The sequence below is a fragment of the Buchnera aphidicola (Brevicoryne brassicae) genome, assembly GCF_005082825.1.
Lineage (GTDB): Bacteria > Pseudomonadota > Gammaproteobacteria > Enterobacterales > Enterobacteriaceae > Buchnera > Buchnera aphidicola_AK.
Genome location: NZ_CP034882.1, coordinates 71,932 through 129,602 on the forward strand (window position 1 = coordinate 71,932; position 57,671 = coordinate 129,602).

The following is a 57,671-nucleotide window of genomic DNA, read 5'->3' on the forward strand; positions in this document are numbered from 1 at the left end:
TTTTATTGCAGAAATTGTATTTAATTACTTTATGTTGTTATTAAATAATGTAGAGAATAATTCTGTACTTAAATAACGTTCTCCTGAAGAGGGTAATATAATAACTATATTTTTATTTAAAAATTTTTCTTGTTGTTGCATTTTTAAAGCTGCAGATAGTGCAGCACCAGAAGAAATACCTGCTAATATACCTTCTTTTTTCATTAGTTTTTGAGCTGTTAATATTGATTCTTCACTTGAAACTGTGATAACTTGATCAATTAATGTCAAGTCTAAATTTTTTGGAATAAATCCAGGCCCAATTCCTTGAATTTTATGCAATCCAGGTTTTAATTCTTTTCCTGATAAGAATTGTGTAATTACTGGAGATTCAGATGGTTCAACAGCAACGCTGATTAATTTTTTTTTTAGTTTTGTATGTTTTATGTATTTTGTTACGCCTGTAATAGTTCCTCCAGTTCCTACTGCGGAAATAAAAATATCTATATTACCATCAGTATCATTCCAAATTTCAGGTCCAGTAGTTTTTTCATGAATTTCAGGATTCGCTGGATTTTCAAATTGTTTTAGTAAAAGATATTTATTAGGATTATATGATATAATTTCATTGGCTTTAGATATAGCTCCTTTCATGCCATATTTTCCATCTGTCAAAACTAAATTTGCTCCTAAAGATTTGAGTAGTTTTCTTCTTTCTATGGACATAGTGTCTGGCATAGTAAGAGTTAATTTATAATTTTTAGCTGCAGCAACATAAGCTAACGCAATTCCAGTATTACCACTCGTTGCTTCTATAAGTTCTATATTTTTATTTAAATCTCCACTTTTTTCTGCACTCCATATCATATTAGCACCAATTCTACATTTGACACTAAAACTAGGATTTCTAGATTCAATTTTTGCTAAAATATTTCCGTGTCCTATTCTTTTTAAACGAACTAAAGGTGTATTTCCTATAGTTAAAGAATTGTCTTCATATATTTTACCCATTTTTTTCCTTGATTTTTTTGAATTTTTTTATTTTCCTATTTTAGGAAATTTATTCTAAAAAGAAAAATATTTTTAAATAAAATTTTTTATTATACTGCTTTTTAATAATTTTTAAAAAATCTACCATTAATTACTACAAATGATGTTTTATATTATAAGTAAAAATTACATAATAAAAAATACCAATATTATTAATTTATACAATTATGAGATAATTTAAAATTCATTTTCTATTACATAATTATATATAATAAATTTATGATAACTATAAAAAATAAAATTGATAAATTACGAAAAAAACTTTTAAAGTGTGAATACTCTTATCATATCTTAAATAAATCTATTATTTCTGATGCAGAATATGATTATTTACTTAATAAATTATATATGTTAGAGGTAAAGAACAAACAATTTGTCACTTCTGATTCACCTACACAAAAAATAGGATCTAATTTAACAAATAAACTTCAAAAAGTAATACATTTTTCACCTATGCTATCTTTAGAAAACACTTTTGATTTTAATGGATATTTAGATTTTGAAAAAAGAATTAAAAAATCTCTTAATACACATAAGACAATAAATTTTTGTTGTGAACTCAAGATGGATGGTATAGCTATTAGTCTTATTTATGAAGAAGGAATTCTTTTAAGAGCAGCAACTCGCGGTGATGGTTATCAAGGGGAAAATATTACTTCTAATGCAAAAATGATAAAATCAATTCCTTCACAATTAAAAGGCTCTGATATACCGAAGAGATTAGAAGTTCGAGGAGAAGTTTTTATGTTAAAATCTGATTTTTACAAATTAAATGAAAAATCTAAAATTAACAAAACTAAAATTTTCTCTAATCCTAGAAATGCAGCTGCAGGTTCGTTACGTCATATTGATTCAAAGATAACAGCTTCAAGAAAGTTGATATTTTCTTGTTATGGATGTTATTTTTTTGATAATTTTAAAGGAATAGAAAATTTTTCAACTCATCATAAAAGACTGATGCAATGCATGAAATGGGGTTTTCCAGTCAACAAAGAAATTATAAATTGTTCAAATCATGTAGAAGTATTTAATTTTTATAAAAAATTTGAAAAAAAACGTTATCTTCTTGATTTCGATGTAGATGGTATTGTGATTAAAGTGGATTCAATAGATTTTCAAAAAAAACTGGGATATAACGCAAAATGGCCAAGATGGGCTATAGCTTTTAAATTTTTTTCTTCAGAAAGAATAACTAAGTTACACGATGTGAAATTTGAAGTTGGTAGAACAGGTGTGATCACACCTGTAGCTTATTTTGAATCTATTTGTATATCCGGGGTAATGATCAAAAAAGCTTCGTTATATAATAAAAATGAAATAGAAAGATTAAATTTGCATATTGATGATTCCATTGTTATTTGTCGTTCTGGTGATGTCATACCAAAAATATTAAATGTTATTAAAAGTAAACGACTTGATAATGCTAAAAAAGTTATTTTTCCTTTATTCTGCCCATCTTGTAATACCCAATTGTTAGAAAATAAAGAGGAAAAGATAATTCGTTGTCATGCTGGATTAACATGTAATGCCCAGAAAAAAAAATCTTTATCTCATTTTTTTTCAAAAAAGTCTTTCAATGTGACGGGTTTGGGTCCAAAAATTATTACTCAATTAATAAAAAAAAGAGTTGTTAAAAATCCAGTAGATTTTTTTTATCTCACTTATTTTGATTTAATTGAATTACAAAATGTAGGACATAAAAAGAGTATAAATATTATAAATTCTCTAAATAAATGTAGAAAAATTACTTTTAAACGTTTTATTTATGCTTTGGGAATTCCTAATGTAGGTGAAATTTTTGCAGAAAAAATTGCGAATTATTTTATAAAATCAGATAAATTATTTCATACTAATATTGCAGAATTAAATAGTATATTTGGTATAGGAACAGTTATTGCAAATAATATATTTAATTATTTTTCTACAGATTCTAATTGTAATATGGTTCGTAGACTTGTAAAAGAGTTAGAAATTTTTTCAAGCCATCCAGAAAATCTTATCATAAATTCTAAAAAGACATATTTTCTTGGTAAGAAAGTAGTTTTAACAGGTGTATTTGATGCTTTTTCAAGAAAAAAACTAAATAGTGTTTTAACAAATTTAGGAGCTCAAGTTTTAAATAATATTTCAAAAAATACAGATGTGTTGATTTATGGAAAAAAATTTGGTTCTAAGTTTCTTAAAGCTAGAAGTTTAAATATTAAAATAATTAGTGAAAAAGAATTGTACTCTTTAATTTAGGCATTTAAATATTTGTTTGGGTCGTGCAGGATTTGAACCTGCGACCAATTGATTAAAAGTCAACTGCTCTACCGGCTGAGCTAACGACCCTTTTTTTGATGGGTGATGACGGACTTGAACCGCCGACTTCCTCCGTGTAAAGGAGGAGCTCTACCAGCTGAGCTAATCACCCTTTAAATATTTTTTATGACTTTATTGTAAAGCTAGAAGAAATAGAGTCAATCTTTTTTTTGAAAATTATAGTTGTTTGTTGTAATTTTAACCACAATGATGAGATTATGATCTATATTTTTGTTTTAAGATATCAAAAATACAGATTTTTTTAAAATGTTTTTTTATATTATGTAAAAAGTGGTTGTAGTTAGTTTTGTTGATAAGGAGGAATATATGAAAATAAAAACTCGTTTTGCACCCAGTCCTACTGGAGATTTACATATTGGAAGCATTCGTACTGCTTTATATTCTTGGTTGTTTGCAAAATCTCACCATGGAAAATTTATATTACGCATAGAGGATACTGATATTGAACGTTCTCAAGAATCTTCAATTGATTCTATTTTAATTGGATTAAAATGGTTGGGATTAAATTGGGATGAAGGACCTTATTTTCAAACTAAACGTTTACAGAGATATAAAGAAGTTATTGATATAATGGTTAAAAAAGGAGATGCCTATAAGTGTTTTTGCTCACCTAAAAAACTAGAAGAAGATAGAAAAAAACAAATTAGAAATGGCTTAAAAGCACGTTATTCTAGACATTGCAGAAATTTAAATCTTGAAAATGTATTTAATCAAGGTTATGTAATACGATTTAAAAATCCTATTTCTGGAACAGTGACGTTTAACGATCAAATAAGAGGTGAAATTATTTTTGATAATTCTGAATTAGATGATCTTATTATTCAACGTTCAAATGGAATGCCTACTTATAATTTTTGCGTTGTAATAGATGATTTAGATATGAAGATTACTCATGTTATCCGAGGAGAAGACCATATTAATAATACACCTCGTCAAATTAATATTTTAAAATCTTTAGGAGCTAAAATTCCAATTTATGCGCATTTATCAATGATTTTAGATGAAATGGGTAATAAAATTTCTAAAAGAAAAAATGCTCAAAATATCATAGAATATCGTAAAAATGGTTTTTTGCCTGAAGCATTGTTAAATTATATAGTGAGATTAGGATGGTCTTATGGTAATAAAGAAATTTTTACAGTTTTAGAAATGCAAAAATTATTTAATTTAAAATCAATTAGTAAATCTTCTAGTATTATTAATTTGAAAAAACTCTTATGGCTTAATAAATACTATATTAATTATTTACCATTAAATCAAATTACTAATAATCTTAAAGATTATATGAATAAGGAAAAAATTAATATAAGTAATGGTCCTAATTTAGAATTTTTAGTTGAATCATTAAGAAGTCGTTTTTATACAATAAAAGAAATGACAGAATCTTTTCGATGTTTTTATGAAGAATTTAAAATATGTAATCATCAAAAAATTGAAAAATATTTAGTATTAAGTAATTGTTATATTTTAGAAGAATCGTATAAAAGAATAAAAAAATTATCTAGTTGGAGTCATTCTATTATATCTGAAATGATTAGTTGTTTGTCTACTGAAATGAAAGTTAAAAAAACAAAAATTAATATGATTTTACGTGTTGCTGTAACTAACGATACTAATTCGCCCAGTATTAGTTTAGTAATTTACTTGATCGGTCAAAAAGGAGTTTTGTCAAGGATTAATAAAACACTTAATTTGATTAAAAATTTACAAAGTAAAATATATTAAAAATAAGTATTTTTTTTAAGTAAAAAATTAAGTTTTTTATAAAATATATTTATATTTATTTATAAAAAAATTGACACATTTACTTTTTAATAAGATTATATTTAAGTTTTTACATTAAAAAATATTTTTTAATGATGTATAATATACTTTTCATAAATCCTATGAGCATAAAAACTATTTTATTAAAAATAAATTGACAGAATTCATGTGTTTTTATATTGTAATATTTCGGGGCTATAGCTCAGTCGGTAGAGCACTTGCATGGCATGCAAGATGTCGGTGGTTCGATTCCACTTAGCTCCATAAGATTTTATTCTTAATGTAAAAACAACAAAATGTTTTTAGATAAGAAAATTTTTAATATACAACAAATATCCATTTTATACTGTGCTGAGTTTTTTCAGCACAGATTAAATTTAAATTTGTTGACTCATTATTTCTTGATAAGCTGAAACAATTTTATTTCTTATTTGAATTGCCATTTGTATAGAAATAGAAGATTTTTCTAAATTTATTATAATGTCGTTTAAAGATGTTTGAGATTTATTTGATAAAAATTTCTCAGTGTCAGTTTTCGTATGATTTTGAATATTACTTATTTCTCCTAATGCCGTTTTTACACAATCAATGAAATTATCAGATTTTGTGTTTTTTTGTATATTTATATTTTTATCTAATAAATTAATTTTTTTATTAAAATTTTGATAATTTATATTTTCAATAAACATAATCTTCCTTTAAATAATTTTTATTGTTTTGAATTTTGAAAAAACGTTATATTTATTCTTTTTTCAGTAAAAGTCTAAAAGCATAATAATAAACATTATATCAAAAAATTCTTTAATATATTATTAATATAGTTTAATTAAAAATAATTTAACAGGAAATTTTTTTGTTTCATATTAGTGAAATTATTTAATTGCCACTAAATTATAGTTAGAACTAACTATCAGATAGGAAGATTTCATGAATTTCAGTACTATAGAAGATTCAGTCTTAGAAGAGAAAAAAAAATTTAATAATTTTTTATCTCGTTTTTTAAAAAATTCTCGTGTTTTAGTTATTTTGTTAACAGCTGCAGTCATTACTGCTGTCTCCGTTTCGATATGGATTAAATCTCCTGAGTATCAAATTTTATATAATCATGTATCTAATGAAGATGGTAGTGCTATTGTAGACAAGTTAAATGAAATGAAAATTCCTTATAAGTTTAGTGATATTTCAGGACAAATAGAAGTGCCAAAAAACAGGATTGATGAAATCCGTTTGCGTTTGTCAGAAAATAATCTTCCCCGAGGCGAAGAGGTAGGTTTTGAATTATTAGATAAAGAACAGTTTGGAATTAGTCAATTTAACGAACAAATAAATTATCAACGTGCTTTAGAAGGAGAGTTATCTCGTACTATACAAAGAATCAACGTTATAAAAGGTGCTAGAATACATATTGTATTACCTAAATCATCATTATTTTTACAAGATAAAAAAAAACCATCAGCTTCTGTTGTTTTGGAACTTCATGCTGGACGAACATTAAATGTAGGTCAAATTAATGCAATATTACATCTTATTTCAACTAGTGTACCCAACCTTTCAATAGAAAATATTACTATTATAGATCAATCGGGTAAATTATTAAATCAAACGTCTTTAGGATATGATCAAATTAATGATTTACAATTTAAATATTCTGAAGAGCTTGAATCTCGTTATAAAAATAGAATTGAAAGTATTTTAGAACCGTTATTAGGATTTGGCAATGTTCGTGCTCAAGTGACTGCTCAAATAGATTTTAATTCTCAAGAAAAAACACAAGAAAAATATTCACCTAATACCAGTAGAAAAAATCAAGCAATACGTTCTCGTCAGACAAGTATTCATGATGAAAGAGAAAAAAGCAACACACAGGAAAATATACCAAATTCATTTTCTAACAATGTGTTTAAAGATTTTAAAAATAAAAATGTATTAAATGGTAATAATCAAATAAAAAATAGAAAAAATTTTAAAAATGATTATATTCCTTTAAATTCTAATATTAATCGTGAAAATACAATAAATTATGAATTAAATCACAGCGTGTCCCACACTAAGATGAATATAGGAGAAATTAAACGGTTATCAGCAGCAGTTGTAGTTAATTACATTAGAGATAAAAATGGAAAATTAATGCCATTAACGTCAGAAAAAATAAAAAATATTAGAAGTTTAATATCTGAAGCTATAGGATATTCTAAAGATCGAGGTGATAGTATTCATGTTGTTAACGAATCTTTTGTTAAATATGATAAAAAACTACTTCCAATCAAGTTGAATAATTCAAATTCATTTAGTGAATTATCAAATATCTCATTTACTTTAATACCATGGATTGTTTCTGGTTTATTTCTTATTTTATTTTTAAAAAGATACATATATCCTTCTTCAAACCATAATCTTACAGAAGATAGAATACTTGAAAATGAAACAAAACATACAGAATACGATGATGATATTAAAGATAATCTTTCTGAAAAAAATATTCAAAACGATGTACATAAAGATAAATTAATCGATCAAATATCTAATCAAAATCCACGTACTATAGCGTTGATTATTCGTAAATGGATGAGTGATAAAACATGATTTTAAACGGTATTGAAAAAAGTGCACTATTGTTGATGTCAATAGGAGCTGATCAAGCTGGAGAAGTATTGAAAAATCTAACTCCTTTTGAAGTTCAAGAACTTGTTACTTCTATGGTTAACATAAAGAGAATTTCTACTGAAAAACTGAATGAAATACTTTGCGAGTTTTATGATATCGTGATAAAAAATAATACTCTTCTCTCTAATTTTGATGATAAATATCTTAGTGATATGTTATCTAGAGCATTAGGAGAAAAAAAAGCAAATTATCTTTTACAAGAAACGTTAGAAATTCATAATGCTAAAACATCTATTGAATCACTTAATTATATGAAATCTGATCAATTAGCTTTTTTGTTGAATAATGAACATCCTCAAATTATAACAACAATACTAATTTATTTAGATAAAAATCAATCTGCTCAAGTTCTTTCATCTTTCGATGATAAAAAACGTGCTGAAATTATATCAAGAATTACAGAATTCCATGGAATAGAAGATTCTTCTTTAGTAGAACTAAGCAAAGTTATTAATAACTTGATAAAAAATAAAAAATTGATTTTATCAGAAAAGGGAGGAATAAAAACTGCTGTAAGTATTTTAAATGCTATGAAAATCAAAGATGAAAAATCTACTTTAAAAAAAATTAATTTATTTAATAAGGATTTAGCAGATACTATTTTAAAAGAGATGTTTTTATTTAAAAACATAATAGATTTAGATGATAAATACATTAAAATTATCATCCAAAACATAGAAAAAGAAAAATTGTATGTTGCACTTCAAAATACTGATTCTATTATTAAAGAAAAATTTTTTAAAAATATGTCTGATGTAGAATCTAGTAAATTATCTTTAAGTTTAGAAAAAAAATCTTATATTTCTGATGCTTCTATTAAAAATGAACAAAAATTACTTTTAATTATGATTAAAAGTATTGTAGACAATGGAAGTATTTCATTAAAAAATTTAAGAGAGTATTATGTCTAATGTAAAATTAGAAAAAAACTGGATACAGTGGTATCCAAACAAAATATATTTCAAGAATGTTAAAAATAGAAAAATAATTTTAAGTTATTCAGATAAATTTACAGAAGAAGATTTTTGCGAGACTTTAAAGGAAAAATTTTCTAATGAAAATCAAAAAAATAATACTGAATTAAAAGAGATGAATTTAACAAAAATAAAATCATATGAAGATGGTTTTAAAAAAGGATTTGCGAAAGCAGAAAAAGATAATCTTATATTAAATGATAAATTAAACACTTTTTTTTTAGAATTTGAAAAATCTTTTTCTATTTTTGAAAATAAATTATATTCCCGTTTATTAAAAACGGTATTGACTATATCATCTTATGTGATTGGAAAAAAAATTAATATTGATAAATCAATTTTAGCAACGCATATAAAAACAATTATCAATCAAGAAGGTATCTGTTTAAAAAAACTGCAACTTTTTATTCATCCTGATAATAAAATTTTAATGGAAACTATGTTTAAAGATTTATTAAAAACTTATCAATGGAAATTGATATATGATGATAATATAGATTTAAATGGTTGTAAAATTAAATCAGAAAATGGTTATATAGATTCTACAGTTGATGCCAGATGGCAGGAATTACATCGTTTTATATATTCAGAGGAATATTAATGAATTTGAGATTTACTCAATTATTAAAAAAACTTTCTTCTTTTGAAAATAGGATTAAAAATCTTCCTAGTATAGTTAATTATGGACGTCTTATTAGCGTTAATGGTTTAGTTGCAGAAGCTATTGGTTTAAAAAAAGCACCTATTGGAGCACAATGTTTTATTGAAAGGATTATAGATGGTAAAAACATTAATATTAAAGCCGAAATAGTAAGTTTTTCAGAAGGTAAAATTTTATTATTATCTTATGAAGAAATTCGTGGTGTTTTTATAGGTGCACGTGTTTTTTTACAATTAGATAGTAAAATGAATTATATTACAAGAAAAATACCATTATCTATGAAACTCTTAGGAAGAGTATTAGATGGAAATGGTATGCCTTTAGATGGATTACCTTGCTTAGATGAAAAGTATTATACTACAATACAAGAGAATAATATAAATCCACTAAATCGAAAACCAATTACTGAAGTATTAGATACTGGAATTAGATCTATTAATGCACTTTTGACTATTGGAAAGGGTCAAAGAATAGGAATTTTTTCTACTCCGGGTCTTGGTAAAAGTATTTTACTTGAAATGATCGCAAAACATACGAAAGCTGATATTGTTGTTATCGCATTAATTGGTGAAAGAAGTAGAGAAGTAAAACGTTTTATTGACAATGTGATGAATTTTCAAGGTTTATTACGATCAGTAGTAATTGCAGCGCCATCAAACGTATCTCCTTTATTACGGATACAAGCAGCATCTTATGCAACTAGTATTGCAGAATATTTTTGTCAAAAAAATAAAAATGTATTATTAATTATGGATTCTTTGACTCGTTATGCTATGGCAGAACGAGAAGTTTCATTATCTTTAGGAGAGCTACCAGTCTCTAAAGGTTATCCAGTTTCTGTATTTTCAAAAATTCCGAATTTATTAGAACGTACAGGAAATATTAATAAAAATAAAGGTTCAATTACTGCATTTTATACAGTTTTAATGGAAGATGAAGATCAACAAGATCCAGTGTCATATCTTACTCATTCTATATTAGATGGACATATTATATTATCTCGTTATTATGCTGATTTAAGTCACTATCCTGCAATTGATATTGAATCTTCTATTAGTCGAGTTATGCCAGATATTATTAATTCAGAACAATATCATCATGCTTCTTATTTTAAAAAATTAATTTCTTCATATCAAAGAAATCGAGATTTAATAAATGTAGGTGCGTACATTCATGGAAATGATTTAGTTTTAGATCATGCGATTAGACTTTGGCCAAAATTAGAAAAATTTTTACGTCAAGAAACATCAGAGCAATATGACTATGTTGTTTCTTGTAAGCAATTAAGTGAAATCTTTCTTTAATATTTTGATATTAAAAAAATATTGTGGATGTATCATATTAATGAAATGTAAAAACGTTACTTTTTCTATTTTAGAAAAAATAGAAAAAGTCAAACTAAAAAAAGAAACAATTAAAATTAAAAATTTATATGAAAAAAGAATACAAGATATTCAACAATTAGAATTGTTGAATAACTATAAAAAAGAATATATAAAAAAAATACATACAAAAATAATATTAGGAGTTCCTATAACTAAATGGAAAAATTACAATGATTTTATTTCGATTTTACAAATCATTATTAGAGATAATAAAAATATCATTGAAAAGAACCAAAAAATTATAGAAGAAAATTTAAAAAATTGGCGTAAAAATCAAAATAAAGTAAAAGTTTGGCAATATTTAAATATTAAAAATAAAAATAAAATTTTAAGAATAAAAAAAATACAAGAACAAATTTTGAATGATCATTATTTTCAATTAAAATTTTTAAAAAAAGGATAATTATTTTAATGTTAAAAATTATTTATAATATTTTACCATATAAAAATGTTTCTTCTAATTTACATGAAAAAAATAATATTTTTGATATTAATAGTAAGTTACCAGTATCTCAATCAATTTTTAATGAATTAAATAAGTTTTTAATCAATAAAGAAATAGAATTTGATAATGTTTCTACAGACGAAAAAAAACATGATAAAAATATTATTTGTACTAATTTTGCAATTAATAATTTACTAAATATTGTAGTTTACAAAGATCAACTTTTAAAGTTCAGTGTTTTAAGTGATCTTAAAGATAATATTAAAGATAATAGAGAAAATCGGAGGTAATTATTTGTTTCAATATATTATTCAATATTCGATAAACCATAAAGACTAAACCATTATTTTAAAATATAATGATATTAATGATTGTTGTACTGTCGAACACGTGTAGTAGTTTGAGTGATTTAATCAAATACAATCGCGTATAATGTTGAATTAAAATGAAAAATTGTGGTTTAAGGTTGGTAGATACTGCAGTACAGCGCGGTATGACCCGGTCAATAGTGTCAGCGATTACACTAAAAAATAATTCACCCCATCGGCCATCATTCATTCATTCGTTCGTTCTACCGCATATCCATTGACAGCATGAATGACGTTTGAAAAAAAAAAAGTAAATATGATAAAGTACCTATTGAATATTGTATAACATTATATGTATATAGTCTTTAACCACTATTACCCGTTCCTCGAGACAAGTTAGTTGATTTCTCCATGTGGCTTAGCTGACTGACGACGGACACGTATCCTATTTCTGCATCCACATTAATATTATATTGTGAGACATCAAATACACACTGTAATAATATATTGTGTATGATGTGATTACACATTTTCATACCCATTCAGAGTGACGTTCGATCGGTAAGTCACAAACAGGAACTGGTCTACCGGAAAGTCTGAACTGGTCGTCTGCAGTGACTGCAGTGTTTAACTTGCGTAGGTATAATAATATTATATCAGCAATAATAATTCTGCACCAACATACGCATTACTGATTTTCTGTAGGTGCTTGTCTAACTGAAAAAAATCGGTATACATATCGTCTCCTGTGCAACATTGAGACAAGACCAACTACTATAGATTCTATTTTATTTATTTTTTTTTGAATTTCATCCCTCATTTATTACGACAACGAATTACATACTTTTAGTCAAACAGGATATGTTGTGAATCTTTTCATTATATTCCATTATTTACGATATATATATTTTTTATGTACTTTACGATCAGTGACGGATTTAACGGTCAGGCAAGTCGAACACGTCTGACCAGTGTCAAGCACTCAATCTGAATCCATGAACGCAGGAGCGTGACAAAACATAGTATGTGTGGCTCGCGCGGGAAGGCCATTCAGTCTTGGACGAAATGCGACGCCCGCGACTGAAATGGCTCACTCAAAACAAACGAACTTACTATAAATTATCCTTAAATTCTACAATTATTGAAAAGTTTAAAAACTATAAATAATCATGATTTTCAAATTTCTAAACACATTTTTGAGAAAACTTGCCGACATTAATTTTCATAAATATTTAAACAATTTACTGTCAATTTTAACTCCACTCGTCGTATAATTGTAGCTATACCTACGATTATGCAATTTAATACAATTCAATTTTCTTCTAATAATAAATAATTATTATTTTTTTTATTATTAGCTCTGGGATTCACTATAATAGCTCAACAATAGTATGTAGGAATATAACTAAAATTGACTCTCATACTACTTTTTTCCTTTGAAAGTTCGACAATGGTACACACAAGACGCGTAGAGATAATAAATTAAAAAAACATCAAAAAAATTAAGTATTGTGTGTATAAACGTTTCATGTTTTAATATAATAATTATAATTAATTGACTCAATCATTTAACTGCTGATAAGTGGAAAAGTTGAAAAAATGTTCACACAGTAAATACTGAATTACATAGTTAAGTGACTTTTAATTTTTAAATAGATTATTATGAGGTGTGGTCTCTTATGAACCAATTTTTATTGATATACTTTTCGGTTGAAAAACATAATTTTAATTTATCAGTAGGCCGACCCAAAAATGTGTTTAAACAAATGTAATAAGTTGCTGTAAAATGGATTCACAATAAATTAATTTACGTTTATTAATTTTTTTTATACTTATTATTTTGAATAAAATTTAAAAATGCTAATAAAATCCAATTATGGATTTCGTTTTCAACCAAGACGTCATACTTAATTGCATTATTGAAAAATAAAAATGAAAAATCTCTACTTAAGATAACAAAATGTCTATAAATAGTTTGAAAGTCTCAATATTTTTAAAATTGTATATTGCAAACTGTAAATAAAAATGCTAAAATATATATTTGATGAAAATCAGAGGTCCATAATACGGTTTTTTATTTGTATCACAACAATAGCACAAAATCAAAAGTTAGAAGACTGTACCAAATATTCTGCTTTAAAACGTGATGACAAACATAACAAAAAAATCTCATCTTTGTCATACGAATGCATTTCTCGCTCCGTTCGGAATCATAAATAATAATAGGAACACCGAACAAGTATAATACATCAAAAATATAAAAAATCAAATCAAATCAACCTGATATTTAAATATTTGAACTTTTGATTAGTTTTAAATTTTTTCAATGTTTTTATTTTCCTATTTACATAAGATCATTTTATTTTGTATGTTCGTAAAATAATAATGCAAAGTATTTCTTGCCTACAAATTGGAGGACATAATAATATATCTTTATCAAGTTGTCAGTCTCGCGTATGATATTTCCATAAAAGAATATACAGCTTACGTCATATAGTAAAATAATAAAAATAAATTGAATAAAAAAATAAATTTAAATGTCAACAGACTAACATGAATAATTTCTTATAAAATATAATAAGCCAACCAGATTTTGACCGTAATTTAATGTTTACACTTTAAATGTTATAATATTATGCATTTCCACAAATGCCAAACGAGTCGTTTTTGCACAATTCTCGGCCGACTATTAAAAATAAAAATAATAGTGGTGTTCTCATTGAAGCAAAAAAAAAAAAAAAAAACAAGAATCGGTTTTCGGTAAATAAAAAAAATAATAAAAAAAGATAATATACAAAAAAAAAAATTAGATAAGTGTATTGTTAAAAACAAATTAGATCGTATAAATTATTTAAATAATATGATTCATGATATTATAGATATAAATCAAAAAAAAAATAAAATATCAAAAAAAAAAATATTTTCTGAAACAATAAATTATGATAAAAACAAATTATTTCAAATACATGGATTAATAGATAATTTTAATATATCAAAAAATTTGCATGAATTAGAAACCCAATATCATTCTATTCAAAAGGAAAAAAATATTCTTAAAATTAATGAAAATTATGAAAAAAATTCTAAAAATAAAAAAATTTTAATTTTTTCTCAGAATTTGAAAAATTATAAACATAGTTTGTTTTTTTATGCTAATACAAGTAAAGTCAAAAATTTAATAAATGAAATCAATTCTTTACAAAAAACTGATACAAAAGAACTCATAAAATCAAATACACAACCATTTCTTTTTTATGATTCAAAAAACTCCATTGAATGGAAAAAGCTAATTAGTCAGAAAATACTTTTATCTATTGCTAATAAAAATAATCAAGCAGAAATTTATTTAAAACCAGAAAATTTAGGTTCTATATATATTAAAATTAACATGAAAAATGATAAAGCTACATTAGATTTTATTTCTGATCATAAAGAAATAAGAACTTTTTTAGATAATCATATTTCTTTTTTACGTCATTCTTTAGCAAAAAATGGTATTAAATTAGGAAAAGTTAATATTCTTGGTGCATTAAAAAATAAAAATATAAAAAATTATAAAAATATTTTTGATTTAGATAAATTCCAAAAAAAATTTGATTTTCATAAAAAAAATACAAATATAGAAAATAATTCAATTGATATATATATTTGATATAAAATGCATTTATTTCTAATAAAAATATTTAATCATGTATTTTTAATAATATATCGAGTTTTTTATCTTATAATAACTTTTACCTTTGAGGTGTGTAAATGGGGAAAAGTAATAACTTACATAACAAGTTCAAAAAGATTTATCAGAGAGAAAACAATTTAAATAATTTTTTAAAAGAAGATGAAATTGAAATATTAGAAAATATTAATCAGTATTTTTCAAAAAAAATCATAGTAGATTTTTCTAATTTTGTTAAAAAAAATGTAAAAATTTTTTCTTACAGTATGAAAATAGAATCACTTTCGAATTATAATAGAACAAATATTAGTTTTTTTAATTCCATAGAAGTATTACCTTTTAAAAATCAATTCTTTTTAACTTTTTCTTCTAATTTTTTATCTGTTATTATAGATCTTTTATTTGGAGGTCATGGTGATTTAACAGAAAATTTTGATAGACACAATGCAATTACATCTACTGAATTATTAATTAATAAAAAAATAACTAATTGGATCATTAGTTCTTTTTCTAATGTTTTTAAAAAATTTTTTTCTCTAGATATAAAGTTCATCAATGTAAAGATTTTTTTAGATTTGAAAAAACCTTGTTTTAATTCTAATGAAATGTTTTTAATAAATTGTTTTAATTTTTATATAGATGATATAGAAGTATATTTTAGTTTTTTAATTCCATTATCAATAATAAAAAAAATTAATGAAAAAAAAATAATTTCAACTAATAATGATCAAAATTTATGTTTAAAAAACAATGTTATTAATAATATTGTTTTCGAAGATATATATAACGTTGAATTAGAGATTATTTTTAAAATAAATAATATTTCCATACCCCATGATAAAATTTATAATTTATCAGTAGGAGACGTTTTTTTAATTAATAAACCTGATAAAATCATAGGATTTTTGGAAAATCAACCTATATTTTTTGGTAAATATAAAAGATTTAATGAACAATCTATTATTTTTATAGAAGAATTTATTAATAATTTAGAATCTAAAAAAGATAAGGAATACTTTGATGAGTAATGTCATAAAAAATTCTGATAATAAACAATCAATAAATTCTGAAAAAAAAAATTCAGAAAATAAAGTTTTTAATAAAAACATACCATCTCAAAAAAAAACTGATAAAAATACATTATTAAGTGATTCTAAAAAATCATTACACAATAGAAATATTATACTCAATACGCCTATCAATATTACAGTAGAATTAGGAAAATCAAAAATAAAAATTAAAGATTTTCTTAGTTTTTCAAAGGGAAGTATGTTAATTTTAGATAAGTTAATAAAAGAACCTTTAGATATTTTTTTAAATGGTCATTTAATTGCTTCTGGTGAAATTGTAGTATTAGAGAATAAATATGGTTTGCGTATTACTAATATAAAAAACTCTTTAAAAACTTTAAACGTTTTATCTGAAACTTAAGATTTTATGAAAAATAATGTATCTTCTGAATTAATATCTACCACTTTTCAACCGATACTTAATAGTGAAAAATTTTTTCAAATAACAAGTTCACTATCTCAAATAATATTATTAATATTAATTTTCAGTTGGATTTTAAAAAAAATATCTTATTTCAAAGTTAATAACATAATATCTTGTATGAAAATTATAGATAGATTGTCTGTTGGACCACATGAATCTATTGTTATTGTGCAGATAGAAGAAGTAAATTTAGTATTAGGTGTTACATCTAAACATATTACTCATTTACATACTATCTCATCTATTTTAAAGACAGATAGAATAAAAAAAAAAATAGACAATAGTGCTTTTTTGAAAACGAATATTTTTTATCGTTCTTTAAAAAATTTTTTTAAAAAATCCTGGAAAAAAAAAATGTTTTATCGAATTATTCCATTTTTATTTTTTTTGTTAATTTGTCCAAATGTTCGTGCAGAAATTCCTGGATTAACCAGTCATCTTTTAGATGATGGAGGACAAACATGGTCTGTTCCAGTACAGACGTTAGTATTTTTAACATCATTGACTTTTCTTCCTGCATTTCTTTTAATGATGACTAGTTTTACAAGAATTGTTATTGTGTTTGGTTTATTACGAAATGCATTAGGTACACCATATGCTCCACCTAATCAAATATTGATTGGTTTAGCTCTTTTTTTGACTTTTTTTATCATGTCTCCAACCTTTGATAAAATTTATCAAGAAGCTTACGTACCGTTTAGCGAAGAAAAAATTAGTATGGAAGATGCAATTACAAAAGGTTCTATTCCTTTAAAGAAATTTATGTTAAATCAAATACGAATACCTGATTTAGAATTATTTTCTAAATTAGCACATATTTCTTCTTATAAAAATAAAGACGAAATACCGATGAGAATTTTATTACCGTCATTTATTACTAGTGAACTTAAAACCGCTTTTCAAATCGGATTCACTATTTTTATACCATTTTTAATTATTGATTTGGTTGTGGCAACTGTATTAATGGCTCTTGGTATGATGATGGTTCCACCTTCAACAATTTCTTTGCCTTTTAAATTAATGTTATTTGTATTAGTAGATGGATGGCAATTATTAATTTCTTCATTAGCACAAAGTTTTAATACATAATATATATAATATTTTCTTAAATATTTTTATATATTTGAAAAAAAATTTTAAATGAATTTTCCAAAATTGGAGATGTTTATGACATCTGAATATGTAATAGAACTTTTTCATGATGCTATGAAAATTACATTAATTCTTGCATCACCATTGTTATTAGCAGCGTTAATTAGTGGTTTAATTATCAGCGTATTACAAGCAGCTACACAAGTTAATGAACAAACTTTATCTTTTATTCCTAAGATTATTTCTGTTTTAGGAGTAATAGTAATACTCGGTCCTTGGATGTTGGGTGTTATGCTAGATTATATGCATAATTTATTTAATAATATACCATTGATTATGAAATAATGTTAACGTTTAACGATTTTCAATTGATGACATTTATTAGTAATTTTTTTTGGCCTATGGTGCGAATTTTATCTTTTTTTTCTATAGCACCTGTGTTTAATGATAAGCTTGTGAGTAAGAAAAGTAAAATTATTCTAGCTGTTATGATAAGTTTTTTAGTATCTCCTTTTTTGCCTGAAGTACAGACTATATTGTTTTCATATTTTGGATTTTTACTCTTGTTTCAACAAATATTAATTGGTATTGTTTTAGGTTTTATTGCACAATTATTATTTGTTACAGCTAATTTAGCTGGAGAAATAATAGGTTTGCAAATGGGTTTATCATTTGCAACCTTTTTTAATAAAAGTAGTTATATTGGAACTACTGTAATATCTCGTTTATTAAATATTTTAATATTTTTGTTTTTTTTGGTTTTGAATACTCATCTTTATTTAATTTCAATGTTAATTGATAGTTTTTATAGCATGCCTGTTGATAATTATGTTTTGAATTCAACTATTTTTTTTACTTTATTACAATTTTTTGGTCATGTTTTTTTAAACAGTGTTTTATTTATTTTACCGATTATAATTATTTTATTAATGCTGAGTTTTATAATGAGTATTTTAAATCGTTTATCTCCTCAAATATCTCTTTTTTCAATTGGTTTTCCGCTAAATTTATTAGTTGGAATGTTTTCATTGTATTTTTTAATATCTATTACATTTCCTTATTTTGAAAAAGTATTACATGAGTTAATATTTTTCATATCTCATATTTTCTTAAATATATAATATGATTTTTTTAGTAAATTTATGAGATTATCTTTTTTAAGATATATAAAAAAATATAATTAAAGTATAATTTTTATAAAAAATTATACTTTAATATTTATGTAACAATTATCTATTAAAACAGAGTTTATTTAATTTTTCCTTCATTATATAAAACATGTTTGCGAATTACAGGATCGTATTTTTTGAATTTTAACTTATCTGGTGTATTTCTTTTATTTTTAGTTGTGGTGTAATAGTGGCCAGTTCCTGCTGATGAAATCATCTTAATTTTTTCACGAGTTTTTTTAGCCATTTATTTGTCCTTTATTTCTTTTAATATAGTTTCAATTCCTTTCTTATTGATATAACGCATGCCATTAGCTGAAATACGTAATTTAATAAATCTTTTTTCATCAGCAATCCAAAATCGATGGTATTGAATATTTATTAAAAATTTTCTTTTAGTTGCATTCATAGCATGAGATCGATTATTACCAATCATTCTTTTTTTACCAGTGATTTGACATATACGTGACATATTTTTCTCTTTAATTAAAAAATTAATATTTTTTGATGAAGATTATAGTATGCATATTTATCTTAAAAAAATATCTTAACATATTATAAAAAACTATAATAGTTGTTTAATATTCATTAATAAATATAAAAAATATATAATATTTTTTATATTTATGTTAAAAAAATTTTTGTATTTATAATTTTTTAATAATTTAAAATAATTTTTAAAATTAAAATTTAATTTTTTAAATTTTGATATTTGTAAGTTGATATTAATCAGGACAATTTTTTATGAGTCTATATCATAAATACTTATCTAGATTTTTAGTTTTTTTTTCTGTTTTATTTGTTGTTTTTTTATTTTTTATAGAAAGTAGTATAGGATTTAAATGGATTTTTAATTTAACTAATCGTTTTTTTTTAGGAATTAAAGTAGAAGAAATATCTGGAAATTGGCGTAATTTTACATTAAAAAATATTAGTTATAACACTTTTGAATCTTCTATTGAAGCTAATAGCATACATGTAATATTAGATATTAAATCTTTATTTAAAAGTGCTACAATCATTAAAGATATTGAAACAAAAAATTTAACAATTTCATTTAAAAAAAATGAGGATAGTCATTTCTTAAAAAAAGAAAATTGTGATAATTTTTTTGAAAAAAATAAATATATTAAATATCCTATAATCTTTAAAAATATACATATAGATAAAATTTTATTTAAAACTTCTAAAGAAGTTATGTTTTTATCAAATGTTTTAACTGGTATAGAATTTTCAAATAATAATATTACTATATTTCCTAGTTATATTGATAATATTACAGTAGCATTATCAAATAATATTAATTTAAAAAAAAAGTTTGAAAAAAATTATTTAATTACTCTAAAAAATTTTTTTAATACAACAAAAATACATAATTTTTTATCTTTTTCTTCAAGTGAAAAAAAAGTTTTTATTCCATTAAACATTAATTTAATTTCTTTACATTGTAAAAAAATAAATTTTATAAATTATAATAATGCTGATTGTTTTGAAATAAAATTAAAAGCTAAACTAAAAAATAATATTTTAAAAATAAAAAATATTATAGAAAATTCTGATTTTTTAAAAATCAAATCTGATGGAAAAATTATATTTTATAATAATCATATCATTTCATGTATTATACATAATAAAATATTAGCCCCAAGATTTCATAATAGAGTTTTTAGTATTGTATTTAAAGCTCATTTAGATAAAAAAATTAAATTTAATTTACAATATAATGATCTATACAAAATGAATATTACGGGTACAATGTTTTTAGATAATTTTGATGATTCATTTTATTTAAATTTAAAAAGTAAATGTTTACTTTTTTCTTTAAAAAAAGATTCTTTATTAAATTTGAAAAATTTTAATTTAGTGTTAGAAGGAAATATAAATAACTATTCCTTGTTTATAGAAAATATTTTTAAGATAAAAAACATGCCATCAATTTTTGTCAAAATTGATGTAAAAGGTAGTTTAACTAATGTAGTTATAAAAAATATTAAATTTTTTCCAATTAAAAAAACAATTTTTAAATATGAAAAAAATAATTTAATAAACAATATTATATATAATCAACATATATTAGAGTTAATTGGAAAAACAAATGTACTAGGTATATCTGACAATAATATACATAATATGTATTTTTCTAAAATTAATTTAAATGGTAATATAATGAAAAAAAAATTATCTATTTTAGGTTCTTTTGGTTATAGAAATTTTAATGTTCTAGATATTCCTGAAATAAAGTTTTTTTTAGGAAGAAATAAATTATATCTGAAAGGTTCATTAGGTAAAACATTTAATATTAATTCTTCTGTTTATGCTGATAATCTAGATTATTTTTTATCTGATTTAAAAGGTATAATTAAATTTAAATCTAATATACATGGTCATTATATGTTTCCTATTATGATGACAAGTAAAACATTTGGAAGAAACATAAGCATCGATAATTTCTATTTAAAATCGTTTAAAACATTTACTAATATAAATATTAAAGATAAGTTTTTAGGGAAAATATTATTAGATGTAAAAAAAATGTATTTTTCTAATTTTCATATTGATTCTTTATATTTTAAATCTATTTTTAATAACAAACAGCAAAAACTGTTTCTTTTATTAAAAAGTAATATATTATCTTTAAATTTAATAGTTAATGGTATTTATGATAATAAAACAGGAAATTGGCGCGGATTTTTTAAAAAGATAAATATTGAAACTTGTTTAGGAACAATAATTGATAAAAAAAATTCTCTGTTTTTTTATTATGATTTAAATTTTAAAAAAGATAATTTTTTTAAAAAGAACTTGCAAAAACAAACTTTTTTTTCATCTATTTTATTTGAGACAAAAACATCTGTATCTAGTTTTTTTAATAAATCTTTTACAAATTTTAAAGCTAAACTTTCTATTAACACACAATTAAAATGGGTTTTTGGAAAAAATATCACTAATGCAAAGATATTTTTAACAGCTAATGATATAAACTTAAAAAGAAAAACAAAAGAACAAATATTTTCTGAAGATATAAACTGTATTAATTTATCCGTTAATTTCAAAAAAAATAATTTTAAAAGCCAATGGATATTGAAAAAACTAATAAATTCAACAGAAAAAGAAAATATATCTGGTTATTTAAATATTATGGATATTTACAATAAAAAAAACATAGAAGGTGAATTTTTTATTTCTGATTTTCCTGTTTCTTTTGTTAATTTTTTAACTAGAAGTTTTAAAAAAGCAAAAGGTATATTTAAAAGTAACATAGTATTTTCTGGCACTTTATATTGTCCTAAAGTATCAGCTAATATTTTTTTTCAAGATATTTCCATCAAAAGTGATAATATATTAAACTATATAAGTTTTCTTTTTCCTTATTTTTTAGGGAAAGTAGATACATTGAAAATTAATCAATCAATCATAATAAAAAAAGCTGATATATTATTTACATTAAATACACCGTCTAAAAAATCTACTAGTATAGATAGTATAGAATGGAATCTCTTATTTAAGAGTGAAAAAATAGCAATAGCTATTTTTCCAAAAATAAAGATAAAATTCTCTTCTCATTTAAATTTACATTATTTACTTTCAAAGTATGATTTAATCGGATATATAAAATTTGGTTTATTTTATTTTAAAATTAATGAAAAAAACTTTTGTTTTTAATTTATTAAAATGATAAATCATTTTGAATATAATATATTAGATTAATTTTTGAGCACGATTATACGAAGCAATAATTTCTGATTTTGCATCTTCATTATTTCCCCATCTTATAATTTTTACCCATTTTTCTTCTTCTAATTTTTTGTAATGTTGAAAAAAATGAGCAATTTGATTTTTTAATAATTTTGATATATCTGATATATTATTTATATTTTCATATTCTTTACAAATTTTACTGAGTGGAACTGCGATTATTTTATCATCATTTCCTGATTCATCTCGCATTTTTAATATTCCTATAGGTTTACAATGAATAACACAGTTAGATTGTATTGGGTAATACGAAGGTACTAATACATCTAAAGGATCACCATCTAAAGATAAGGTTTGATTAATATAACCATAATTACAGGGATAAAACATTGGTGTAGATATAAAACGATCTACGAATAGTACTCCTGATTCTTTATTTATTTCATATTTAATAGGAGAAGAATTCGAAGGAATTTCTATTATAACGTATATGTCATTAGGTATATTATCACCAGCAACAATTTTATTAAAATTCATTTTTTTCCTTACAAAATATTATTGGATATCTTATTGATTTATTTTTTTATAATGTTCTATAAAGAACATAAAAGTATTATTTTTAATAAATATTAACATTCAAGAATAATTATATCTATATTTTATTTAAAGTAATTTATTTTAATTTTAATTAAATTTTTATATAATATTAATTATATAAAAACATATTTTAAAGGGTTTATGAATGTACTTAATAAAAGAAATAGAAAAAGAAGAAAAACTTCTTTTAGATACAGTAAAGAAAACTTTACAATTTGCTCAAAATAAAACGACTTCTATTGAAGTGTTTGTAAAAAAAACAATAGGAATGAGCATTAATGTTAGAAATGGTATTGTTGAAAATGTTGAATTTAATAGAGATGGTGCATTATTTATTACTGTTTATAATAAGTTTTCTAAAGGTTGTGTATCTTCTAAAGATTTTAGTTTAAATAGTATTAAAAATATGCTAGAAATAGCTATTAATATTTCAAAATATTCTTCTTCTGATTTTTTTTCAGGATTACCAGATGCAACATTATTATGTGTTCGAGCTATAAATCTTGATTTATTCCATCCAAGCGAACTAAATATAGAAAACACAATTAAATTTGTTACCTTTTCTGAAAAAGAAGCTTTTAAATTTGATAAAAGAATTGTTAATAGTGAAGGAAGTTTTTTTAACAGTCATATTACAATAAATGTTTTTGGAAACAGTTTAGGAATGTTGGAAAAATATAAATCTACTCGTTATTCAACCTATAATTGTATGATTGCTCAAGATAAAAATTCTATGCAAAGAGATTTTGATTATTCTGTTGCTAGAAAAATAGACGAACTAGAAAAACCAGAAATACTTGGTAAAAAAACTTCCGCACGTGCGATATCTCGATTAGGATCACGAAAGATACAAAGTAAAAAATCTGCAGTAATTTTTGCAGCAGAAATAGCTCATATTTTTTTCTCTCATCTTGTCAGTGCTATTAATGGTGATAATGTTTATCAGAAATCTACATTTTTACTCTATGATTTAAAGAAAAGAATTTTTCCTAAATGGTTTAATATTGAAGAAAAACCTCATTTAATGAAAGGATTAGGTAGTAAACCTTTTGATAGTGAAGGTGTATCTACACAAAGTAAATATATTATTCAAGATGGAATATTGCAAACTTGGTTATTAAATACCTATAATGCTCGAAAACTCGGATTGAAAAGTACAGGAAATTCTGGTGGAATTTTTAATTGGATAGTACAATATAATAATATTTCTTTTAAAGAATTACTAAAAAAAATAGATCAAGGTGTGTTAGTAACTGAGTTGATGGGACAAGGGGTTGATATTGTAAGTGGAAATTATTCACGTGGGGCAGTAGGTTTTTATATTGAAAAAGGAGAAATTGCATATCCAGTAAATGAAATCACTATATCTGGAAATTTAAGAGATATGTGGAATAATATTATAGGTATCAGCAATGATGTCGATGTACGAAATAATATTCAATCGGGTTCAGTATTTTTATCTGAAATGCAAATTTCTGGTAATTAAAAAATCTTATTTTTTATATTTAAATAAATTTATTAAAGGTAATAAATTTATTACCTTTATAGAAAAAAAGATTTTTATTATATTAAATTAAAATTTAATTAGTGAAGTTGACCTGTAAGCCGGGTTCTGTTTTAACAGTCATTCATCTAGATTAATAATCACTTATTAATTCAAGCAGCCTACCCAGGTTTGTATAGTACGAGCAATACAAAAAATACCCTATATTTAGCTTTGCTCCGGGTGGAGTTTACCATGCCATAAATTGTTACCAATTATGCGGTGTGCTCTTACCACACCTTTTCACCCTGGCCATATTTTTATTAAAAGTATAAAAAAATAGGTGGTTTTTTTTCTGTTGCACTAGTCATAAGCTTACGCTTTCCAGGTGTTACCTGGCACCCTGCTCTGTGGAGCCCGGACTTTCCTCTTTTTAATTTTTAATAAAACTAAACAGCGACTGTTTGGTCAACTTCGATATAAAATGATATATTATTTAAATTGTTTTGTCACATTTCTTTTTAATTACATGTTGATATAAATTATTTTTACTGATTTGATGTATTTTAGAAGTAATTAAAACAGATTGTTTTAATGATAAAAAATTTCTTAATATTAAAAAAGTATCTAATATTTTTTTTGATAAATTATTTTTTTTAGATTTTTTAAAACCTTCAACAATAATTACCATTTCTCCTTTATAACGATATTTGTCTTGTTTAAGCCATTCAAGAATTAAAATGGCGTTTGCTCCGTATATAGATTCCCATTTTTTTGTAATCTCTCTAGCAATTACTATATGTCTATTTTTACCTATTTGTTCTATTATATCTTCTATACTTTGAAGTATTCTATATTTTGACTCATAAAAAATCATTGTACGTGTTTCTTCTTTTAAAGAAAATAATAAATTGCACCTTGTTTTTTTTTTGGAAGGTAAAAAACCCTCATAGCAAAAACGGTTATTATTTATGCCAGAAGCACTTAATGCGGTAATAGCTGCACAAGGCCCTGGAAGAGGAATGATTTTAATGTTAAAAAAATAACATTTTTGTATCAAAATATTACCAGGATCATTAATAATTGGTGTTCCTGCATTAGAAACTAAAGCAATTTTTTCCCCTCTTTTTAATTTTTGAATCAAATTATCACTTTGTTTTTTTTCATTATCTTTGTTCATTAATATTAGATGGTTTTTAATATTAAAATTTTGTAGTAAAATATTAGTATGTCTAATATTTTCAGCAGCAATTAAATCGACATTTTTTAAAATTTCTAATGCTCTATAAGTTATATCTAATAAATTACCAATTGGTGTTGGTACAATATAAAGAATACCAGTTTCTAGTTGATTCATGTTTTTATCCATAAAAATTTTTATATGAGTGATGAGAATTAAAATTTTACTTAAGAATAAGAATTATATTTAATATATTTATAATATTTTTTATGCAAGTGATATTTTTTTATGTAAAAATTTAAATTATATACATAATTGTTTTTTTTAGTGTAAGGATTAATAGTGAAACGAGTAGTAATTACAGGTTTTGGTATTGTTTCTAGTATTGGTGATAATGAAAACGAAGTGTTTAATTCATTGTATAATGGAAATTCTGGTGTTGTTTTTTCAGAAGATATGAAAAAATTAGGCATGCGTAGTCAAATTTGGGGTAATGTTAAACTAAAGGAGAAAAATATAATAAAAAAAAAAGCATCTCGTTTTATGAATGATGCTTCTAAATATTCTTTTATATCTATGATAGAAGCTATTAAAGATGCCAAAATAACAACTGAACAGTATCAAAAAAATCCTCGTGTAGGATTAATCGCTGGTTCAGGATGTAGTTTTCCAAAATATTATACGCATAATATTATGAGTTCTATGAAAATTCCAGATAGTGTAAATCCTATTAGTCCTTATCTTGCAATTAAAACAATGCCTTCTGGAATATCATCTTGCTTATCTACCTTATTTAAAATTTATGGAGTAAGTTACTCTATTAGTTCAGCATGTTCTACTTCTGCACATTGTATTGGAAATGCATTTGAATTAATTAAATCTGGAAGTCAAGATCTTGTTTTTGCAGGTGGAGCTGACGAAATTAGTATAGAGCTAGCTCGTGAATTTGATATGATGAAAGTGTTATCATCCAAGTTTAATAATAATCCCAAAGTGGCATCCCGTGTTTACGACCTCAATCGTGATGGTTTTGTGATTTCAGGTGGTGCAGGAATTTTAGTTATTGAAGAATTAAACTTTGCTTTATCTCGTTCTGCTAATATTTATGCCGAAATTATTGGATATGCTGCTACTTCTGATGGTAAAAACATGGTTTTGCCGTCAGGAAAAGGAGCTATTCGTTGTATGAATTTAGCTCAAAAAGAAAAAAATATATCTATTGATTATCTAAATGTACATGGAACTTCTACTAGAAAAGGTGATTTAATAGAGTTAAAAGCAATTAAAGAAGTTTTTTTAAATAAGAAAATGCCAATGATTTCAGCAACAAAATCAATAACTGGTCATGCATTAGGTGCATCAGGAGTTCATGAAATTATTTATATATTACTAATGTTTAAATACAATTTTATAGCTCCAACAATTAATATTAAAGAAATAGAACCGTACGCAAAAAATATGAATATTATTCAAAAAACTATTGACATAGAAATCAATACAGCAATGTCAAATAGTTTCGGTTTCGGCGGTACGAACGTGTCATTAATAGTAAAAAAATATTAATTTTTTTCATGTTTAATAATTTATAAAAAATTTTTTTTGTGTTTATATAAATGAGAATAAAAAGTGTTTTTTCAAATGAATAAATATTTTTTTAAATATTTTTAAATAAGAAAATCATTTTAATATTTACAGTATTAAAATGATTTTTTTCTTATTAATAATTAATTATTAGTTACTATTGAATAAAATATATATTTTTAATATATGATTTAAATATATTAAAATTTAAATTTTTTATAGTTATCAAAATAGAGAATAAAAACATGAATCAATTAAGTGCATTAAAAGAATTTACAACTGTTGTTGCAGATACTAGTGATATAAAATCTATATGTAAATACAAACCAGAAGATGCAACTACTAATCCATCTCTAATACTTCAAGCGATAAGTTCAAACAATAATCAATTTTTTATTGATCAAGCAATACAATATGGTAAAAAAAAAGGAGGTTCATATAAAGATAAAATAATTCATGCAAGTGATAAAATATTAGTTGATCTTGGAGTAGAAATTTTAAAATATATACCTGGTTATGTTTCTAGTGAAGTTGATGCTCGTTTATCTTTTAGTACAGAAAAATGCATTTTAAAAGCAAAAAAAATAATTGATTTATATGAAGAACAAGGAATCATGAGGAATAGAGTTTTAATCAAATTAGCAGCTACATGGGAATGTATCAAAGCCGCCGAAGAACTTAAAAAAGAAAATGTCCTTTGTAATTTAACGCTTTTATTTTCTTTTGCACAAGCACGTGCTTGTGCAGAATCAAACGTATTTTTAATTTCTCCTTTCGTTGGACGTATTTATGATTGGTATGTTTCTCAAAAATTAATATCAAAGTCTTCTAAAGAAAAAGATCCTGGTGTTATATCAGTTTGTAAAATATATGATTATTATAAAAAACATAATTACAAAACTATAATTATGGGTGCTAGTTTCCGTAATATTCAACAAATATTATATTTATCTGGATGTGATCGATTAACTATTTCACCTATTTTATTAAAAGAATTAGAATCTAATAATGAAAAATTAAAAAGAAATCTTATTCCAAATAATGTTTTTTTAGCTAAACCTAAAGCTCTTTCTGAAGAAGAATTTAGATGGGAACATAACCAAGATGCTATGGCAGTAGAAAAATTATCTGAAGGTATACGAAATTTTGGAAGAGATCAATTACTTTTAGAAAAAATACTTTCTAAAAAAATGTAATCTTATTCAAAATAAGAAGTATTAAAATTTATTTTGTATGTTTAAGGAAAATGTATGTGTTCACGAAGAGAATTAGCTAATGCAATTCGTATGCTCAGTGTAGATGCTGTTCAAAAAGCACAATCAGGACATCCCGGAATGCCTATGGGAATGGCAGACATTGCTGAAGTCTTATGGAGAGATTTTTTAAAACACAATCCGGAAAATCCTAATTGGAATGATCGTGATCGTTTTATACTCTCCAATGGACATGGTTCAATGCTATTGTATAGTCTTTTGCATCTTACAGGATATAAATTATCAATAGAAGAACTAAAGAATTTTAGACAACTTAATTCAAAAACTCCAGGACATCCTGAAATAGGTGAAACACCTGGTGTTGAAATAACAACTGGTCCACTAGGACAAGGTTTAGCTAATGCCGTTGGTATGGCTATTGCAGAGAGAAACTTAAGTTCTTATTTTAATCGACCAAACTATGATATAGTTGATCATTATACTTGGGTTTTTGTGGGTGATGGTTGTTTAATGGAAGGTATTTCTCATGAGGTTTGCTCTTTAGCAGGAACTTTAAAGCTCGGTAAGTTAATTGTTTTTTATGATAAAAATGGTATTTCTATAGATGGTAAAGTGTCTAATTGGTTTACAGATGATACAGTAAAACGTTTTGAATCTTATAACTGGCATGTAATTGATAACGTAAATGGTCATGATTCAGAATCTATAAAAAAAAGTATAAAAGAAGCAAAATTAATAAAAAATAAACCTTCAATTATTATTTGTACTACAATTATCGGTTTCGGATCTCCAAATAAATCAGGTACAGAAGAATCACATGGAGCTCCTTTAGGAGAAAAAGAAATTTTCTTAACAAGAGAAAAATTAAATTGGAACTATCCTCCTTTTGAAATACCTAATAAAATTTATAAAAAATGGAATTGTACAAAAAAAGGTTCTGATTTTGAAAATGAATGGAATAAAAAATTTTCTTTGTATAAAAATGATTATCCTATTTTAGCAATAGAATATTTAAGACGAGTCAATAATAAATTGCCTGATGATTGGCATAAAAAAACTAAGAGTTATATTTTTTCTTTGCAAAAAGACAAAAAAAACATTGCTAGTCGACAAGCTTCACAAAATACATTAGAAGAATTTGGAAAAATATTGCCAGAAATGATTGGTGGATCAGCAGATTTATCACCTAGTAATTTAACTATATGGTCTGGTTCTCGTTCTGTTTTAAAAAATTTATCTGGTAATTATATTCATTACGGAGTTCGCGAATTTGGAATGACAGCTATTGCTAACGGTATATCTCATCATGGTGGTTTCATTCCATATACTGCTACTTTTTTAATTTTTTTCGAATATGCACGCAATGCCATTCGTATGGCTGCTTTAATGAATACAAAACATATTTTTGTATATACTCATGATTCTATTGGTTTAGGTGAAGATGGTCCTACACATCAACCAATAGAACAGTTAGCAAATTTACGCATGACTCCGAATATTGATGTGTGGAGACCTAGCGACCAAGTAGAAACTGCAATAGCTTGGAAAAATGCTATCGAAAAAAGATCAGGACCAACAGCAATTATCTTATCACGTCAAATATTATTTCAATCTAACAGAAATTCTAAACAATTAAAAAATATTTCTTGTGGAGCATATGTATTATATGATTCTAAAGAATTACTTGATTTAATTTTAATATCAACAGGTTCAGAAATACATATTACTTTACTTGCAGCAAAAAAAATTACTTCTTTAGGATATTCTGTACGTGTCGTTTCAATGCCTTCTACTAATGTTTTTGATAGACAAGACAATATATACAAAGAATCTATATTACCCTCTTATGTTACTAAAAGAATTGCTGTAGAAGCTAGTATAGAAGATTTTTGGTATAAATATGTGGGAATCAATGGTTTAATTATTGGCATGAAAACTTTTGGTGAATCTGGTCCTGCAGAAGAATTATTTAAAAAATTTGGTTTTACCGTAGATAATATAGTACATCAATCACTAATTTTATTACAATCTTAATTTTTACTTAATCATTATTTAATCATTATGGGGCTTGATTATTGCCCCATATATTTTTAAGCTTAAAAATGAATTTCACAATAAATTAAAAATTAATTTAGGAAAAGATATGATTTGTCCAATCACTAAATTAGCACAAAGATTAATTCGTATTCCATCTCTCAGCCCTCAAGATTTAGGTTGTCAAGATATTATTATAAAGCGTTTACGCAAAATTGGATTTCAAATTAAAGTTATTAATATTAAAGATACAAAAAATTTTTGGGCTTTTAGAGGATCAGGAAAAACTTTAACATTTGCAGGTCATACAGATGTAGTCTCACCAGGAGAAGAAAAAGATTGGCATAGTAATCCCTTTGATCCAATTATTAAAAATGGTGTTTTATTTGGAAGGGGATCTTCAGATATGAAAGGTGCATTATCTTCGATGATAATTGCTACTGAAAGATTTATAAATAAGTTTCCAAATCATACAGGACGTTTGTCTTTTCTTATTACTTCAGATGAAGAATCTCATGCAAGTAACGGTACTATTAAGGTAGTAGAATATTTAACTTCTAGAAATGATATGATTGATTATTGTATCGTAGGTGAACCATCTAGTACTTTTATAGTAGGTGATGTTATAAAAAATGGTCGACGTGGTTCAATTACAGCAAATTTAACTATTTATGGGATACAAGGACATATTGCTTATCCTGATTTAGCTGATAATCCAATACATAAAGGATTACCTATTATTTTAAAAATATTATCAGTAAAATTAGATAATGGAAATAATTTTTTTTCACCTACTATTATAAATATTGCAAATATTCATGCAGGTGATGGTACTAACAATATTATTCCAGGGACTTTATTTGTTCAATTTAATATTCGTTTTAGTACAGAAATTTCTGATTTAGAAATTAAAGAAAAAATTACAGATATTCTTAATAAAAATAATATTAATTATACCATAAAATGGTTTCTTTCAGGTCAACCCTTTTTTACTAAAAAGGGTATTTTAGTAGATACTGTAATAAAATCCATTATGCATTTTAATAAAAAAGCTCCTATTTTATCTACTTCCGGAGGAACTTCTGACGGAAGGTTTATTGCATTAATGGGTTCTGAAATAGTAGAATTAGGATTGACTAACAATACTATTCATAAAGTTAATGAATGTGTAAAAATATGTGATTTACAGTTATTAAGCCGTATGTATGAAAATATTATGATAGAATTATTTACTTAATTTGTTTAAGTTGTATTTAAAAAATATTATCTTTAAGTTTTTTATACAGTGATGCAGAGTATCATAAAGATAATCTGCACCAATTACTACGTGATTAAAGTTTAATTCAAAAAATATTTTATATAGGAGGAAATATATCGTAATTTTCTTTTTCTAGATCTTTATCTGTATAGGGAATATTGTATTCTTTATTTTTTTCAGGAATCGTAATTCCTTTTGGAACTAATAATGTTTTTAATTGCTTTTTACTTTCATTGAAAAAAAGATTATTATCTTTTTCTAAATCTTTTAATGTACAAGATGTCATTAAAAATAAATTTAAAAATTGAAATATAATTATAATTTTGAAAAATATTTTATTTTTTTTAATATTTTGTAATATTAGCATGTTGAATTGCTTTTTCAAGTTTTAATTGCGTATAATTTGAAGCAGAAGTCATTGGTAAACGAAGTGTATCGTATTTTATTAATCCTATTTTTTTAGCTAACCATTTTATTGGGATAGGATTAGGTTCTATAAATAGTGCTTCGTGTAATAATATTAAACGTTTATTTATAGATCTTGCGTTTACGAAATCTCCCTTTAGTGCATATGAACAAATTTGCACCATTTCCTTTGCTGCAATATTAGCTGTAACTGATATAACACCTTGACCTCCTAATTGTATAAAGTCTAAAGCGGTTGTATCATCTCCACTAATTAACAAAAAATCGTTTTCGACTAATTCTTTAATTTTATTAATTCTTGATAAATCACCTGTTGCTTCCTTAATGCCTATTATATTACTTAAATTAGATAACCTAGCAACTGTTTCTGGTAGTAAATCACATCCAGTACGACTAGGTACATTATATAGAATTTGTGGTAAATCAGTATTTTCTGAAATTGCTTTAAAATGTTGATATAATCCTTCTTGTGTTGGTCTGTTATAATACGGTGTGACAGTTAAACAAGCAGAAATACCAGATTTTTCAAATCTTTTAGTTAAAGATATAGCTTCTGTTGTAGCATTAGCTCCTGTTCCTGCAATGATTGGAATACGATTATCTGCTAATTCTAAAGTAAGCATAACAATGTTTATATGTTCTTCTTGACTTAGTGTTGCAGATTCTCCAGTGGTTCCAATAGAAACAATAGCTTTAGTGTTATTAAATACATGATAATCAACTAACTTTTTTAAACTAGCACGACAAATTTGACCTTTTTCATCCATGGGTGTAATTAGTGCAACAATACTTCCTGTGAACATTAGCTGTCCTCCTTTATAAAACAACACGTTACGGTCTGTTTGAGATATATCTAAAATAAAGTATATAGATAATAAATATAATATTTTAAAAATATAATTAATTTTTTTAAAATGATTTTGATACAAAACAAGAATATATTATTTTAATATTTATTGTTTTCATTATATAAGGAATGTATTATACAATGAACATACTTAAATCTGGAACTATTGCTCCACAGTTTATTTTACCTAATCATAATAAAAAACTAATACAATTATCAGATTTTTTAGGTAGAAAAGTATTACTTTATTTTTATCCTAAAGCTATGACTTCAGGTTGTATAATACAAGCTTGTAACATACGAGATAATATAGAATTTTTTAAGAGTAAAAATATAGAAATTTTAGCAATTAGTCCTGATCCTATTGATAAATTGTTATCTTTTAGAAATAAAAAAATGCTAAATTTTAATTTATTATCTGATCAAGAATACCTTGTTAGTAAGAAATTTGGTATTTGGGGTGAAAAATATTTTATGGGAAAACAATACTATGGTCTTCATCGAACTAGTTTTTTAATAAATGTTGTCGGTATAATTGAAAAAGTATTTTTTAAATTTCAATGTCACAAACATCATAGTATTGTTATAAATTATTTAAATGATATTATATAAATATAAATTATAAATGTTTAATAAAACAAGCTACTAAAATAAACATAATTTAGTAGCTCTATTATTTAATAACAAGTTATTTTTTAAAAAATTTATTATTTACCACATTGAGCTCTGAAACGTAATAAATGATCCATTAAAACAATTGCGACCATTGCTTCAGTTATTGGCACCGCACGAATACCTACACATGGATCATGTCTGCCTTTAATAGTTATTTTTACTTGTTCATTGTTTGTATTTATTGTATTACCTATTTTTCTAATACTAGATGTAGGCTTGAATGCTACTTTTAAAATAATATTTTGTCCGTTACTAATACCGCCTAAAATACCTCCAGAATGATTACTGGAAAAACCTTGTGTTGTCATTTCATCACGATGTTCACTTCCTTTTTGATTTACAACTAAAAAACCATCTCCAATTTCTATTCCCTTTGCAGCATTAATACTAATCAACGCATGTGCTAAGTCAGCATCAAGACGATCAAAAACTGGTTCTCCAAGTCCTATAGGAATATTTTCAGCAATAATTGTAACTTGAGCTCCAACAGAATCACCTGTTTTTTTTAAATGTTTAATTAATTTCTCCAGTTCTGGTATTTTTTCAAAATCAGAACAAAAAAAATCATTTTTTTCTACTTCTTCCCAAGATTTCAGTGAACAATTTATATCACCCATAGCTGATAAATATGCACGTATGGTTATACCATGTTTTTGTTGAAGATATTTTTTTGCAATTGCTCCTGCTGCGACTCGCATAGCGGTTTCACGAGCAGAAGATCTTCCTCCTCCACGATAATCTCTTATGCCGTATTTTTTTTCATAAGTATAATCAGCATGTCCTGGTCTAAATAAGTTTTTTATATCACTATAGTCTTTAGAACGTTGATCGCTATTATTAATAATTAATCCTATACTAGTACCAGTTGTAATTCCATTAAATATTCCAGAAAGTATATGAACTTTATCTAATTCATATCGTGGTGTAGTATAACGAGAAACACCAGGACGTCTGCGATTTAAATCATATTGTAGATCTTCACAAGACAATTTCAGACCTGGTGGAGTTCCATCAACTATACATCCTAATGCTTCACCGTGTGATTCACCAAAAGTAGTTACACAAAATATTTTACCAATTGTATTTCCAGACATTTTTTTTTATATTATTAAAATTGAATAATATAACTATACAGAATAAATATAAAAAAATGATTTTTTATTTTTTAAAATATTAAAAAAATTTATTTATATAAATATTAATTTTTTTAAAATTACTAATGACAAACTTTTTATTTGTTGTTTTTATAAAAACTAAATTATATAATTAATTCAAAATATATAAAATCAAACATTAATTTTTGGTAAAAATTATGAATAAAAATAGTCGCTATACTATTGACAAAAATATTTTGTTTCGCCAATGGTTAAATGATACCCGTGAGATTGTACAAGATACTATTTTTCATTCTCGAATTCATAAACAAAATGATAAACATATTATTTTTAAACGTAATATTTTTGAACAAGATGCTCATAGTCATTATTTTTCTAATAGAAATAAAAAAGATTTTTTTAAAGATAATCCAGTTTCTTATATTCGTAATAAAAATTCATTTAATATTTTACAAAATTTGAAAAATGGAAAATATAATCCAGATATTTTTTTAGATTTACATGGATTAACTCAATATCAAGCACAAAAAGCTTTAGGTGAATTAATTACAACATGTCAAAAAGAAAAAATATTTTGTGCACATGTTATGCATGGACATGGTAAACATATTTTAAAAAAACAAATTCCCTTTTGGTTGTCTCAACATCCAGATGTTATAGCTTTTCATCAAGCACCTAAAGTTTTTGGAAGTGATGCTGCAATTATAGTGATAATTGAAATTAGTGTTTAGATGAAAAAATATTAAAGTATTTTTTTAAGAGAATTGATTCATATAAATATTATAATATTCTCTATTTTTTATTTTTTTAAATTTAAACTTCTATTCAATAGAAAATAATTTTTAATTTTTTTGATTTCTTAGATCGTGTTTTTTATAAAAAATAGTAGTTTTTTCTTTTTAATTTAAAAATTCTTTAAATTTTTTTTTAAAATTAGATTTTATGTTTTTGTATAATAAATAATTTTTATTTATTATATTTTAGTTTTACGATAAAATTATTTAATCTATATTTAATATTTAATCATAATTTTTTTAATACAATAACTATAAACCTTTTAAAAGCCCTTATTTTTTTGGGTTTTTTATTTTTTAAAAGTATAAATTTGCATTTTGTAAAAAATTTAAGGAATTTTTAATATGTTTGATAATAATCGTATACGTATAGCAATGCAAAAAACTGGGCGATTAAGTAGTGATTCTATTAAGTTATTGACATGTTGTGGAATTAAAATTAATTTAAAACAACAAAAATTGATAGCTTTTGCTGAAAATATGCCTATCGATGCTATGTTAGTGCGTGATGATGATATTCCTGGATTAGTAATGGATGGAGTAGTAGATCTTGGAATAGTTGGAGAAAATGTTCTTGAAGAAGAATTATTAAATAGAATATCACAAAAATCAGAACATTCTTACATAACTTTAAGACGTCTTGATTTTGGAATTTGCAGATTATCTTTAGCTGTTCCAGTAAATAGTACGTATTCTAATATAAATTCTTTAAAAAATATGAGAATAGCTACTTCTTATCCTCATTTATTAAAAAAGTATTTAGATGAGAAAGATATTTCATTTAAATCTTGTATGTTAAATGGATCAGTAGAAGTTGCACCTAGAGCTGGTTTAGCAGATGCTATTTGTGACTTAGTTTCAACGGGAGCGACATTAGAAGCTAATGGTTTACGTGAAGTTCAAGTGGTATATTGTTCTCGTGCATGTCTTATTTGTAAGACTAGTGATATTAATAATATAAAAAAAGAAGTGATTAATAAATTAATGACACGTATCAAAGGCGTAATTAAAGCTCGTGAATCTAAGTATATTATGTTACATGCACCAGTAAATAAACTAGAAGAAGTAATATCTTTATTACGTGGAGCAGAAAGACCTACTATTTTAAAATTAGCTGGTGATGATAATCGAGTAGCAATGCATATGGTAAGCAGTGAAACATTATTTTGGGAAACAATGGAAAAATTAAAATCTTTAGGTGCAAGTTCTATTTTAGTTTTGCCAATTGAGAAAATGATGGAGTAAAAATTATAATGGCATATTTTAAAAATATTTTTCATTGGGATAAATTAAATTTTAATGAACAAAAAAAAATATTATCAAGACCTGTACTAAAAGAAAGTAATAATATAAAAAAAACTGTAAAAAAAATCATAGAAAATGTTATCACTAAAGGTGATAAAGCATTAAAAAAATATTCTATTTTATTTGATAAATTTTATTTAGATAAATTACAAATCCCTGAAGAAAAAATTTCTTCATCTTCATTCACTTTGAGCGAAAAATTAAAAGATTCAATTTTAGTTGCAAAAAAAAATATCACATCTTTTCATGAAGCACAAATATCATCAACAATAGATATCGAAACACAAAATGGAGTACGTTGTCAACAGATCAGTGTGCCTTTAAATTCTATCGGAATTTATATTCCTGGTGGAACAGCACCTTTATTTTCAACTGTTTTAATGTTGGCAATACCTGCTAAAATTTCTGGATGTAAAGAAATTATACTTTGTTCTCCTCCACCTATTAGTAATAAAGTTCTTTATGCATCACATGTTTGTGGTATTAATAAAATTTTTCAAATTGGAGGAGCACAAGCAATAGCTGCACTTGCTTTTGGTACTGAAAGTATTCCTAAAGTAGATAAAATTTTTGGTCCTGGTAATGTTTATGTAACAGAAGCAAAATTGCAAGTTAGTTCTGTTTTTAATGGATCAGAGATAGATATGTTAGCAGGACCATCAGAATTGTTAGTTATTGCTGATGAAACAGCGAATCCAGATTTTATTGCTGCTGATTTACTGTCCCAAGCTGAACACGGTATGTCTTCTCAAGTAATTTTATTAACTCCATGCATTAAATTATCACAAAAAGTAGTTATTTCTCTTAATCAACAAATAAAAAAATTATCTAGATTATCAGAAATTTCAAAAGCACTAAAAAACAGTATGATTATCATTGCTAAAGATATAACACAATGTGTTTATATATCAAATATTTATGCTCCTGAACATTTAATTATTCAAACAAAAGATCCAAGAAAAATACTTAATCATATTTCAAATGCTAGTTCTATTTTTTTAGGTCAGTGGTCTCCTGAATCTGCAGGTGATTATGCATCTGGTACGAATCATGTTTTGCCTACATATGGAAAATCTATTACTAATTCTGCTTTAGGATTAGCTGACTTTCAAAAACGTATATTAATTCAAGAACTAACATCTCACGGATTAATAGAATTATCTAAGACTCTTGAAATTTTATCTTCTGCAGAAAAACTTGACGCTCATAAAAACGCCGTAAAAATTCGAGTAGATTTTTTAAAGGAAAAATAAAATGATAGATGATATAATTAAATTAGCAAGAATTAATATACAAAAACTAGAACCTTATCAATCTGCAAGACGTATTGGAGGAGAGCATGGTGATATATGGTTAAATGCAAATGAATCACCTATATCTTGTTCTTTTAAATCAAAAAAAAAATTATTTAATCGTTATCCAACATGCCAACCTGAAAATTTAATATTTGCTTATGCTAACTATGTTCAAGTACTTCCCGATCAAATATTAGCAACAAGAGGAGCAGATGAAGGAATTGAGTTGTTAATAAAAGCTTTTTGTGAACCAGGAGAAGATACAATTATTTATTGTCCACCTACTTATGATATGTATGGGGTTAACGCTAAAATATCTAATGTAAAAATTAAAGAAATACCTACTTTCAAAAATACTTGGCAATTAGATTTATTAAAAATTCAATTAAATTTAAACAAAGTAAAATTAATATACATTTGCAATCCAAATAATCCAACCGGGAATATTATCCCAAAAAAAGATCTTATTTTTTTATTAGAAATCACTTTGAATAAATGTTTAGTTGTAGTAGATGAAGCATATATTGAATTTTCACCAAAAGAAAGCATGACTTTTTATTTAAAAAAATATGCTAATTTAGTGATTTTAAGAACGTTGTCTAAAGCATTTTCTTTAGCTGGAATACGATGTGGTTTTATTTTAGCACAAAAAGAAATTATTACAATTTTAAATAAAGTAATTAGTCCTTATCCAATTCCTACACCTATTTCTGATATAGCCATTCAATCTTTAAACATAAACTTTATTAATTTAATGAAAAATAGAGTATTAGAATTAAATTCTAATCGTATTTGGTTAGTTGACAAATTAAAAAATCTTTCATGTGTAGAAAAAATATTTGATAGTAATGCTAATTATTTATTAGTAAAGTTTTTTATGTTTCAAGAAGTTTTTGAAACATTATGGAATAAAGGGATAATTTTAAGAAATCAAAATGAAAAAATTAACTTAAAAAAATGTTTAAGAATTACAATAGGAACACGTTTAGAATGTTCACGTTTAATTGAAGAAATTGAAGTTTTTTCTAAAAAAAATATGTCTAAAAGAGGTTTAAATGAAAAATAAATTATTATTTATTGATCGAGATGGTACATTAATTAATGAACCAACTGATACCTTTCAAGTAGATTCAATAAGTAAATTAGTTTTTAAAAAAAACGTCATTTCTTCATTGCTTAAATTAATACAATTTGATTATAAATTAATTATGGTTACTAACCAAGACGGTTTAGGTAGTAAAACTTTTCCTTTAAAAAATTTTAATAAACCTCATTTTTTTATGATAAATATTTTTCGTTCAGAAGGGGTGGTGTTTGATGATATATTAATTTGTCCTCATTTTATTAATGATAATTGTGAATGTCGTAAACCTAAAATAAATATGGTACAACCATGGTTAAATAAAATAGATCGAAAGCGTAGTTATGTTATTGGTGATCGCGATACAGATATGATGTTAGCAAAAAACATGAAAATAACTGGTATTCAATATAGAGAAGATTCATTTGATTGGATTGACATTAAAAATGAGATTATAAAAAATAACAGATATGCAGAAATTATTAGAAAAACAAAGGAAACTAAAGTACAAATACAAGTTTCTTTAGATTCAGAAGAAAATAGTAAAATCAATACTGGTATAAAGTTTTTTGATCATATGTTGGAACAATTAGCAGTACATAGTGGAATTTATATGAATATTTTTGCCATAGGTGATATTCATATTGATGATCATCATACTGTAGAAGATACAGGAATTGCATTGGGAGAAGCTTTGTTAAAATCTTTAGGAAAAAAAAATGGTTTATGTAGATTCGGTTGTTATATACCTATGGATGAAAGTAAATCCAACTGTATTATAGATATATCAAATCGTCCATACTTAAAATTTCAAGCAACATTTAATCATAAAATGGTTGGTGATCTCAGTACTAATATGATTGAACATTTTTTTTATTCCCTTTCTTATTCTATGAAAATTACACTTCATTTATATGCTGAAGGAAAAAACGATCATCATTGTGTTGAAAGTTTATTTAAATCTTTTGGACGTACGTTACGTCAAGCTATCAAGATAGAAGGCAATAAACTACCAACTTCAAAAGGATTTTTATAATGGAAGATATAGTAATATTAGATACTGGTTGTGCTAATTTAACTTCAATTAAAGTAGCAATTGAAAAATTAGGTTATTATCCTTTTATAACTTCTGAACCTTCTATAGTAATAAATTCTAAAAAAATTTTTTTGCCAGGAGTAGGTACAGCTGCGGCAGTAATGAAAATTTTATCTAAAAAAAAACTAATTAATATCATTCAAGACTTTAAAAGACCAGTTTTAGGTATATGCCTTGGAATGCAACTTTTTTGTGATTTTAGTGAAGAGGGTAATGGAGTTAAAACTATTGGTATAATTAAATCTTCTGTATTGCGTTTAAAAACTAATAATTTACCATTACCTCATATAGGATGGAATCAGGTTTTATTTAATAAATCATATCCATTATTTAAACATATACCAAATAATTCAAGGTTTTATTTTGTTCATAGCTATATAGTTCCAATTAATAAATATACGTTATCTACTACTAATTATGATATTAATTTTAGTTCAGTTATACAAAAAAATAATTTTTTTGGAGTTCAATTTCATCCAGAAAAATCTGGGCATATAGGCGCTCAATTATTAAAGAATTTTTTGGAGATGTAAATTAATGATTATTCCTGCATTTGATTTAATTGATGGTAAAGCAGTACGTTTGTACCAAGGAAATTATTGTCATCAAAAAAATTATGATATAAATTTATATGAATCTTTAGAACAATATGCATTAAAGGGAGTTAAACTTATTCATTTGGTAGATTTAGACGGAGCAAAAAACAGTAAAAATAGACAGTTAGAATTATTAAAAAAAATACTTTCTTACACTAATATTCCAATACAAATCGGAGGAGGTATAAGAAATGCAAAAGATATAGAAATTCTTTTAAATCTTGGCGCTAAAAGGGTAGTAATTGGCTCTTCTGCTATAATAAATAAAGATGAAGTAAAAGAATGGTTAAACAATTATGGTTCAGATGCAATTGTTTTAGCTTTAGATATTCATATTACTAATAACAGTAAAAAAGAAATATATATTAATGGTTGGCAAAAAAAAACTAATTACTCATTAGAAGAAATAATTCAATATTTTTTTTCAAGTCAATTAAAACATGTATTATGTACTGATATATCGAAAGACGGAACATTATTAGGTCCAAATATTAAATTATATTTAGAAATCGTAAAATCTTTTAAAGATATAGAATTTCAAGCTTCTGGAGGAGTATCAGCATTACAAGATATTATTTCTTTAAAAAAAACTGGAGTACAAAATGTCATTGTTGGTCGTAGTTTATTAGAAAAAAAGTTTACTATAGAGGAAGCGTTACAATGCTGGCAAAACGAATAATAGCATGTCTTGATGTTAGTAACGGTTTAGTTGTAAAAGGGGTGCAATTTAAAAATCATGAAATTATAGGTGATATATTACCACTTTCTAAATGTTATGCAAACGATGGTATAGATGAATTAGTATTTTATGATATAACAGCTGCAACAAAAAATAAATTAGTCGATAGGACTTGGATAGAAAAAATTGCTCAAATAATCAATATACCTTTTTGTGTTGCTGGGGGAATTAAAAGTGTAGATGATGCGAAAAACATTCTATCTAGTGGTGCAGATAAAATATCAATTAATTCTTCAGCTCTAAATGATCCTAATTTAATCACGAAAATTTCAGAACGATTTGGTGTGCAATGTACGGTAGTTGGAATAGATTCTTTGTATGATGAATCAAAAAAATGTTACATGGTGCAACAGTATACAGGAGACGTTAATAAAACTTATCAAACTAATTGGAAAACTTTTGATTGGGTAAAAAAAGTTCAAGAACAAGGAGCTGGTGAAATTGTTTTAAACATGATGAATAAAGATGGATTGCAAGAAGGTTATGATCTTTTTCAACTTAGTGAAATAAGGTCTATTTGTAAAATTCCTTTAATTGCGTCAGGAGGAGCAGGAAATATAAATCATTTTTATGATGCCTTGTATTATTCTAATGTAGATGGAGTTTTAGCTGCATCTGTTTTTCATAAAAATATAGTAAATATAAAACTTTTGAAAAAATTTTTAATTAAAAAAGGAATAGAGATTAGAACATGTTAAATCAAAAAGATCTGTTAAATCTTAATTGGATTAAAACTAATGGTATGTTGCCTGTAATAGTACAAGATTATTTTTCTCATGAAGTTTTAATGCATGGATATATGAATAAAGAAGCTTTATTAAAAACTCAAAAAAATGGTTTAGTAACATTTTATTCTCGTACTAAAAATCGTTTATGGACTAAAGGAGAAAAATCAGGAAATTATTTAAAAGTTATCGAAATTATTCTTGATTGTGATTATGATACGCTTTTAGTTTTAACAGAATCTACAGGAGAAACATGTCATTTAGGAAATAACAGTTGTTTTTTTTCAAAAAAATATAATGTCAATATTCTTAACAAATTAGAAAATATTATAGAAAATAGAAAAAATGTAGATATGAATAATTCATATACAGCTGATTTATATAAATCTGGAACAAGTCGTATAGCACAAAAAGTTGGTGAAGAAGCTATAGAAACAATATTAGCAGCTATAAAAAAAGATAAAAATGAATTAGTTAATGAATCTGCAGATTTAATTTATCATTTAATTGTATTATTACATGAGCAAAATTTAAATTTTAGTATGGTTTTAAATAATTTAAAAAAAAGAAATGAAAAAAATAGTAATTTTTAATTAAAAAAATACTATTTGTTTTAAGAACAAGTTATATTTTTGTAGTTTAAATATAGCAAAAATTATTAAAAATCAATTTATAATATTTCAATTTCAAATAAATTTAATTATATCAATTACGTATATTATATCTATTAATTTTTTCAATTTATTAGATAGTATATGATTAACTTTTTCTTTTTGTTTTAAAAGCCAAACGTAATATAAAAAAATTTTTGTATTTTAAATCAACAGAAATGTTATTTTAATATTTTGTTTTTAATAAATGAAAAATAGTTATAATATCATTTATTGTAAAAATTTTAAATAAAAATAGTATTTTTTAAAAATACTTTTAACAATATTTTAGCTGGAGAACAAAATGTCAAAACAACAAATTGGTGTTGTAGGAATGGCAGTAATGGGACGGAATTTAGCATTAAATATTGAAAGTAAAAATTATACTGTGTCTATATATAATAGAACAAAATCAGTAACAGAAGATGTAATTAATAAAAATATAGGAAAAAATATTTTTCCTTATTTTTCTATTAAAGAATTTGTTAATTCACTTATAAAACCTAGATGTATTTTATTAATGGTACAATCAGGAAAAGCAACTGATGAAACTATCAAATTAATTACTCCTTATTTAGAAAAAGAAGATATATTAATTGATGGAGGAAATACTTTTTATAAAGACACTATGCGAAGAAACAATGAATTATCTAAACAAGGTATTAATTTTATTGGAATGGGAGTTTCTGGAGGTGAATTAGGAGCATTAACTGGTCCATCAATTATGCCAGGAGGTCAAAAAAAAGCATATAAATTGGTATCTTCTATGTTGCAAAAAATATCAGCTAAATTTAAAAATGAACCATGTGTAAGCTATATAGGTCCTAATGGTGCTGGACACTATGTGAAAATGGTACACAATGGTATTGAATACGGTGATATGCAATTAATTGCAGAATCATATTTTCTATTAAAACATTTGTTACATATGAATAATGAAGAATTGGCAAATACGTTTTCTCAATGGAATAAAGGTGAATTAAACAGTTATCTAATTGATATTACAAAAGATATTTTTGTTATGAAAGACGGAAATGAAAATTATTTAATAGATTTTATTTTAGATGTTGCAGAAGATAAAGGAACTGGAAAATGGATTAGTAAAAACGCTTTAGAACTTCGTGAGCCCCTTTCATTAATTACTGAATCTGTTTTTTCGCGTTATTTATCTTCTCTTAAAGAACAACGTATAGCTGCATCAAAAACATTAAAAGGACCCAATATAAAAACTTGTATAAAAGATAAAAATAATTTTATTGAAGAAGTTAGACGTGCTTTATATTTAGGAAAAATAATTTCTTATGCTCAAGGTTTTTCTCAGTTAAAAAGAGCTTCAGAAAAATATTCTTGGAATTTAGAATATGGCGAAATTGCTAAAATTTTTAGATCTGGATGTATTATTCGAGCAAATTTTTTACAAAAAATAACCGAAGAATATTCTTGTAATAAAACTATAGTGAATTTATTATTAACACCTTATTTTTCAAAAATAGCTAATGAATACGAAATTTCATTACGTAACATTGTTATCCAATCAATAAAATATGGTATTTCTATTCCTACTTTTGCTGCAGCAATATCATATTATGATAGTTATCGTACTGTCAATTCATCAGCCAATCTTATACAAGCTCAAAGAGATTATTTTGGTTCACATACCTATCAAAGAACTGATCAATCTGGTTATTTTCATACCAATTGGTCAATAAAAAAATAGTTTTAGTCCTAATAAAATCAAAATTATTAATGTTTTTTTATATAAAAATTATATTAATTGTATAATTAATATTATATTTTATATTTAAAAACATAAATAGCAGATGATGTTAAAAAATGTCTCTGCTATTATATTTTATGTATTATTTAACACATATTTTATTATGTTTTTACAGTAAATAATATCTTTAAAATACATTTATTTTAAATAGGAAAAAAAATGCGTTTATGTGATAAAGACATTCAAAAATGGTTAAAAAGAAAAAAATTAATTATTAAACCTTATCCTCAAAAAGAACTAATTCATGGTATTACTGTTGATATACATCTTAGTAATAAATTCCGTTTTTTTTACGATCATATTAGATCTTGTATTGATTTAAGTGATTCAAAAGAGAATACAACTTTAGCATTAAAAGAAGTTATGAGTGATGAAATAGTTTTTTCTCAAGAAAAACCATTGTTTTTACAACCTGGTTCTTTAGTACTTTCCTCTACTTTAGAAAATATTACTATTCCAAATAATTTAGTAGGTTGGTTAGATGGTCGTTCTTCTTTAGCTCGTTTAGGTTTGATGATTCATGCTACTGCACATCGTATTGATCCAGGATGGCAAGGTAATATTGTTCTAGAAATCTTCAATGCTGGAAAATTAACTTTAGTATTACGTCCTAAAATGAAAATAGCTGCTCTTAGTTTTGAAATTCTTTCTCAATCAGTATCATATCCTTATAACTCTCGTCCTGAAGCTAAATACAAAAGTCAAAATGGAGTTATACCTAGTCGTATTAATAAAGAATAATATTTTATTAAAAAAGAATAGTTTACGATTGATTTTATTTTGTATATTATATTCTTTATTTTAAAAAATATAATATCATGTCAAATGTACTTAGAAAAATTTTAGTCACTTGTGCCTTACCTTATGCAAATGGTTCTATTCATATAGGTCATATGCTAGAACATATTCAAGCTGATATTTGGGTGCGTTATCAAAAAATGCTCGGTCATGAAGTGTGGTTTGTTTCTGCTGATGATGCCCATGGTACTGCTATTATGTTAAAATCTGAACATTTAGGAATATCTTCAACTGATTTGATTAAACAAGTAAAGAAAGAACACGAAAAAGATTTTTTAAATTTTAAAATTTCTTATGATAACTATCATTCTACACATAGTATAGAGAATTTACACTTATTAAGAAAAACATTTAAAATTTTAAATGAAAAAGGTTTAATTAAACAAAAAAAAATATTTCAGTTTTATGATAATATAAAAAAAATATTTCTTCCAGATAGGTTTATCAAAGGGCGTTGTCCTCTTTGTCGTTCAGAAAATCAATATGGTGATAATTGTGAGATATGTAGTGCAACTTATGAACCTATTGACTTAATTGATCCGATATCTGTGATATCCGGAGAAAAACCTATTTTAAAAAATACTAAGCATTTATATTTTGATTTGCCTTTTTTTAGTCATATGTTAAAGAAATGGATATACTCTGGTGTTTTAGAAGATTCAGTTATTAAAAAAACAGAAGAATGGTTGAAAGAAGGCTTAAAATCATGGGGTATTTCTAGAGATGCACCGTATTTTGGATTTAAAATACCAAAATTCCCCAAGAAATATTTTTATGTTTGGTTAGATGCTCCTCTCGGTTATATAAGTACATTTAAAAATCTTTGTTATAAAAATAAAAAATTAAATTTTGATAAATTATGGAATAAAAAATCTAATTATGAATTATATCATTTTATTGGTAAGGATATTATTTATTTTCATACTTTATTTTGGCCTTCAATATTAGAAGCAGTTTCTTTGAGAAAACCTAATGGTATTTTTGTTCATGGTTATGTTACTATGAATGGAATAAAACTATCAAAATCACGTAATATTAAATTAATTAAAGCAAGAGATTGGATTAAATTTTTTGATTCAGATAGTTTACGCTATTATTATGCTACCAAATTATCAAATAAAATAAGTGATATTGAAATCAACTTAGAGGATTTTGTTCAAAAGATAAATAGTGATATTGTAAATAAATTAGTTAATTTAGCTTCAAGAAGTGCTGGTTTTATAGAAAAATATTTTAATGGATATTTATCTAATGAATTAAGTGACATTGAACTATATAAATATTTTATAAATAAAAGTTTTATTATTCAAAATTTTTTAGAAAACCGTGAGTTTCATTCTGTCACACGAGAATCTATGAGATTAATAGATATGGCTAATAAATATATTAATGAAAAACAACCTTGGAAAATCAAGATAACAAAAAAAGATAATAAATTACATGAAATTTGCACAATGGGTATTAATTTATTCAGAATAGTAATGGTTTTTTTAAAACCAATATTACCCGATCTTGCAAGTAAAACAGAATCTTTTTTAATTTCAAATTTAACTTGGAAAGATATTAAAAAACCTTTGTTATGTCATAAAATCAAAAAATTTTCTCCATTGTATGAAAGAATAAATAGTAAAAAAATTAATGAATTAATTCATTTATGTAATTAAAAATTTTTTTAATTTTATTAGTAAAACAAAAATTTATTATTATTTGATTTTAAATCATTTTTCCATGAAATTTTCCATGTTTTTTTATTTGTGTATTTTGTATTAACAATAAATACTCCTAGGGCACTAATGAAGATATTATTATAAAATAATAATGGGATTTGATTACGTAACCAAGGAGGTATATTTTTTTCTTGCCATATTTTTTTGATTTTTCTTTTTTTATCTCTTCCTAAAATTAGGATTTTTCCTTCATACTGAAAACGAATATTAACTAATTGATTTTTTCTAGGCTTTGGAAGACTCATACCTTGATTATCTTGTGTTAAATTTCCTAAATTATTAGGAAGAATTAGTTTACTATTTTTTTTATGCCAAAATAAAAAGGTGCTATTTAATATTGGTGGTGTTTTTATAAAATAAAGTGATTTTTTATAACGTCTTATCTCATTTTCATCCAAAACTATTTTTGGATTTGCATCTTTACGACTCAAAATCATTTGATGATATATACATTCAATGTTTTTATACGATGGCATTTTTATTGTTTGTAATCTAATCCAGCGTCTTATAAATGCAGTACATGTTTCTTTTTTTATATTTTGAAAACTTTTAATATTCAAAGAATTGTCAAATTTTATAAAATTTTGAATTTTTTCAAGAAGTAAATCATTTAGTAAAATTGTTTCTTTTCTGCAGATTTTTATGGTTCGAAAACAGTTTTTTAAAAAAAAAGGCCATCTTTTTTCTAAAACTGGAATAATATTATGTCTGATATAATTACGATCATGATTGATATTAAAATTACTAAAATCTTCAATCCATTTTAAATTTTTACGATTAGCCCATAATTCTAATTCTTTTTTTGTTTTATTTAAAAATGGTCGGATGATTGTTTTATTACCAAGTATAGTCTCAAAAGACATACTTGAAAGTCCAGTTGGACCACTACCTCGTTTTAAAGATAAAAAAAATGTTTCACATTGATCATTCATATGATGACCTGTGAGTAGTATTTCTTCAGATAACAAATGATTATAAATGATGCTATATCGCTTTATTCTCAATTGTTCTTCAGTCTTGTTTTTATTTTGATGAATATCAATATCTTTTATGGTTAATGGTATTTGATATATTTTACAATGTTTTTTACAGTGTTTTATCCATTTTTTTGCAAGTAATGTAAGATTATGATTAATATAAATAGCACGTATTTTAATATCAGGAGTTATTTTTTTTATTTCAATTAATTGATGAAGAAGTACTGTGGAATCTAATCCGCCACTATAAGCTATTAAGAATGATTTATTTTTGAGTTTTTTTATAATTTCTTTAATCAAATAAAAACAACCTATAAAAAATTTTAATACGTTCGAGTGGACTTGAACCACCAACTTCTACCATGTCATGATAGTGCTCTAACCAATTGAGCTACGAACGTAAATATTTAAAATGTTATCATGTATTTTTTACTATTTAAATTATATATTATTATTGATATAATATACAAATATTTTATTCTAAAAATCATAAAAATTTATTTATTAAAATGATTAATATTATAAAATTTTTAATTTTATTGAAAAAATAACAAAATTTTATATTTCTTATAAGTTAAATATGAATGTTTAATTAAAGAATTAAAGAATTAAAAGTATTATTTCTTGAGGAAATTTTATGTTTACAGGCATTGTGAATGGAATTGCTACTGTTGTTTCTATAGAAAAGAAAAAAAAAATTCATACCTTAACTGTCAAACTTCCATCTATTTTATCTAAAAATTTACATCTAGGTGATTCAATTTCGCATAATGGATGTTGTTTAACTGTTAAATCTATCGAAAATCATTATATAATATGCGATATTATAGAAGAAACATTAAAAAGGACTAATTTAGGAAATTTATATATTGGAGAGAAAATAAATATTGAAAGATCGTTAAAATACGGAGATGAAATTGGTGGTCATATAATATCTGGTCATGTTATGAATACAGTTGAAGTTTCTAAGATATTAAATTTTAATGATAATTATATTTTATGGTTAAAATTACAAAATAAAAATTTGATCAAATATATTTTTTACAAAGGGTTTATTTGTATTGATGGAATTAGTTTGACTGTTGGAGATATTATTAAAGATGAATTTTGTATTAATATAATACCTCAAACTTTATTTTATACAACAATAAGACATAAAACACGTGGTAGTTTAATGAATATAGAAATTGATTTTTATACTCAAACAATTGTAGATACTACAGAACGCTTAATGAATGAAAGGATTATTAACGTTTTGTAAGTATAAAAAATTAATTATTTTTAAAAAAATATTTAATATTAAAATTATTTTTAATAAAATTCGAATTAATATATGGTAATTATAAATGAAACATTATTTTTTATTTTTTATTTCTAATATTTTAATAGAAAATTTTATTTTAGTAAAATTTCTTGGTTTATGTCCATTTTTAGGTGCTTCAAGTAAATTAAATACTGCTTTTGGAATGAGTTTTGCAACTGCTTTTGTTGTTTTAATATCTTCAGTACTATTATGGCTAGTTAATTTTTTTATTTTATTACCTTTACATATAGTTTATTTAAGAATTATAGCGTATATGTTGATTATTTCAGTTAGTGTTCAATTTTTAGAAATTTTATTACGTAATACTAGCCCAGTTTTATATCGCATACTCGGAATTTTTCTTCCTTTAATTACAACTAATTGCACAGTCTTAGCTATTCCATTATTTAGTTTATACTTAAATCATACATTTTTAGAATCTATATGTTATGGTTTAAGTGCATCTTTAGGTTTTACTTTGGTAATGATAATTTTTTCTTGCATACGTGAACGTATAGTATTATCTGATATTCCTTTGCCATTTCGAGGTGCTCCTATTACTTTAATTACTGTAAGTGTTATGTCAATTGTTTTTATGGGATTTAAAGGTTTGGTGAAAGTTTAATTATGTTGATAATTATTATTTTTGGGATTTTATCGTTTGTATTCGGAATTATATTAAGTTTTTCTGCTTATAAACTTCAATTAAATAACGATCCTATGATAGAATCAGTTAACGAATTATTACCTCAAAGTCAATGTGCTCAATGTGGATATTCTGGATGTTATCCCTATGCAAAAGCAATAGTAAGAAATTCTGAAAAAATTAATAAATGTACTCCAGGTGGTGCTAGTGTTACATTAAAAATTTCTGAGTTATTAAACATAGAAAAACCCGTAGAAAATGTTTTTATTAAGAATGAGAAAATATTTGATACAATTGCATGGATTGATGAAAGAAATTGTGTTGGATGTTCAAAGTGTGCTCTTTTTTGTCCAGTAGATGCAATTATTGGTGCACCAAATTTTTTACATACAGTTTTAAAAGATTTTTGCACAGGTTGTAATATTTGTTTATCACATTGCCCAACAAATTGTATTAAAATTAAAAAAAGATGAATATGAATTACATAAAATTACTTTATAAAAAATTTTTTTTTAAAAATATTTTTTCTATAACATTATGGAGAAAAAAAATTTTTAATTTCTTAAGTATAAAAAAAAATATAATTTTCAAGGTGGCTTAAAATATTCATTTAAAAAAAAAGAATCAAATGATTACTTATTAAAACATTTAAGCCTTCCTGAAAAATTTTTTATTTTCATAAAAGGCGATATTTGTAGTAAACAACTACGGGTAAAAGTAAATCAAAAAATATTACGTGGACAACCTTTAATTTTTGGTAATGATGATATTATCCCCGTTCATGCTCCTACTTCAGGTTGGATAAAAGATATTTCTTTTTCTTCTGATTCTGTTCATAAAGATAGAAAAAATTTAAAAATTGTGATTTTATCTGATAACTTAGATAAGTGGATTAGATTAAAACCTATAGAAAATTATAAAAAACATACTTCTGAAAAATTAATTAAGAAAATTTATCAATCTGGTGTTGTCGGTCTTGGTGGTGCTCAATTTTCATCTGCAAAAAAATTAATACTAAGTATGAATAAAGTACATACTTTAATTGTTAATGCAGTAGAAAGTGAGCCTTATATAATGGCAGATAATTGTTTGATAAACAATTATGCAAATGATATTTTAATAGGATGTAAGATTGTATCTTGGATTTCTCATATTAAAATAGTTTTGATTGCTATTCAAGAAGATAATATTAAATCAATTTCAAAAATTTCTAATTTAATTAAAAATAATTCATTATTTAAAATTTGTATTATTAAAAAAAAATATCCTGGAGGTAGTAGTAAAGTATTACTAAAGACTTTGACAGGACAGGAAATACCTTATCATAAACATGCTGTAGATGTAGGATATCTTATTTTTAATGTTGCTACAATATATGCTATAAAAAGAGCAATTATACATGGAGAACCATTAACTGAACGTATTATTACTATTTTAAGTGATAAAAAATTTTTATCAGGGAATTTTTTAATTAGAATTGGAACTCCAATAAAATTTTTTTTAAACAATCAAATATATGAAAAAAATTTTGATATTAATATACGTGTAGGAGGTCCATTTATGGGAAAAAAAATTTCTGATTTAAATCATTCTGTATTAAAAAATACTAATTTTATTTCGATTCAATTTAAAAAAGAAAAGAATAAAAATCTTGTTAATTATAATTGTATCCGATGTGGATATTGTTCAAATGTATGTCCAATAAACTTACTTCCTCAACAAATTTTATTATATAGTAAAAGCAATAATCATGAAAAATCACATAAACATCATGTTTTAGATTGTATTGAGTGTAAAGCATGTGAAAAAGTTTGTCCTAGTTATATTCCCTTAGTAAAATTCTTTAAAAAAGAGAAAGTTATTCTTAATAATATAAACTTAGAAAATAATCTTAAAAAAATGTTTTTGTTTCGTTTCCAAAAAAGAGAAGAAAGATTATTAAATCAAAAAAAAATAGTTAATAATAAAAATGCAAATAATTTAGAAAAAAAATCGCGAAAAGAATTAGTTTATGCAGCAATAGAACGTATGAAAGAAAAACAATAAACTTTTATACAAATTTATTTTTATATTAATAGAAAATATACAAAAAATGAATTTTCCTTATATATATAATATTTATAGTGTTAGAAAAATAATGTTTTTAGTGATTATAGCTTGTATTCCAGGAATTGTTACTAAATGTTATTTTTTTGGAAGTGGGACGTTAATAGAGATTTTGTTTTCCATAATAATTTCATTGATATTAGAAATAGCAATTTTAAAAATACGTTTAAAAAAAATTAAAAATCATTTAAAAGATAATTCTGCCATTGTAACTTCAGTTTTATTTGGATTAAGTATTCCTTCTTTGCTTCCTTGGTGGATGATAATTATTGGAATGTTCTTTGCCATTGTTGTTGCTAAACATTTATACGGTGGCATTGGTCAAAATATATTTAATCCAGCTATGTTAGGTTATGCAGTATTATTAATATCATTTCCAATTCATATGAATAATTGGAATGAAAGTAATGAAAATTTATCTTGTTTAAACAGTATCAAACAATCTTTAAATATTATTTTCTTTAAAAAGAATATAGATAATGCTAAAAATAGCAATTCAAATATTTTTCCTGAAGTTTTTACTGAAGCTACTCCTTTAGATGATTTTAAAACAAAATATCACTTAAAAGATACTCATATATCAGAATATAATTCGTTAAAAAATAATACTGTTCAAGATAGTTGGAAATATATAAATATAAGTTTTTTTTTAGGGGGAGTTTTTTTATTTTTAAAAAAAATAATTTGTTGGCGTATTCCAGTAAGTTTTTTAACTACTTTAGGAATATTATCAATTGTTTCCTTTTATTCTTCAAAAGAACTCTTTTTATCTCCATTAGTTCATCTTTTTTCTGGAGGTACAATGATATGTGCTTTTTTTATTGCAACAGATCCAGTTACTACTTCTTGTACTAATACAGGAAAAATAATTTTTGGCATTATGATTGGTTGTTTGACCTGGATTATTCGTAATTATAGTGATTATCCAGATGCAATAGCTTTTTCAATTTTATTTGCAAATATGTTTGTTCCATTAATAGATCATTATACTAACACATCTGGATATGGTCACAATAATACGTAAATATGTTTAAAAAAATATTAAAAAATGCTTTTTTAATTAGTTTTTTTTCTGTTATTTCTATTTCTAGTACAATTTTTATAAATAAAATAACTAAAATAAAAATAGCTTCTCAAAAAGAAGAAGAACGAAAATTTTTATTAGAACAAGTATTATCTCCAACAGTTTTAAATCAATTTGAGATAAAACTATATCAAATAAAAAATAAATCTTTAGGGAATGATAAAAATCATAATTTATGGTTATTATTAAATAAAAAAAAAGAAGCAAGGGCAGCTGTTATTGAAACAACTGCTCCTGATGGTTATTCTGGTTCTATTAATATGCTAGTGGCAGCATATTTAAATGGAAAAATTATTGGTGTAAGAGTTTTAGATCATCAAGAAACTCCAGGAATTGGAGATAAAATTGAATTAGCTATTTCTGATTGGATTACTAAGTTTTCTAATATGTATATTTCTTCTCCAGAAGATAAGGATTTTTTATTAAAAAAATATGGAGGAAAAATTGAACAATTTACGGGAGCTACAATAACCCCACAAGCAGTAACTAATTCAGTTAAAAGAACAGTGATTTTTATTAAAAATATACCATCAATTTTAAAATTTTTGAATAAAGATGTTTATGAAAATTAAAATTTTTTTAAAAAACAGATTGTGGAAAAATAATTCTTCTTTAGTTCAGTTGTTAGGTTTATGTCCAGTTTTGGCAATGACAACAAATTGCGTTAATGCAATAGGATTAGGTATAACAACTACTTTGGTTTTAATAATTACTAATACTACTATCGCTATTTTTAAAAAATTAATACCTAAAGATATAAGAATTCCAATTTATATGATGTTAGTTTCTTCTATTGTTACGTCTATAGAAATGTTAGTTCATGCATATCAATTTAATTTATATAAATCTTTAGGTGTGTTTATCCCCTTAATAGTCACCAATTGTATTATTGTTGGAAGAGCTGATCTGATCGCTTATAAAAGTTCTATACTAGTATCTTTTTTTGATGGATTTTTTATCGGTTTAGGTTCAACTATTTCGATGTTTACAATTGGATTTATACGTGAAATATTAGGTAATGGAACATTGTTCTTTGGAATTAGTAAAATTATTTCAAATATAGATGACTCTTTTTTTATACAAGTACTAGATAAAAATTCTACTATAGTTTTAGCTATTTTACCTCCAGGAGGATTTTTTATATTAGGTTGTATAATTGCTATTAAGAATTATATAGATTTATATAATAAAAAGAATACCGTTAAAAACGGTTTAAAATGTTGTTTAAAATAATAAAAAATATTATAAATATGAATAAAGAAAAACGTTATAAAATTTTATCACTATTTTCCGAAAAAAATCCCAATCCTAAGACGGAATTAATTTTTTCTTCAGATTTTGAATTATTGTTATCTGTAATGCTTTCAGCTAAATCTACTGACTTAATTGTAAATAAAACTACAAAAATATTATTTCAAATTGCTAATACTCCTGAAAGCATTTTATTATTAGGTGTAGAAGGTCTTAAGAATTATATTAAACATATTGGTTTATATAATATGAAAGCGTTAAATATTATTAATACTTCTTTTTTAATAATAACTAAACATAAAGGAAAAATTCCTAAAAACCGTAATGAATTAGAGTCTTTTCCTGGTGTAGGAAGAAAAACAGCTAATATTATTTTAAATATATTATTTAAAAAAAAAACTATTGCCGTTGATACACATGTTTTTAGAGTATCTAATCGTACTAATTTTGCTAAAGGAAAAAATGTTAAAGAAGTTGAAAAAAAATTGAATAAAGTAGTTCCTAGTATTTTTAAATTAAAAATTCACTTCTGGTTTGTTTTGCATGGTAGATATATTTGTACTGCACGAAAATTTAAATGCAATATATGTTTAGTATATAAATTTTGTGAATTTAAAGAAAAAAAATTTAATATATTTTTATAGGTATAAAAGTGATTATTGTAAAAGTTGTTTTACCTTTACCAATTAGAAAATGTTTTAAATATATTATGCCCGATTTAATGTTTCCTGTTATTGGTGGTAGAATAGTTGTTCCTTTTCGTTCTAAAAATATAATAGGTATTGTAATTTCTATTTGTAAAAACATAGAGACCAATCAATTGAATTTAAAATATGTAAAAAAATTAATTGATAATCATTCATTGTATACTAGTTTTTTACTAGATATTTTAATATGGATAAGTAGAAATTATCACTGTCCTATTGGGAATTTATTTTTTTCTGTTTTACCGAAAATATTATATAATGATTATATTCTAAAAGATAAAATTTTTTATAAATGGATAATTACAAAAAAAGGAGAAGAAATAGATATTGTTGATTTAAAAAGGAGAAAAAAGCAACTTTATACTTTGCTTTTTTTAAAAAAAAACAGTGTTTTAAATTCTGAATTAAAAAAATATAATTTATCTAAATTAGTTTTAAAAAAATTAGAACGTCAAGGTTTATGTAAAGTTAACGTTGTTTACGAATCATCTTTAAATAAAAAAACTTTTTTTCAAAGTAAAAAAAAATTTTTTTAAACAAAAAACATTTAATTTTTATTGAGAATATTTTAACAAAAAAAAAATTTTCTTCTTGGTTGTTCACCAAAACAAAATTATATTCAAAAATTAAGTTTTATTTAAGTTTAATCAAACTATTATTAAACCAAAAAAAGCAGATTTTAATTTTAGTGCCTTATATTAAAAATATAAGTGTAATCATAGTTTTTTTGAAGAAATTTTTTTATGTTACTATTGATGTTATTCATTCAGAATTAACTAATACTCAATATTTAAAAAATTGGATTAGAACAAAAAATGGTGAAAATTCTATTATTATTGGTACAAAAAAAAGTGTTTTTTTACCCTTTCTTAAATTAGGCACTATTATTCTTTTAGAAGAACATAATTTGAATTATAAAAACATGAAACAATGTAGATATAATATTAGAGATATAGGGATATTAAGAGCTTATAAAGAAAAAATACCTATAATTTTAGATTCAGAGACACCTTCGTTGAAAACTTTACATAATATTTTATTAAAAAAATGTTTTTATATAAAGATCAATGAACATGATCATGTGATAAAAATTAATAATGGTATTATTAATTTACAAAAAGAAAAAACAAGATTTGGTTTTTCTTTGACTTTGATTCATGAAATTACTAGAAATTATAAAAACAAACAAGTATTATTAATTTCTAATAAAATAAATTTTTTGTTTTTTGTATTAAAATGCAATACATGTGGATCGATATTTAAATGCAGCATTTGTCAAGATTACTTTCAATTAAATCAATATCATAATGTTTTGTTTTGTAAATTTTGTTTAATAAAAATTAAAAAACCATTTTTTTGTTCTAATTGTGGTTGTTTATCTTTAATTATAATAAATTTAAGTATAGAAAAAATAAAAAATATAATACGAGATATTTTCCCTGATAGGTTAATATTTTTTTTGCTAAATAAAAAAAAAGTTAATAAAAAAAATTTTAATAAAAATTTTTTTGATTTTTCTATTTCTAGTTCTTGTATTATTTTTACAACAGAAAAAATTGTTCAAAATTATTATTTTCCTTATGTGAGTTTAATTGGTTTGCTGTGTATTGATAATTATTTTTTTTCTTTAAAATTTCGTAATATGGAATATTTTGCACAATTTTATTTTAATTTAATTCAATTAACTAAATATAAAAAAACACAACCTAAAATTTTAATACAAACATCATATTTAAAAAATACAATTTTGCAAGAATTATGTAATAAAACATATGATGTTTTTGCAAATCAAACATTATTAATTCGAAAAAATTTTTTTTTACCACCTTGGAGTTGTCAAATAATAATTTATTCTGAAAATATAAAATCCGAAAAAAATATTATTTTTTTAAATTTAATTCGTAAAATTTTAAAAAAAAAATCTAGTA

53 protein-coding genes, 4 tRNA genes, 1 other RNA gene and 2 pseudogenes (1 of these 60 running past the window's edge) are annotated in these 57,671 nt (G+C 24.0%); 46 read left to right on the forward strand and 14 right to left on the reverse strand.

Features of this window, described 5'->3' with window-relative positions; all coding sequences use genetic code 11:
* Positions 1 to 24 precede the first annotated feature (24 nt).
* Positions 25 to 990, reverse strand: a complete 966-nt coding sequence (cysK, locus tag D9V66_RS00335; protein ID WP_158365478.1) for a cysteine synthase A — start codon at positions 988 to 990, stop codon at positions 25 to 27.
* Positions 991 to 1,248: 258 nt separating this feature from the next.
* Between cysK and ligA the strand changes: the two genes are divergently transcribed.
* The gene (gene ligA / locus D9V66_RS00340) at positions 1,249 to 3,270 is read left to right on the forward strand and encodes an NAD-dependent DNA ligase LigA (protein WP_158365479.1); all 2,022 of its coding nucleotides are present in this window, start codon (positions 1,249 to 1,251) and stop codon (positions 3,268 to 3,270) included.
* Positions 3,271 to 3,287: 17 nt separating this feature from the next.
* Here ligA and D9V66_RS00345 read toward each other — a convergent pair.
* Together D9V66_RS00345 and D9V66_RS00350 are read right to left on the reverse strand one after the other, a co-directional pair.
* Positions 3,288 to 3,360, reverse strand: a tRNA-Lys gene (locus tag D9V66_RS00345).
* A 9-nt stretch (positions 3,361 to 3,369) separates the two neighbouring features.
* A tRNA-Val gene (locus D9V66_RS00350) sits at positions 3,370 to 3,442 on the reverse strand.
* Positions 3,443 to 3,657: 215 nt separating this feature from the next.
* On the opposite strand from D9V66_RS00350, the gene gltX reads away from it, so the two are divergent.
* The gene (gene gltX, locus D9V66_RS00355; RefSeq protein WP_158365480.1) at positions 3,658 to 5,076 is read left to right on the forward strand and encodes a glutamate--tRNA ligase; all 1,419 of its coding nucleotides are present in this window, start codon (positions 3,658 to 3,660) and stop codon (positions 5,074 to 5,076) included.
* A gap of 230 nt (positions 5,077 to 5,306) precedes the next feature.
* Positions 5,307 to 5,379 (forward strand) — tRNA-Ala (locus D9V66_RS00360).
* A 113-nt stretch (positions 5,380 to 5,492) separates the two neighbouring features.
* On the opposite strand, the gene fliE is transcribed toward D9V66_RS00360, so the two are convergent.
* Positions 5,493 to 5,804 carry a flagellar hook-basal body complex protein FliE gene (gene fliE / locus D9V66_RS00365; protein WP_158365481.1) on the reverse strand — a complete coding sequence of 104 codons (312 nt, stop codon included), beginning with the start codon at positions 5,802 to 5,804 and terminating at the stop codon, positions 5,493 to 5,495.
* 238 nt (positions 5,805 to 6,042) lie between these two features.
* On the opposite strand from fliE, the gene fliF reads away from it, so the two are divergent.
* The 14 genes and pseudogenes from fliF to fliR all read left to right on the forward strand — a co-directional run bounded on the left by fliF (position 6,043) and on the right by fliR (position 18,932).
* Positions 6,043 to 7,698, forward strand: a complete 1,656-nt coding sequence (gene fliF / locus D9V66_RS00370; protein WP_158365482.1) for a flagellar basal-body MS-ring/collar protein FliF — start codon at positions 6,043 to 6,045, stop codon at positions 7,696 to 7,698.
* A complete protein-coding gene (gene fliG, locus D9V66_RS00375; RefSeq protein ID WP_158365483.1) occupies positions 7,695 to 8,690 on the forward strand; it encodes a flagellar motor switch protein FliG in 996 nt (331 codons plus the stop codon). The genes fliF and fliG overlap by 4 nt, the downstream gene beginning before the upstream one ends.
* On the forward strand, positions 8,683 to 9,354 hold the full coding sequence (locus D9V66_RS00380; RefSeq protein ID WP_158365484.1) for a flagellar assembly protein FliH: 672 nt from the start codon (positions 8,683 to 8,685) through the stop codon (positions 9,352 to 9,354). Before fliG ends, D9V66_RS00380 begins: the two co-directional genes overlap by 8 nt.
* Positions 9,312 to 10,718, forward strand: a complete 1,407-nt coding sequence (locus D9V66_RS00385) for a FliI/YscN family ATPase (RefSeq protein ID WP_187308378.1) — start codon at positions 9,312 to 9,314, stop codon at positions 10,716 to 10,718. Before D9V66_RS00380 ends, D9V66_RS00385 begins: the two co-directional genes overlap by 43 nt.
* A 40-nt stretch (positions 10,719 to 10,758) precedes the next feature.
* Complete coding sequence (locus tag D9V66_RS00390; protein WP_158365486.1) at positions 10,759 to 11,202, forward strand: flagellar export protein FliJ; 444 nt, start codon at positions 10,759 to 10,761, stop codon at positions 11,200 to 11,202.
* A gap of 8 nt (positions 11,203 to 11,210) precedes the next feature.
* Complete coding sequence (locus tag D9V66_RS00395) at positions 11,211 to 11,534, forward strand: hypothetical protein (protein ID WP_158365487.1); 324 nt, start codon at positions 11,211 to 11,213, stop codon at positions 11,532 to 11,534.
* 2,043 nt (positions 11,535 to 13,577) lie between these two features.
* Positions 13,578 to 13,772: a hypothetical protein gene (locus D9V66_RS00400; protein WP_158365488.1), complete on the forward strand. Its 195-nt coding sequence runs from the start codon at positions 13,578 to 13,580 to the stop codon at positions 13,770 to 13,772.
* Between the two features lie 640 nt (positions 13,773 to 14,412).
* Complete coding sequence (locus tag D9V66_RS00405; protein ID WP_158365489.1) at positions 14,413 to 15,204, forward strand: flagellar hook-length control protein FliK; 792 nt, start codon at positions 14,413 to 14,415, stop codon at positions 15,202 to 15,204.
* Positions 15,205 to 15,305: 101 nt separating this feature from the next.
* The gene (locus tag D9V66_RS00410) at positions 15,306 to 16,253 is read left to right on the forward strand and encodes a FliM/FliN family flagellar motor switch protein (protein WP_158365490.1); all 948 of its coding nucleotides are present in this window, start codon (positions 15,306 to 15,308) and stop codon (positions 16,251 to 16,253) included.
* Positions 16,246 to 16,656, forward strand: a complete 411-nt coding sequence (gene fliN, locus D9V66_RS00415) for a flagellar motor switch protein FliN (RefSeq protein ID WP_158365491.1) — start codon at positions 16,246 to 16,248, stop codon at positions 16,654 to 16,656. Before D9V66_RS00410 ends, fliN begins: the two co-directional genes overlap by 8 nt.
* 6 nt (positions 16,657 to 16,662) lie before the next feature.
* Positions 16,663 to 16,980, forward strand: a pseudogene (fliO, locus tag D9V66_RS03185) (flagellar biosynthetic protein FliO); the annotation flags it as partial.
* A 93-nt stretch (positions 16,981 to 17,073) separates the two neighbouring features.
* Positions 17,074 to 17,808: a flagellar type III secretion system pore protein FliP gene (gene fliP / locus D9V66_RS03190; protein WP_261979336.1), complete on the forward strand. Its 735-nt coding sequence runs from the start codon at positions 17,074 to 17,076 to the stop codon at positions 17,806 to 17,808.
* Positions 17,809 to 17,886: 78 nt separating this feature from the next.
* On the forward strand, positions 17,887 to 18,156 hold the full coding sequence (gene fliQ, locus D9V66_RS00425; protein ID WP_158365493.1) for a flagellar biosynthesis protein FliQ: 270 nt from the start codon (positions 17,887 to 17,889) through the stop codon (positions 18,154 to 18,156).
* Positions 18,156 to 18,932 (forward strand): flagellar biosynthetic protein FliR, encoded by a 777-nt coding sequence (fliR, locus tag D9V66_RS00430; RefSeq protein ID WP_158365494.1) that lies wholly within the window; start codon positions 18,156 to 18,158, stop codon positions 18,930 to 18,932. The genes fliQ and fliR overlap by 1 nt, the downstream gene beginning before the upstream one ends.
* A gap of 127 nt (positions 18,933 to 19,059) precedes the next feature.
* On the opposite strand, the gene rpmG is transcribed toward fliR, so the two are convergent.
* Entirely contained in the window at positions 19,060 to 19,227 is a 168-nt protein-coding gene (gene rpmG, locus D9V66_RS00435; RefSeq protein WP_014499249.1) for a 50S ribosomal protein L33, read from the reverse strand.
* The gene (gene rpmB, locus D9V66_RS00440) at positions 19,228 to 19,452 is read right to left on the reverse strand and encodes a 50S ribosomal protein L28 (protein ID WP_158365495.1); all 225 of its coding nucleotides are present in this window, start codon (positions 19,450 to 19,452) and stop codon (positions 19,228 to 19,230) included. It abuts the gene before it with no gap.
* A gap of 272 nt (positions 19,453 to 19,724) precedes the next feature.
* On the opposite strand from rpmB, the gene D9V66_RS00445 reads away from it, so the two are divergent.
* Positions 19,725 to 22,643: a translocation/assembly module TamB gene (locus D9V66_RS00445; protein ID WP_158365496.1), complete on the forward strand. Its 2,919-nt coding sequence runs from the start codon at positions 19,725 to 19,727 to the stop codon at positions 22,641 to 22,643.
* Between the two features lie 36 nt (positions 22,644 to 22,679).
* Here the strand turns inward: D9V66_RS00445 and ppa are convergent, their stop codons facing one another.
* Positions 22,680 to 23,213 (reverse strand): inorganic diphosphatase, encoded by a 534-nt coding sequence (gene ppa, locus D9V66_RS00450; protein WP_158365497.1) that lies wholly within the window; start codon positions 23,211 to 23,213, stop codon positions 22,680 to 22,682.
* A gap of 205 nt (positions 23,214 to 23,418) precedes the next feature.
* Between ppa and pmbA the strand changes: the two genes are divergently transcribed.
* A complete protein-coding gene (pmbA, locus tag D9V66_RS00455; protein ID WP_158365498.1) occupies positions 23,419 to 24,759 on the forward strand; it encodes a metalloprotease PmbA in 1,341 nt (446 codons plus the stop codon).
* 99 nt (positions 24,760 to 24,858) lie between these two features.
* On the opposite strand, the gene rnpB is transcribed toward pmbA, so the two are convergent.
* An RNA gene (gene rnpB, locus D9V66_RS00460) (RNase P RNA component class A) lies at positions 24,859 to 25,232 on the reverse strand.
* A 20-nt stretch (positions 25,233 to 25,252) separates the two neighbouring features.
* Positions 25,253 to 26,113, reverse strand: a complete 861-nt coding sequence (rsmI, locus tag D9V66_RS00465) for a 16S rRNA (cytidine(1402)-2'-O)-methyltransferase (RefSeq protein WP_158365499.1) — start codon at positions 26,111 to 26,113, stop codon at positions 25,253 to 25,255.
* A gap of 165 nt (positions 26,114 to 26,278) precedes the next feature.
* On the opposite strand from rsmI, the gene D9V66_RS00470 reads away from it, so the two are divergent.
* The 4 genes from D9V66_RS00470 (at position 26,279) to dapE (ending at position 32,002) form a co-directional block, all read left to right on the forward strand.
* On the forward strand, positions 26,279 to 27,499 hold the full coding sequence (locus tag D9V66_RS00470) for a beta-ketoacyl synthase N-terminal-like domain-containing protein (RefSeq protein WP_158365500.1): 1,221 nt from the start codon (positions 26,279 to 26,281) through the stop codon (positions 27,497 to 27,499).
* A gap of 263 nt (positions 27,500 to 27,762) precedes the next feature.
* Complete coding sequence (gene tal / locus D9V66_RS00475) at positions 27,763 to 28,713, forward strand: transaldolase (protein ID WP_158365501.1); 951 nt, start codon at positions 27,763 to 27,765, stop codon at positions 28,711 to 28,713.
* 54 nt (positions 28,714 to 28,767) lie between these two features.
* Positions 28,768 to 30,765: a transketolase gene (tkt, locus tag D9V66_RS00480; protein ID WP_158365502.1), complete on the forward strand. Its 1,998-nt coding sequence runs from the start codon at positions 28,768 to 28,770 to the stop codon at positions 30,763 to 30,765.
* A 109-nt stretch (positions 30,766 to 30,874) separates the two neighbouring features.
* Complete coding sequence (gene dapE, locus D9V66_RS00485) at positions 30,875 to 32,002, forward strand: succinyl-diaminopimelate desuccinylase (RefSeq protein WP_158365503.1); 1,128 nt, start codon at positions 30,875 to 30,877, stop codon at positions 32,000 to 32,002.
* Between the two features lie 118 nt (positions 32,003 to 32,120).
* On the opposite strand, the gene D9V66_RS00490 is transcribed toward dapE, so the two are convergent.
* Positions 32,121 to 32,309, reverse strand: coding sequence for a hypothetical protein (locus tag D9V66_RS00490; protein ID WP_261979321.1), 189 nt, complete (start codon positions 32,307 to 32,309; stop codon positions 32,121 to 32,123).
* Positions 32,310 to 32,367: 58 nt separating this feature from the next.
* Entirely contained in the window at positions 32,368 to 33,252 is an 885-nt protein-coding gene (gene dapA, locus D9V66_RS00495; RefSeq protein ID WP_158365505.1) for a 4-hydroxy-tetrahydrodipicolinate synthase, read from the reverse strand.
* A 185-nt stretch (positions 33,253 to 33,437) separates the two neighbouring features.
* Between dapA and bcp the strand changes: the two genes are divergently transcribed.
* Positions 33,438 to 33,908, forward strand: coding sequence for a thioredoxin-dependent thiol peroxidase (bcp, locus tag D9V66_RS00500; RefSeq protein WP_158365506.1), 471 nt, complete (start codon positions 33,438 to 33,440; stop codon positions 33,906 to 33,908).
* 95 nt (positions 33,909 to 34,003) lie between these two features.
* Here bcp and aroC read toward each other — a convergent pair whose 3' ends face one another.
* A complete protein-coding gene (gene aroC, locus D9V66_RS00505; RefSeq protein WP_158365507.1) occupies positions 34,004 to 35,065 on the reverse strand; it encodes a chorismate synthase in 1,062 nt (353 codons plus the stop codon).
* Between the two features lie 218 nt (positions 35,066 to 35,283).
* Here aroC and smrB point away from each other — a divergent pair, with 218 nt between their 5' ends.
* The 12 genes from smrB (at position 35,284) to metG (ending at position 47,606) form a co-directional block, all read left to right on the forward strand.
* Positions 35,284 to 35,817, forward strand: coding sequence for an endonuclease SmrB (smrB, locus tag D9V66_RS00510; protein ID WP_158365508.1), 534 nt, complete (start codon positions 35,284 to 35,286; stop codon positions 35,815 to 35,817).
* Between the two features lie 408 nt (positions 35,818 to 36,225).
* On the forward strand, positions 36,226 to 37,125 hold the full coding sequence (hisG, locus tag D9V66_RS00515) for an ATP phosphoribosyltransferase (protein WP_158365509.1): 900 nt from the start codon (positions 36,226 to 36,228) through the stop codon (positions 37,123 to 37,125).
* Between the two features lie 8 nt (positions 37,126 to 37,133).
* Complete coding sequence (hisD, locus tag D9V66_RS00520; RefSeq protein WP_158365510.1) at positions 37,134 to 38,438, forward strand: histidinol dehydrogenase; 1,305 nt, start codon at positions 37,134 to 37,136, stop codon at positions 38,436 to 38,438.
* 1 nt (position 38,439) lies between these two features.
* Entirely contained in the window at positions 38,440 to 39,546 is a 1,107-nt protein-coding gene (gene hisC, locus D9V66_RS00525) for a histidinol-phosphate transaminase (protein ID WP_158365511.1), read from the forward strand.
* The gene (gene hisB / locus D9V66_RS00530) at positions 39,536 to 40,597 is read left to right on the forward strand and encodes a bifunctional histidinol-phosphatase/imidazoleglycerol-phosphate dehydratase HisB (RefSeq protein WP_158365512.1); all 1,062 of its coding nucleotides are present in this window, start codon (positions 39,536 to 39,538) and stop codon (positions 40,595 to 40,597) included. The genes hisC and hisB overlap by 11 nt, the downstream gene beginning before the upstream one ends.
* Complete coding sequence (gene hisH / locus D9V66_RS00535) at positions 40,597 to 41,190, forward strand: imidazole glycerol phosphate synthase subunit HisH (protein WP_158365513.1); 594 nt, start codon at positions 40,597 to 40,599, stop codon at positions 41,188 to 41,190. Before hisB ends, hisH begins: the two co-directional genes overlap by 1 nt.
* Before the next feature lie 4 nt (positions 41,191 to 41,194).
* Positions 41,195 to 41,932: a 1-(5-phosphoribosyl)-5-[(5-phosphoribosylamino)methylideneamino]imidazole-4-carboxamide isomerase gene (gene hisA, locus D9V66_RS00540; protein WP_158365514.1), complete on the forward strand. Its 738-nt coding sequence runs from the start codon at positions 41,195 to 41,197 to the stop codon at positions 41,930 to 41,932.
* Entirely contained in the window at positions 41,914 to 42,690 is a 777-nt protein-coding gene (gene hisF, locus D9V66_RS00545; protein WP_158365515.1) for an imidazole glycerol phosphate synthase subunit HisF, read from the forward strand. Before hisA ends, hisF begins: the two co-directional genes overlap by 19 nt.
* Positions 42,684 to 43,310: a bifunctional phosphoribosyl-AMP cyclohydrolase/phosphoribosyl-ATP diphosphatase HisIE gene (hisIE, locus tag D9V66_RS00550; protein ID WP_158365516.1), complete on the forward strand. Its 627-nt coding sequence runs from the start codon at positions 42,684 to 42,686 to the stop codon at positions 43,308 to 43,310. Before hisF ends, hisIE begins: the two co-directional genes overlap by 7 nt.
* 361 nt (positions 43,311 to 43,671) lie before the next feature.
* On the forward strand, positions 43,672 to 45,084 hold the full coding sequence (gene gndA / locus D9V66_RS00555) for an NADP-dependent phosphogluconate dehydrogenase (protein WP_158365517.1): 1,413 nt from the start codon (positions 43,672 to 43,674) through the stop codon (positions 45,082 to 45,084).
* 219 nt (positions 45,085 to 45,303) lie between these two features.
* On the forward strand, positions 45,304 to 45,885 hold the full coding sequence (dcd, locus tag D9V66_RS00560) for a dCTP deaminase (RefSeq protein ID WP_158365518.1): 582 nt from the start codon (positions 45,304 to 45,306) through the stop codon (positions 45,883 to 45,885).
* Between the two features lie 77 nt (positions 45,886 to 45,962).
* Complete coding sequence (gene metG, locus D9V66_RS00565) at positions 45,963 to 47,606, forward strand: methionine--tRNA ligase (protein ID WP_158365519.1); 1,644 nt, start codon at positions 45,963 to 45,965, stop codon at positions 47,604 to 47,606.
* Between the two features lie 17 nt (positions 47,607 to 47,623).
* Here the strand turns inward: metG and tilS are convergent, their stop codons facing one another.
* Both tilS and D9V66_RS00575 read right to left on the reverse strand, forming a co-directional pair.
* Positions 47,624 to 48,946 carry a tRNA lysidine(34) synthetase TilS gene (tilS, locus tag D9V66_RS00570; RefSeq protein WP_158365520.1) on the reverse strand — a complete coding sequence of 441 codons (1,323 nt, stop codon included), beginning with the start codon at positions 48,944 to 48,946 and terminating at the stop codon, positions 47,624 to 47,626.
* Positions 48,947 to 48,973: 27 nt separating this feature from the next.
* A tRNA-Val gene (locus tag D9V66_RS00575) sits at positions 48,974 to 49,047 on the reverse strand.
* A 236-nt stretch (positions 49,048 to 49,283) separates the two neighbouring features.
* Between D9V66_RS00575 and D9V66_RS00580 the strand changes: the two genes are divergently transcribed.
* The 10 genes and pseudogenes from D9V66_RS00580 to priA form a co-directional block, all read left to right on the forward strand.
* Positions 49,284 to 49,907, forward strand: a complete 624-nt coding sequence (locus tag D9V66_RS00580) for a riboflavin synthase subunit alpha (protein ID WP_158365521.1) — start codon at positions 49,284 to 49,286, stop codon at positions 49,905 to 49,907.
* Between the two features lie 85 nt (positions 49,908 to 49,992).
* Positions 49,993 to 50,574 (forward strand): electron transport complex subunit RsxA, encoded by a 582-nt coding sequence (rsxA, locus tag D9V66_RS00585; RefSeq protein ID WP_158365522.1) that lies wholly within the window; start codon positions 49,993 to 49,995, stop codon positions 50,572 to 50,574.
* A gap of 2 nt (positions 50,575 to 50,576) precedes the next feature.
* Positions 50,577 to 51,068, forward strand: a complete 492-nt coding sequence (rsxB, locus tag D9V66_RS00590) for an electron transport complex subunit RsxB (RefSeq protein ID WP_158365523.1) — start codon at positions 50,577 to 50,579, stop codon at positions 51,066 to 51,068.
* Between the two features lie 115 nt (positions 51,069 to 51,183).
* A pseudogene (gene rsxC / locus D9V66_RS00595) lies at positions 51,184 to 52,641 on the forward strand (electron transport complex subunit RsxC); the annotation flags it as partial.
* A 46-nt stretch (positions 52,642 to 52,687) separates the two neighbouring features.
* Positions 52,688 to 53,725, forward strand: coding sequence for an electron transport complex subunit RsxD (gene rsxD, locus D9V66_RS00600; RefSeq protein ID WP_158365524.1), 1,038 nt, complete (start codon positions 52,688 to 52,690; stop codon positions 53,723 to 53,725).
* Between the two features lie 2 nt (positions 53,726 to 53,727).
* Positions 53,728 to 54,357: an electron transport complex subunit RsxG gene (gene rsxG, locus D9V66_RS00605; protein ID WP_158365525.1), complete on the forward strand. Its 630-nt coding sequence runs from the start codon at positions 53,728 to 53,730 to the stop codon at positions 54,355 to 54,357.
* Positions 54,347 to 55,018 carry an electron transport complex subunit E gene (locus D9V66_RS00610; protein WP_158365526.1) on the forward strand — a complete coding sequence of 224 codons (672 nt, stop codon included), beginning with the start codon at positions 54,347 to 54,349 and terminating at the stop codon, positions 55,016 to 55,018. Before rsxG ends, D9V66_RS00610 begins: the two co-directional genes overlap by 11 nt.
* Positions 55,019 to 55,035: 17 nt before the next feature.
* Positions 55,036 to 55,680, forward strand: a complete 645-nt coding sequence (gene nth, locus D9V66_RS00615) for an endonuclease III (RefSeq protein WP_158365527.1) — start codon at positions 55,036 to 55,038, stop codon at positions 55,678 to 55,680.
* An 8-nt stretch (positions 55,681 to 55,688) separates the two neighbouring features.
* A complete protein-coding gene (locus D9V66_RS03195; RefSeq protein ID WP_261979322.1) occupies positions 55,689 to 56,279 on the forward strand; it encodes a hypothetical protein in 591 nt (196 codons plus the stop codon).
* A 59-nt stretch (positions 56,280 to 56,338) separates the two neighbouring features.
* Positions 56,339 to 57,671, forward strand: partial view of a primosomal protein N' gene (gene priA / locus D9V66_RS00620; RefSeq protein WP_261979323.1) — the 5' portion only. The gene runs 194 nt beyond the window's last position; the window shows 1,333 of its 1,527 coding nt (coding positions 1-1,333); the start codon lies at positions 56,339 to 56,341; the stop codon falls past the right edge of the window.

Excerpts from the sequence above, each read along its gene's own strand:
- tkt (WP_158365502.1), top strand. The coding sequence starts at position 28,768 with ATGTGTTCACGAAGAGAATTAGCTAATGCAATTCGTATGCTCAGTGTA.
- smrB (WP_158365508.1), top strand. The coding sequence starts at position 35,284 with ATGAATAAAAATAGTCGCTATACTATTGACAAAAATATTTTGTTTCGC.
- hisA (WP_158365514.1), top strand. The coding sequence starts at position 41,195 with ATGATTATTCCTGCATTTGATTTAATTGATGGTAAAGCAGTACGTTTG.
- ppa (WP_158365497.1), bottom strand. The coding sequence starts at position 23,213 with ATGAATTTTAATAAAATTGTTGCTGGTGATAATATACCTAATGACATA.
- rpmG (WP_014499249.1), bottom strand. The coding sequence starts at position 19,227 with ATGGCTAAAAAAACTCGTGAAAAAATTAAGATGATTTCATCAGCAGGA.
- rsxG (WP_158365525.1), top strand. The coding sequence starts at position 53,728 with ATGTTTAAAAAAATATTAAAAAATGCTTTTTTAATTAGTTTTTTTTCT.
- D9V66_RS00610 (WP_158365526.1), top strand. The coding sequence starts at position 54,347 with ATGAAAATTAAAATTTTTTTAAAAAACAGATTGTGGAAAAATAATTCT.
- hisC (WP_158365511.1), top strand. The coding sequence starts at position 38,440 with ATGATAGATGATATAATTAAATTAGCAAGAATTAATATACAAAAACTA.
- aroC (WP_158365507.1), bottom strand. The coding sequence starts at position 35,065 with ATGTCTGGAAATACAATTGGTAAAATATTTTGTGTAACTACTTTTGGT.
- gltX (WP_158365480.1), top strand. The coding sequence starts at position 3,658 with ATGAAAATAAAAACTCGTTTTGCACCCAGTCCTACTGGAGATTTACAT.
- tal (WP_158365501.1), top strand. The coding sequence starts at position 27,763 with ATGAATCAATTAAGTGCATTAAAAGAATTTACAACTGTTGTTGCAGAT.
- rsxB (WP_158365523.1), top strand. The coding sequence starts at position 50,577 with ATGTTGATAATTATTATTTTTGGGATTTTATCGTTTGTATTCGGAATT.
- hisD (WP_158365510.1), top strand. The coding sequence starts at position 37,134 with ATGGCATATTTTAAAAATATTTTTCATTGGGATAAATTAAATTTTAAT.
- D9V66_RS00395 (WP_158365487.1), top strand. The coding sequence starts at position 11,211 with ATGTTAAAAATTATTTATAATATTTTACCATATAAAAATGTTTCTTCT.
- fliR (WP_158365494.1), top strand. The coding sequence starts at position 18,156 with ATGTTAACGTTTAACGATTTTCAATTGATGACATTTATTAGTAATTTT.
- cysK (WP_158365478.1), bottom strand. The coding sequence starts at position 990 with ATGGGTAAAATATATGAAGACAATTCTTTAACTATAGGAAATACACCT.
- hisH (WP_158365513.1), top strand. The coding sequence starts at position 40,597 with ATGGAAGATATAGTAATATTAGATACTGGTTGTGCTAATTTAACTTCA.
- fliF (WP_158365482.1), top strand. The coding sequence starts at position 6,043 with ATGAATTTCAGTACTATAGAAGATTCAGTCTTAGAAGAGAAAAAAAAA.
- fliP (WP_261979336.1), top strand. The coding sequence starts at position 17,074 with ATGTTTTATCGAATTATTCCATTTTTATTTTTTTTGTTAATTTGTCCA.
- D9V66_RS00385 (WP_187308378.1), top strand. The coding sequence starts at position 9,312 with ATGGCAGGAATTACATCGTTTTATATATTCAGAGGAATATTAATGAAT.
- ligA (WP_158365479.1), top strand. The coding sequence starts at position 1,249 with ATGATAACTATAAAAAATAAAATTGATAAATTACGAAAAAAACTTTTA.
- gndA (WP_158365517.1), top strand. The coding sequence starts at position 43,672 with ATGTCAAAACAACAAATTGGTGTTGTAGGAATGGCAGTAATGGGACGG.
- fliG (WP_158365483.1), top strand. The coding sequence starts at position 7,695 with ATGATTTTAAACGGTATTGAAAAAAGTGCACTATTGTTGATGTCAATA.
- bcp (WP_158365506.1), top strand. The coding sequence starts at position 33,438 with ATGAACATACTTAAATCTGGAACTATTGCTCCACAGTTTATTTTACCT.
- hisIE (WP_158365516.1), top strand. The coding sequence starts at position 42,684 with ATGTTAAATCAAAAAGATCTGTTAAATCTTAATTGGATTAAAACTAAT.
- rsxA (WP_158365522.1), top strand. The coding sequence starts at position 49,993 with ATGAAACATTATTTTTTATTTTTTATTTCTAATATTTTAATAGAAAAT.
- nth (WP_158365527.1), top strand. The coding sequence starts at position 55,036 with ATGAATAAAGAAAAACGTTATAAAATTTTATCACTATTTTCCGAAAAA.
- metG (WP_158365519.1), top strand. The coding sequence starts at position 45,963 with ATGTCAAATGTACTTAGAAAAATTTTAGTCACTTGTGCCTTACCTTAT.
- dapA (WP_158365505.1), bottom strand. The coding sequence starts at position 33,252 with ATGTTCACAGGAAGTATTGTTGCACTAATTACACCCATGGATGAAAAA.
- dapE (WP_158365503.1), top strand. The coding sequence starts at position 30,875 with ATGATTTGTCCAATCACTAAATTAGCACAAAGATTAATTCGTATTCCA.
- fliE (WP_158365481.1), bottom strand. The coding sequence starts at position 5,804 with ATGTTTATTGAAAATATAAATTATCAAAATTTTAATAAAAAAATTAAT.
- rsmI (WP_158365499.1), bottom strand. The coding sequence starts at position 26,113 with ATGAATCAACTAGAAACTGGTATTCTTTATATTGTACCAACACCAATT.
- D9V66_RS00380 (WP_158365484.1), top strand. The coding sequence starts at position 8,683 with ATGTCTAATGTAAAATTAGAAAAAAACTGGATACAGTGGTATCCAAAC.
- D9V66_RS00490 (WP_261979321.1), bottom strand. The coding sequence starts at position 32,309 with ATGACATCTTGTACATTAAAAGATTTAGAAAAAGATAATAATCTTTTT.
- D9V66_RS00400 (WP_158365488.1), top strand. The coding sequence starts at position 13,578 with ATGCTAAAATATATATTTGATGAAAATCAGAGGTCCATAATACGGTTT.
- D9V66_RS00390 (WP_158365486.1), top strand. The coding sequence starts at position 10,759 with ATGAAATGTAAAAACGTTACTTTTTCTATTTTAGAAAAAATAGAAAAA.
- fliN (WP_158365491.1), top strand. The coding sequence starts at position 16,246 with ATGAGTAATGTCATAAAAAATTCTGATAATAAACAATCAATAAATTCT.
- D9V66_RS00445 (WP_158365496.1), top strand. The coding sequence starts at position 19,725 with ATGAGTCTATATCATAAATACTTATCTAGATTTTTAGTTTTTTTTTCT.
- rsxD (WP_158365524.1), top strand. The coding sequence starts at position 52,688 with ATGAATTTTCCTTATATATATAATATTTATAGTGTTAGAAAAATAATG.
- hisF (WP_158365515.1), top strand. The coding sequence starts at position 41,914 with ATGCTGGCAAAACGAATAATAGCATGTCTTGATGTTAGTAACGGTTTA.
- rpmB (WP_158365495.1), bottom strand. The coding sequence starts at position 19,452 with ATGTCACGTATATGTCAAATCACTGGTAAAAAAAGAATGATTGGTAAT.
- D9V66_RS00580 (WP_158365521.1), top strand. The coding sequence starts at position 49,284 with ATGTTTACAGGCATTGTGAATGGAATTGCTACTGTTGTTTCTATAGAA.
- D9V66_RS00405 (WP_158365489.1), top strand. The coding sequence starts at position 14,413 with ATGATTCATGATATTATAGATATAAATCAAAAAAAAAATAAAATATCA.
- hisG (WP_158365509.1), top strand. The coding sequence starts at position 36,226 with ATGTTTGATAATAATCGTATACGTATAGCAATGCAAAAAACTGGGCGA.
- fliQ (WP_158365493.1), top strand. The coding sequence starts at position 17,887 with ATGACATCTGAATATGTAATAGAACTTTTTCATGATGCTATGAAAATT.
- pmbA (WP_158365498.1), top strand. The coding sequence starts at position 23,419 with ATGTACTTAATAAAAGAAATAGAAAAAGAAGAAAAACTTCTTTTAGAT.
- hisB (WP_158365512.1), top strand. The coding sequence starts at position 39,536 with ATGAAAAATAAATTATTATTTATTGATCGAGATGGTACATTAATTAAT.
- D9V66_RS00410 (WP_158365490.1), top strand. The coding sequence starts at position 15,306 with ATGGGGAAAAGTAATAACTTACATAACAAGTTCAAAAAGATTTATCAG.
- dcd (WP_158365518.1), top strand. The coding sequence starts at position 45,304 with ATGCGTTTATGTGATAAAGACATTCAAAAATGGTTAAAAAGAAAAAAA.